We start from the raw sequence: 57,023 nt of genomic DNA on the forward strand, positions 1-57,023 counted from the left end.
ACGCCGAAGGGACGACGGTGTGACCGCGCTCCTCGAAGAAGCTCAGCCAGCGGCGGCGAATCTCGGCCGACTCCATCAGTGGTCCTCATTCCGGTCGCAGGGGTGGGCCGTCTCATCCCGGTGTCTGGCCCGGAGAGCCCGTTGCAGGTCGTCGCGCCCTTCCGCCAGCAATCGTCGCAGTGGCGCCGGAGTGCCGGGACGGGCCATCCGGTCCCGGGCCGCGGTGACGGTTCGCTCGCTGAGGGAACCCATGGGAAACGCCTCACGCACGAAGCGCTGGGCCCGGCCACCTGACAGTTCGTTCCACACCCGGCCGACGACTTCGAAGTACGCCTCCTCGAAGTCGGTCAGCAGGTGTCGGTGATCGGGCTCGGTGAGACCTTCGAGGGTGCCTCGGAAGGGGCCACCGGTCAGTTCACCGGTCAGCAGCCTGTGCCAGGCCTCGGCCTTGGCCTGCCGTGTGGGGATCGCCGCGCGGCACGCCGCCGCGTGCCGGTCTCCCGTGGCCGACGGGTCCCGCTGCTGCTGCGCGTCGATGTCCGGCGCTCCCAGTTCGCCGATGACGATCAGACGGCGCAGTAGCGTCCACCGCAGCTCCCCGTCCAGGGCGGACTCACCGTCGAGCATGCCGCGCAGCACGGCCACCTGCTCGGCGGAACGGGCAGTGGAGACGAACGCGTTCAGATGGACGAGGTACAGCTCGGATCCGGGCTCGGCGCCGCGCAGCAGGGTGTATGCCGTCCGCGCGAGGAGTCCGAGGCCGCTGTCGCGCCAGCCGGGTGCGGCGTAGTCGTACACCGCTGTCCGGGCTCGTTCACCCAGCGTCTGGGCGAGGCTCGCGTCGGTCACCGTCGGAAGGCTGTCGGCGACGAGCTTCACGTAATCGCGCGCGGGCAGTTCGCCGTCCCGTGTCATGTCCCACAGGATCGACCACACCTGTACCGCGGCCAGTGGATTGCGGATCTCCGAGACGCCGCGGACACTCCCGCCCCCACCCTGACGCCCCAGCACGGTGCGCAGCGACCGGTCGTCGAGTCTCACCTTCGCGTAGGCCAGATCGTCGTCGTTCAGCAGCATCAGGGCCGGGGGCTCGTCGCCCACGAGTTCGGCCACTTCCGTGCGTTCGCCGGCGATGTCCAGCTCGATACGCCTGCGGCGCACCAGCCCTTCGGGGGCATGCTCGTAGAGACCCACGGCCACCCGTTGCGCGCGGAGCACCGGATTGCGGTCCGGTGCCTGCTGGACAACCGTGCACCTGCTCAGCCGCCCGTCCCGACCGCAGTCGTACTCCAGCCTGAGCGTGTTGACTCCCGCGGTCTCCAGCCACTCCTTCGACCAGGTGGCGAGATCCCGCCCGGACGTCTCCTCCAGCATCGCGAGCAGATCCCCGAGCCGGGTGTTGTTCCAGGCGTGCCGCCGCACATACCGTCGTATCGCCTCTTCGAAGTGGTCACGGCCGACGTAGGACACCAACTGCTTGATGACGGAGGCGCCTTTGAGGTAGGTGATGCCGTCGAAGTTGACCTCCGTCGCGGCAACGTCCGGGATCTCAGCGGCGATCGGGTGCGTGGACGGCAGCTGGTCCTGCCGGTAGGCCTCCGTCTTGCGCAGGTTGGCGAACGTCGTCCACGCGCCCGTCCACTCGGTGACCTCGCTCTGCGCCAGCACTCCGGTATAGGTGGCGAAGGACTCGTTGAGCCACAGGTCGTCCCACCACCGCATGGTGACGAGGTCACCGAACCACATGTGGGCCATCTCGTGCAGCAGCGTCTCCGCACGCCGCTCCCGCAACAGGCCGGTCGGAGCCGAACCGAACACGTACTTCTCGTTCAGGGTGACGCAGGCCGCGTTCTCCATGGCGCCCAGGTTGAACTCCGGCGCGAAGACCTGGTCGTATTTCGCGAAGGGGTAGGGCATCCGGAACAGGTCGTGGAAGAAGCCGAAGCCACGACGGGTGATGTCGAACAGAACGTCGGCGTCAAGATCTGCGGCCAGCGAGGCCCGGCACAGCAGACGGAGCGGGATCTCCGTTCCCTCCGGCCCCACATACCGGTCCGTGACGACGTGATAGGGACCGGCCACGACGGCCAGCGCATAGGTGGGCAACGGCGCGGACGCGGGGAAGCGCCAGGTGGAGCCGGACGCCTCCGCCCCGCGGACGCGCTCCGGCACCGTGGCGGACGCCACCTCCCAGCCGTCGGGTGCCACCACGGTCAGTTCGAAGCGCGCCTTGAGATCGGGCTGATCGAAGCAGGCGAACACCCGGTGCGCATCGGCTGTCGCGAACTGGCTGTAGAGGTAGGCCTGGCCGTCCTCCGGGTCGACGAATCGATGCAGCCCTTCCCCGCTGTGCGTGTAGCGGCAGGCCGCCACGACGCGTACCTCGTTGTCCGCCCGCAGGTTGGACAGCGTGATTCGGCCTCCCTCGTAGCGAGGGTCCAGCCGCTCCCCGTTGAGGACGACGCCGAGCACCTCGGCGTCGGCCAGTTCGAGGAACGTGGCAGCGCCCGGCTCAGCACACGTGAAACGCACGGTGGTGGTCGACTCGAACGTGTCCGGGCCCCGGGTCAGGTCCAGACCGACCCGGTAGGAGTCCACGCGCAGCAGTTCGGCACGGCGGCGTGCTTCCTCGTGCGTCAGGTTGCCTGCCACGAGGTGATCAGTCCTCTCCGTAGTGGAAGACGCCGGCCGTCCTGGTGTTCTTGTAGGCGGTGACGCCGATCACGGGGCTCTCGAAGGCCGGTACGGCCCGCGCGTAGGCCCCCGCGTAACCGCGCGGCGTGTAGAACAGGCCCCAGGCCGCCTGCCAGGGCTCCTGAACGCCCGTCTCCGGATCGACGACGGGCTCGGAACGCGGGACGACACGCTGCTGGATGACACAGCCGTCGGCCACCCCGTCCTTCAGGGCCCGCCACCAGGTGTCGTCGTCGACGGACCAGCCGGCGATGACGCCGACGCCGCCGTAGTAGCCGTTGGGCTTGAGGATCAGCTGGTCGCGGTGTTCCCGGGCGTGCCCGACCAGTTCGTCATCCGCCAGGCTGGAGGCCCCCTTGAGGGAGCGGGTCCAGGGCAGCACACGGTCCACGACGTCCAGCTCGTCGGCGGTGAACAGAGAACGCCGGTGCGGATCGGACAGCAGCGCGAGCGCGCCCTTGTTCGCGAACAGGTTGCTCTCCAGCGGGGTGAAGAGCACTGTGCCTCCCTCCCGGTGCGCCCGCAGCACCGGCTCCACCAGGGAGAAACCCTGTTCGTCGCCGATGATCTCCTCGACCGTGAAGCAGCGCAGGACGACGTCGATTCCGGTCTCACCGAGGTAGAGCTTGCCGCCGCGCTCCGCGACATCGCCGATCTCCGCGACGTGGAAGTCGAGGCCGAAGCCACGCATCACGTCGCGGAAGGTGTTCCAGTGGCTTGCGTAGTTCGCCAGACCACCAGGTCCCTCCAGCAGCGCCACGACCGGGTCCGCCGCGATGCCCGAACCCGCGGCGCGCAGGGTCTCGGCGACCTCACGTCCCGTGTGGGTGTAGCCGAGGCCGTGCTCGGTCGCGAAGCCGGCGAAGGCGTCGTTCTCCATCAGCGCGCTCGGGATCTCACCGGCTCGGTCCGCACCGCCGACCTCACTGGCGATGCCCATCTCCAGGAGCTTGAAAGAGGTGCCGTCGTGGTACATGTCGGCACGTCCGTAGCAGGGCGGCTTGATACCGCCGAGCGAACGGATCAGCCGCGAGCGGCCTTCGTCGATGCCGAGGGCGCTGACGTAGGCGTCCAGATCGCCGTCGAACATCCGCTGCGGCAGCGATGTGATCAGTTCGAAGAGGCACTGGACGTCGTCGCTGAACTCCAGGATCTGGCGGTGCTCGACGAACAGCGGTCGCGGAAGATACGACCCGGTCCAGTTGCGCAACGAAGGGTGTCGGTCGATCTCCCCGACGAGGTGGCGCAGGTCTTCCCGCTGGTTGTACGCGGCGGACGGGTCGGTGGGGCGCTGGGTGTTCACGCGGTCTCCAGGGTCTTGTTCTCAACGGGGGATGCACTGACACGTCGGGCGACGGGGCCTGCCAGAGAGAGGGTGGCCCCGGCGGTGAACAGGCCGAGCACGGCGCAGGAGGACCACAGCGCCGTGGGCCCGACCGTGCTGAACAGCGCGGTGGCCGACGCAGGGGCGACGAGGCGCGCGAACTGCCAGACCCATGCGAGGGCGCCCTGGTAGCGGCCGCGGGCCTCCTCCGGGGCGAGGTCGGTCACGATCGCGCCGGCCACCACGCCGTTGACCACTTCACCGATCGACCAGACGATCACGGTCAGGACGTACTGCCAGGGCCGGTGGGCGAGTCCGGTCGTGGCGACTCCCACGCCGATGAGCGCCCACGACAACGCCAGCACCTTGATGCGGGGCAGACGGGCGAGCCGCCCGTAGATCAGCGGTTGGCAGGCGATGACGATCACGGCGTTGGCGACTCCCACGAGCCCGTAGACCGCGGGTGACAGGCCGTCGTCGCGGATCGCCAGCGGGATGGCGAACTCGGTCATCGTGTAGATCGTGATGCCGAGGGCGCTCAGCCCCATGTGAGCCAGCATGAGCCGGTCGCGCAGGACGACGCCGTAGCCCGCACCGCCCTTGTCCTTGGGCGCCGCGGGACGCGGCAGGTCCTTCGGGATGCCGCGCACCACGATGACCGCGTAGGCCAGGCAGGTCAGGCCGTCGAGCAGGAAGAGCAGCCAGAAGCCGCGCCCTGCCAGATACCCGGCGCCGGCGCTGGCCACCGCGGTGCCGATGTTGAATCCCCAGTGCAGCAGGCTGAACGCCTTGCCCCGGTGTTCTGTGTCGACGACATCGCCGACCAGGGCGGAAGCGGCGGGGCGGTAGATGCTCGACATGAGCCCCAGCAAGGCGGCGGCGACCGCCAGGGTGCCCGCACCGGGAGCCGCGTACAGCGCCCCGAGCCCGGCCGGTGTGGCGACCAGGCCGATGAGCACCGCCTGGCGCCGTCCGATGCGGTCCGCGAGCAGACCGCCCAGCACGGGACCGAACATGCCTCCGAGGCCGAGGGAAACGACGATGGTGCCCGTCTGCGCGGTGGAGATGCCGCGCGAGCCCAGGAAGAAGACCAGGAACGGGACGACCATCGTCCCGACCCTGTTGGCGATCATGCCCGCGAACAGGATCCAGAAGGACCGGGGCAGGCCGCCGAAGTTCCGTTCCGCGGCGGCGCGCAGTCGTGGCGGGGTGGTCATGGGGTCTCCTCTCGCAGCGGTCAGACCGCGACGTGGGCGCGGGTCAGGTTGGGCACGAAGTACTGCGCACTGAGGAACAGGCCGTGTGCGTCAGGGCCGAACAGCGTGAACTGCCGCTTGTAGTAGACGGGGATGACCGGCGCATGCTCGGCCATGAGCCGCTCGTCGAGAGCGGCGTAGCCCTCTGCTGCCGCCGCGCGGTCGGGCATGCGGCCGAGCCGCTGGATCTCCTCGGTCACGGCCGGGTCGTCGAAGTACGACAGGTTCATGTTGCCGCTGTCGGTCAGCCGGTCGCCGCGGAAGAGGACGTCGAAGACGCCGGAGGCATCGGGGAAGTCGGGGCCCCACACGCCGTAGATGAGGTCGCAGTCGTTGTCGGCGTCCCCCATCACGCTGTAGAAGCTCGCCTTGTCGACCGGGCGTAGCTCGATCTCGAATCCGGCGGCCTCCAGCGCCCGCTTGACGGCCGGCGCCACGGGCGCGTTGGGTGCGGTGTCGGGGTAGGCGAAGACCAGCGGCCGCAGTTCCTTGTCGGCCAGCAGTTCCTTGGCCTTCAACGGATCACCCTGTCCGCCCGCCGGGTAGGCGTCGAAGGAGCGGTGTCCGGGGACCATCGGGGCGAGGATGGTGGTGGCCGGCTGGGCCCCGGCCTCGCCGCCGGCCAGTGTGACGCAGGCCTCCCGGTCGAACGCGTGGTTGAGGGCTCTGCGGATGTCGACGTCGGTCACCCGCCGGGTGTTGATGTACACGTACTGGAGGTAGGCGGAGGGCCCCGCGACCACTCGGCCGAGCAGCTCCGGGTCGGCCTGGACGGCCGCGACCTTGTCCTCTGCGACGTCGAACGTGGCCACCGCGCTGCGGTCAGCGCCGAGGGGTGACAGCAGACGCTCGGTCTGCCGGTCGCGGGCGACGCCGAACTCCCAGTAGACCTCGTCCGGGTACTGGTGCCGGATCGGGTCGGTGCCCGGGTCCCAGTGGGGGTTGCGCTCCAGCAGGTAGTGGGCACCGGGCACGAACTCCCTTACCCGGTACGGTCCGGTGGACAGCCAGGATGTCTCATAGCCGGCGCCGGTGTCGCGGTCCCGGGGGACGGGGGTGGTCGTCGTGGTGGTGGCGAGGAAGGGGAAGCGGGGATCCGGCTCGGCGAGAGTGAAGACCAGGGTGCGTGCGTCAGGCGTACTCAGCCCAGGGGGCGTCTCACCGTCCTGCAGCCCCCGGTAGCTGCGGCCGGGGTCGAGCGCCTGCTGGATGAACTGGGGCCCGTACACGCCGTCGGGGCCGAAGGAACGCGCGATCGCGTGCGCGACGTCGTAGGAGGTGATGGCGGTGCCGTCCTCGAACTTCAGCCCCTCGCGCAGGGTGTAGGTCCAGGTGGTGCCGCCGTCGACCGTGCGGCCGGTGTCCGTGGCGAGGTCGCCCACCAGCGCGCGGGGGCTGCCGTCATGACTTTCGAGGTAGCCGGTCAGGGTCCGGTGGAACAGCCCGGTGGCCACACCGAGGGTGGTCCCGATGTACATCTGCCCGGGATCCATGTGCTCGGGGGGTGCATCGGCGAGCAGGGTGAGCCGGCCGCCCCGCCGGGCGCCCGGCACCTCGGGGGCCGGGACGGGGGTCTGGCCGTCGTGGTCGATGACAAGCTGGGAGGACACGAAAGACTCCTGTGTACGGGACGTTGAAGGTGGGGCGTCGTTCGATGCGGGGCGGGTGAAACCGCCGCCCGGCCGGGTTCTCGTGAGGACTCGCTAGTGCACGACGAGCCGTCCGGCGAGTGCCGGCAGCCTGCCGTCGACCGCCGCCAGCACATCGGCCAGGTCGAGCCCGATTCGGGCCAGCACCTGCTGGTGGTCGCCGCCCTCCGCGGGCCAGTGCGCACCGGCGTTGGCGCCGTGGACCTCGCCCCGGGGCATCAGCAGGGCCAGCGCTTCGGCCACTCCGCCTTCCTGCCGGTGCTCCTCGACGACCAGGAAGGCGCGGTGCCGGTCGCCCAGTTCCTGCGCCGCGAGCGCCAGGTGCTCGCGGTCCAGATAGGTGAGATGGGCGTGGGCGAGTTCGGGACGGTGCTCGGACACGGCAAGCGCCAGACGGGCCCCCTCCTCGCCGACCGAGACGAGGCACGGAGCGTCGGGATCGCTGTACCTGGCCCAGTTCACCAGGGGCAGGGCGTCCGTCGTCCGGGGCAGACTCCGATAGGCGGCGTTCCTGCCCGTCCTGATGTAGTGCGGCCGCCCGGACTCGGCGGCGGCGCGTACGACCGTACGCATGTCCTCCTCGCCGTACGGCGCGGCGATCGTCACCCCGGGAATGCTGCGCAGGACGGCCAGATCCTCAAGACAGTGATGAGTGGTGCCGAACCAGGCGCCGGACACCCCGGCGTAGGGGGCCACGACGACAACCCCTGCCGCCAGGTACCCCAGGGCGAGTTTCAGGCTCTCCGCCGCGCGCAGCGCCGCGAACGGCGCGAAGGTGGAGACGAACGGCTTCAGCCCCGCCGCGGCCAGACCCGCGGCCATGTCCACCATGGCGCCTTCGGCAATACCGAGGTTGAAGAACCGCTCGGGGAACGCTTCCTGGAAGGGGTGGCCCTTTCCTCCGAGGTCGGCTTCGAGACAGACGATGCGCGGATCCTCGGCGGCAAGCGCGGTCAGCTCCGCTCGGTAGGCATCGCGTCCGGACAGGGTCATCGGATCATCCGCTTCCACTTGGCGGCGCGCGTGGCGTCGATGGTGACGTAGTGCGAGTTGGCCCGGCCCTCGACCGGGGGCAGGCCCTTGCCCTTGACGGTGTCGGCGATCACCGCGAGTGGCTGCGGCGAGCCCGTCCGGTCCGCGGCGAAGAGCGCCGCAAGCCCGGCGACGTCATGGCCGTCCGTCTCGACGACGTCGAAGCCGAAGCTCTCGAAGCGCTCGGCCAGCCGGGGCATTGGGGAAATGTCGGCGACCATGCCGTCGTTCTGACCGCCGTTTCGGTCCACAACGAGTACGAAGTTGCCGAGTTGCCGGGCTGCGGCGACCTGGCAGGTCTCCCAGACCAGCCCCTCTTGCAGCTCGCCGTCGCCCGCGACGGCGATGCCGAGCCCGCCGCGGCCGGCGAGCTTGCGGGCCATGGCCCAGCCGGCCGCGTACGGCACGCCGTGGCCCAGACTGCCGGTGGGGAAGCGGACTCCCGGCACCTTGGGACCGGGGTGGCCGGTGTACGGCTGGCCCGCTTGTCCGTACAACGGCGCGGGATTCTCCGGCAGCACACCGCTGACGTGCAGCGCGGCATACAGACCAGCTGCCGCATGCCCTTTGCTGAGTACGACCTCCGTGCCGTCGCCGCGCGCGGCGCGGTCCAGGGCGGCGATGAGGATGTCGAGCACGGACAGGCTGCCGCCCAGGTGGCAGCCGCGGGGCCCGGCCGCCATGTCGACCACCAACTGCCGTGCACGGTAGGCCCGGTGGGACAACTCCGACTCCGTCGGGCGCTCGGCCGTGATCATCGCTGACTGCCTTCCGGGAGGGCGAACCACCGGGCGACGGCATCACTCAGCACCGTCCGTGCGGTCCGGTAGTCCTCCGCAGTGAGATGTTCGACGTCGGTGTGGTCGAGCGCCGAGTCGCCGGGCCCGTACGCCACCATGGGGACGTCACTCCAGGTGGTCGCCAGGGTGTTCATGTCGGACGTGCCCTTCTTGAGCACGTGGCGCGGACGGATGCCCGCCGCGCCGAAGGCACGGGCGAAGACCTTCGACAGTGCGCTCGTACGCCCCATGGCCACGCCGGGAGTGGCCCGCAGCACCTCGATGCGCACGTCGTCCGAGGCATGGTCGCCCACGAGTTTGCGCAGATGCTCCAGGGCCGCGCCCGGCGGGACCCGGAAGTTCAGCACACCCACGGCCTCGTGCCGCTCTCGCCCGGTGCGGCAGGCGATGTCGATGACGGCGCTGAGTGCCTCCGGTGCCTGGGCGCAGACCGTGGCGCGCAGGTCCGCGAGGACCCGCAGCAACGCGTCGGGCGCCGAGACCGCTTCCATGCCCGCCGAGTGACCGCTGGCCACGGCCACGGTGACGCGCAGCTTGAACAGGCCGTAGTACCCCAGGGTGAGGGTCCCGGAGCCGCTGGGCTCGCCGATCACGACGGCGTCGGCAGGGTAGTGGTCGCGGACGTGGTAGGCACCCTTCGAGGAGGAGATCTCCTCCTCGACCGCACCGACCACCCGCAGTTGCCCGTCGGCCGGGATGTCGGCGGCGGCCAGCACCTCCAGGAAGTTGACCAGGCTGCCCTTGGCGTCCACGCTGCCGCGTCCCCACAGTTCGTTGTCCCGCCACTCGACGGGCCATCCGTGCGGCACGGTGTCCAGGTGGCCGAGCAGCAGCAACCGCCGCGTGCCGGAGCCGCGGGTGGCGACGAGGTTCCCGGCCTCGTCCACACTCGCCTCGATGCCGCGCTCCGTGCACCACTGGCGCAGGTACTCCGCCAGTTCCCGTTCGTCGCCCGAGACCGAGGGGATGCCGACCGCGTGGCTGATCAGTCTCAGATCGGGTGCCGGTTCCGGTGTCCGCCAGAACCGGGTCCAGCCGGACGGATCGGCCAGGGTGTGCGGACCGGTGATGGCGACGTCGGCGGTGCCGTCGAGAGCGAGTTCGGCAGCCCGCACCTTCTGCCGCATGCGCCCCCCAGCGAAGCGCCCGGCTTCGCCCGGGTGGGCGTGGAGCAGGGTCGAGGCCGGGTCGGACGGGTCGGTGAGGAGGCCGGCCGTACCGGTGACCAGCCGCAGGTGATCGGCGTGCAGCGCGTTGGCGAGTGCTGCCGCCAGCACGTCGGCATCGACGTTGAGCGGTGCGCCACCGTCCCGGTCTCCCACGGGGGGCGACAGGCACACCACGTCGTAGGCATCGAGCAGTGCGTTGAGCCGTCCGGTGTCGACCCCGTCCGGTGTCCCGGCACGGTGGTCGCGGACCACGACGGCCCTGCCCTCGTCGGTGACGGCCTTCAACGGGCGGTTGGCCCGTCCGGTGACGAGTCCGCCGCGTGCGGCGACGCAGGCGAAGACGCCGAGTCCCAGCGCCTCCAGACCGGCGACGACGGTGGGCAGGGTGACGCGCTCGTAGGCGTCGATCAGGTGCGGCATTTCGGCCGGCGGACAGTAGCGCACCAGGTCGCCGCCCGGCAGCCGCAGCTGCGGCATGGGACGGCCGATCGAGCGATAGTGCCGCTCGATGCCGACGGCGCCGCCGGCCACCAGCAACACCCGGGCGCCACGGGCGACCAGCGCCGCCACCTCCTGGTGGATGTCGCCTCGGTCGAGGGTGGCGCTGCCCACTTTGACCACGTACAGCGGCTTCACGGCGACACCGCCGTGCGCGGCAGCCCCGCGGCTTCGTCGAAGCCGCTGATCAGGTTCATGGTCTGAATGGCCTGGCCGGCAGCACCCTTGATGAGGTTGTCCAGCGCGGCGACACTGACGCACTCACCGTCCCGGACCGAGATGGCGACCTCCGCGACGTTGGAGCCGACGACCGCTTTGAGCATCGGAAAGTCCTGCGGGGCCTTGGGCGCCGGGCGTACGCGCACGAACGGCCTGTTGACGTACGCCTTGGCGTAGGCGCGCTTGACGTCCAGCGGTCGCACACCGTCGCGCAGCCGGGCGTAGCCGGTGACCAGGATGCCGCGCGGTACATCCAGACTGTGCGTGGAGAACTGCAGGTCCATCGAGGCGCCTGTGAAGTCCGCCAGGGCCTGGTGGATCTCGGGGGTGTGCCGGTGGCCGTGCAGCTTGTGCACCCGGAAGTTGCCGGACCGCTCGGCCGGCGGTTCGCTGCCTCCTCGCCCGCCACCGGTCGAGCCCGTCTTGGCGTCCACGATCACCCGGTCGACCGCCAGGTTCTCGGCGAACAGCGGGTACAGGCCATAGAGCGTGGCCACCGCCATGCATCCGGGCAGGTTGATGAACCGGCTCTCCGGCACGCCGCCGGACAGCTCCGGCACGAAGTAGGCGAAGTCCTCGAGCGGGGGGTGCTGTGCGGTTTTCGGGTAGTGCCGCTCGATCTCCTGCGGGTCACGCAGCCTGAAGTCTCCCGCGAGGTTCAGCACCCGCTTGGCCCGCTCGGCGATGATCGGCAGCCGGGCCGGCAGGGCGCCGGTGGGCAGGCAGCCGAACGCGATGTCGACGTCCTCCAGTTCGTCCAGCGGCCGGAACTTCAGCTGCGCGACCGCGGGATGGTTGCGCAGCCAGGGATGGACGGCGCCCACCGCTACGCCGGCGTTGCGCTCGGCCGACAGGAAGGCCAGTTCGACACCGGGGTGGTCCAGCAGCAGCCGGATCACCTCGCCGCCCGTGTAACCGCTGGCACCGATGACGGCGACTGTGATCTTGTTGTCAGCCAAGGCGGGCCGCCTTCTCCTGCGGACGGCGGTAGTCGCCCTCCGAGACCAGCTTGCGGATGGCGTCGGGGCGGCGTGCCACCTTGCGGAACGCGTCGGCGTACCGCAGCGCCCGCTCGTACTCCACCGGAGAGCGCAGCTCACGGCAGAGGACCAAGGTGCTCTCCAGCATCGCCAGGGTCACCGGGAAGTCCTCGGGCCGGTGGTCGCGCACCGCGCCCGGGTTGAGCGTGAAGGGATAGCCGTTGCCGAAACCGGTCCGGTGCCGGAAGGGCAGATGGCACGGGATCGGGGTGTTCTGCCACTCGCGGGCGGGCACGCCCTCGGCGACCAGCAGTTCGTGCACTGCCTCCTTCACCGCCCACACCGGCAGGTCGTCGAGACCGATCTGTTCGGGGTGCAGCGAGACGCGGTACATGTTGTACGCGTGCACGTGGCCCTCGGGAACGTAGGGGGCCAGGAACAAGCCCGTACCGTCCAGAGCCTCGGCGAGCAGTGCCGCGTTGCGGGCCCGGATCTCGTCGTAGTACGGCAGGCGCTTGAGCTGGCTCGCGCCGAAGGCCGCCGCCACCCAGGACATCTCGTAATCGATACCGTGACGCCGCACGTAGTCGGCTGCGCGCTCGTAGGACTCCGCCTCCTTGAAGAAGGCGATGCCCCCCTCGCCGCCGAGCGGGAAGTTCTTGTCGGCCATCAGGCTCTGGCCCGCGGCGTCACCGAACGAGCCTGCCACCTGGCCGCCGATGGTCGCCGAGTGCGCGTGCGAGGCGTCTTCCACCAGGGCGATGCCGTGCCTGTCCGCCAGGGCACGCAGGGCCGGTACGTCCGCCGGCAGACCGTGCACGTGCACCGGCATGATCGCCTTGGTACGCCCGTTGACCGCGGCGGCAGCCGCCTGCGGATCCATGCAGTACGTGCGTGGGTCGATGTCCACGAAGACGGGTATCGCGTGCGCTGCGACGACGGCTTGCGCGGTGGCGATGAAGGTGAAGGCCGGGACGATGACCTCGTCACCCGGCTGCACTCCGGCGCCGACCAGCGCCAGGTGCAGGCTGGAGGTGCCGCTTGCGGTGGGCAGGGCGTGGGCGGCGCCGACGTAGCGCCGGTAGGACTCCGCGAAGTCGGCGACCACCTGCTGCGGCTCGACCCGCTGAGCCAGCAGCATGTTGAAGATGTCTTCCTTCGTGATGACCGGGAAGACGGACCTGCGAAGATCCTTCGGGATCATCTGGCCGCCGCCGAGTGCCGCGAGTTCGGCGTCGACATCGGCCGGGTCGGGCAACGGCAGGGGACGGTTCGGGAAATCGGTGATCACTGAGCGACTCCGGTGACTGTGGTGGTCCGGACCGCCTGGTTGACGGCCATGCGAACGCAGGCCGCGACAAGGGGGCTGAGGCGGTAGTTGAACTGGACACCGGGGACGAGATCCGCCGCGTCCTCCTGCTGCGTCCACATGGTGCGCAGGTCGTATGCGCCGAAGATCTTCAGCCGCTCGGCCCGGGCCCACACCTGCTCGTCGTCGGTGAGCACCGCGGCGGCGGGGCCGAAGCCGAGGTCCGTGAGATCCACGACCAGCGCGCCGGCCGTGGACGCGCGCGTCAGCTGGGCCACCCGGTCGGCGTTGCCGGGAGTGAGGGAGACGGCCTCGTAGACGGGAGCGGTGCCGGCTGGTGCCCCGTCCCGTACGGTGATGCCGAGCCAGGCGAGGAACGCTCGGTCCTTGGCACTCGGATCGGACAACTGGACCTCGTCGCCGTGACCGATCCCCTGACCCGCCAGTGCAGCGTGCACCGCGGCGCTGCGGCTGTTGACCAGCACGGCGTGGGCACGGCCCGACTGGCTCTTCAGCAGCCTTTCCAGGCCTGGAAGTTCCCGGTCGCTCCTTTCGATGCTCATGACCACACCAGTGGTCATGACCCGGGTCAGCACGGTGGCTGTGTCGAATAGTTCCATGGCTCCTCGCCGGTTTTCCGCGCCTGTCACGCGGCCAGAGGGACGGTGGGACTGCTGTACTTTTCGGCGACGTAGGCGGCCAGATGGTCGGCGATGTTCACGCCGTGCTGCGCCGAGGAACGGGCGAACTCCGGGTTGGCGTTCACCTCCAGCACCAGCAGGCGGCCCGTCGTCCGGTCCTCCACCAGGTCGATGCCGTAGAAGCCCTCGCCCAAGGCGTCCACGACCTGTGCACACAGATGAGCCATCCGGTCGCTGATCTCCACCCGGTTGACCGTGGCGCCGAGATGCGTGTTGGTGCGCCAGTCGTCCGACACGCGCTGGATGGCCACCACCGGTGTCCGGCCCACGACGACGACACGCAGGTCATGACCGGGCTTGTCAATGTGTTCCTGCACGAGGACGGGGAACAACTTGCCGGCGGCGTCGGCCGATTCACGGCCTCCGATCCATGCCTCCACGGACCCCTCGTCGGACAGTCTGGTGACACCCCGGCCCCAGGACCCGCTGACGGGTTTGAGGACGGCGGGAAACCCCAGCTCGGTCACCGCCTCCCGCACCTGTTCGTAGCCGTAGGCGTGCAACGAGACGGGATGGGGTATGGCGTGCCGGGCGAAGAGCAGGGCCTGCAGGCCCTTGTCATTGCATATCTCGATGGTGTCCGCGCGGTTCAGTGTGGGAACGCCGGCGAGCTGGAGGCGTCGGGCCACTCCGATGGCCTCACGGTGGGACAGATTGCGGATCAGGGCCAGGCCCGGCGGGGCCGTGTGCCCCGCCAGAACCTGTGCCATGTCACCCAGCAGCACCGTACGGACCGGCACCTGCGCGGCGCGCAGAGCCGTCAGGAGCAGCTTCTCGTCGGGCCGCAGCATGGTGACGGACAGCAGAACGTCCGCCTCGGGAGAAGTCACTCGCCCCAGTCCTCCTCGACCTCGGGGGCCAGCTCGACGCGGAGCAGCACGTCGGTCTTCTCGACCAGCTCGTGTTCCTGGCCGCACGCACCGCACTCGACGATCTCGCCCCGCTCCCAGCCCGGGTCGATGTCGAACTCGCTGTCACACACCAGGCACTGCGGCGTGGCAATGGCAGTGGTCATGTCGATTCCTCTCGGATTTCTCGGTTTCTCTCGGATGAGCTGTGGTGTCGCACACGTCGTCGGACCGGTCAGACGGGCTCGACGTCGAACGACACCAAGGCGACGGCCCGCTTCGTGACGAGATCGATGTCCTCGTCCAGCGGGGCGTCGACGATCACGGACGCCGACCGGTGGCCGGAGTCCAGCTGCGGCCCGAGCACATCGCCGGGCAGCCGGCCGACCAGGACTCCGCGTGCGCTGCCCGCGTCGGCCGCGGGAGCGGGCACGAAGAACGGCCACGCGTCGTCCCGGCTCGGCCAGTCGACCGGCACGCCGTCGGCGGAGACATCGCGCAGTCGGCCGTGCGGATGGTCGAGGAAGTGCTGCCGGGCTCGACGGCGCGGAACCGGGTAGGACGTCGGAATGCCCAGGGCCAGGTCGAGCATCACGTTCTCCACCGGCTCGCCGGTGGCCAGCTCCCACAGGAAGGTGATGGCGTCGCCCGGAAGGCGGACCGCGACCTCCATGAGCACGACGTCACCGTCCGGGGTGAGCCTGTACTCGGCATGAGTGATGGCGTCGCGTACTCCGACCCGTCGCAGGACTTGCCTGTTGGCAGCGGTCAGAGCGACTCGCTCGTCCTCGCTGATCGACGCCGGACTGGTGTGGCTCAGCTCGGTGAAATAGGGGCCTTCGTGCTCGTTGGTCTCCTTGCCGGTGACGCCGGACCACAGCACCCCGCCGTCTTGCACCAGAGCCTCGACGGAAAACTCCCGGCCCACCACCCGGCTTTCCACCAGGGAGATCTCGTCGACGCCGAACTGCCCGAGCGCATCAGCGAGTTCAGCCTGGTTGTGGACCTCGCGCACCCCGGAGCTGTAGAAGCGGCCGGCGGGCTTGACCACGGCCGGGAAGGCGTCGGCTGACAGCGCGAAGGAGGCACGCTCGTCGGTCGGTACGACCTGCCAGCGCGGTGCGTACTCGGGCACGGCCGTGCGCTGCAGCAGCTTGTTGCGGCAGATCACAGAGGCTGCGGATCCGGCACCGGGCAGGCCGAGGCAGTCCGCGAGCACACCGGCCGGTTCGACGAAGACCTCTCCCACGGAGATGACGCCGCGCACCGAGTAGCGGCGCAGGAGAGGCTGTACAGCCGGAAGCACCGAGACGATGCCGGCGTCCTTGACCTGAACGACCTCGACCAGTGCGCTCAGCGGATGGTCGGCGTCTTCTCGCGCCGCCTCCAGCCGAGCCATGTCCGTGCCCTCGGACACGACCGCAAGCGGAACCAGGCCACGCCGAGCAGCCTCTTCGACAAGACGGCCCTGGCGGGCCAGCACGACCAGGTCGCCCATGAAGAGGAAGGCCTGGGGCAGAGCCGAAGCCTCGGAGGGGACAATAGCGGCCACGAGTGGACACCTTTCTCGTAGTTGTGGAACGACGGCGGGCAATGACGGGGTAACCACCGAAGTCGGCAGGAGACCCAGGCTTCAGCAGAAGGGATCGAACAGATCGGTCTGCAACGCCTTGGCCACTGCAGGCGAGATCGCGGCAAGTTCCGTGACCTTTTCGGCGTTGTGTGCGCGGATTTCCGCGTCATGGCCCGCAAGGACGCTTTCCTCGCTGACATCCAGCAGCCAGAGCGGCCTCAGCCGAGCGCCGCGCAGCGCCTTGGCATCGGGTGATTCGATTCCCGGGTGAATCCATCGCAGTCCGTTCTCGACCGCGATGCGCACCGATGCGTAGTAGACGAGGTTGAAGTACTCGGCGGCGCCCCGCACAAGCCGCTCGTAGTCGAATCCGACTGCTCGCACGGAAAGCGTGTCACCGTGCACATAGAAAAGAGAGAAGCCGACCGGCCGCTCACCGGGCCGGGCTGCGAAAAGGACCTGCGCCTTTTCCCCCATGGCCACGCTCTGCAGCCGGAAAGACTCGGTGAGCACTGCGAGATCGAACGGATGCCCGTACCGCTTCTGGGTGTCGGCGAGCAAGCCGGCTGCCTGCGCGTAGCACTCCGACAACGGAGCCTGCGTGAGTGTGTAACCCGCCGCTTCGAAGGCCTTGACCTCCTGCTTGACGGAGTCCCGCCGTCCCTTCGACGGCAGACTGCGCAGCCACTCCGCCCACCCGCCCTCCGGCACTGACACCCAGGCGTCGGTGGTGAGGAGGACCGGCGTCGTACGAACCCCTGCCGCACGCAGGGCAAGTGCATCACCTGTGGTCAGGAAACTGGCCACAGCAGGTACGGGGCCGGCCCCGATGCCGGGAAGCAGCGGGTTCTCGGAGAGTGACGCAGCCGTTTCACGCACACCGTGCAGCAATCCGGCTGCTGCCTTTTCCGAACTGACCCCGACCCGGGTCAGCAGATGTGTCTGGTAACCACGGCGCTGGCCGACGAGCAGACCGGCCGGTGAAGGGGCCGGCAGTCCTTTCGCCGCGAGTTGTGTGTGCCACTGGTAGAAGGAGTTGGGCTCATCCACGATGGCGGTCACCGGCACAGCACCGTCCTCAGTGTGTACCGCACCCGTCATCGTGGTGCCCCCGATGTCGGTGGCGCAGAAGCGCAGCCAGTCGTACGAGGAGTACAAGCGGCCGCCGGCAAGATCTTCCCATTCCACAGCGGAAGCACCGCCAGTGGGGCTGTCGAATACAGCGGGTGTGGTCACGGCAGAATCCGATGCCTCGCCGGGTGCCATGCCCACTTCCTCAGCGGCACGGAATGTCTCCTGAAATGGAACATTCGTCACCTGAATGTCGTGCCAGTCTTCAAAGCCTGTGGTGGCGAAATTCTGTGGTATCACGGGTACGCCTCACGGTCGGGAAGTGTGGGTCGGCGCTCCGCCGCGTTCGGCCCGACCGACAACCCAAAGGTCGCGCACGCCGTTCCCCATCACGTCCCGTTCCGATACCGAGGGGTCACGGGCGGCGGACTGGGCCGTGGGCGCCGGAGCGCCACCGCCGAACCGCACCTCGTCGCCGCCCCGCCACGCATCCGATGCGCCGATGCCCGGTAAGTCGCCGGGGATCGGCTTCGCGGGTCCGCCAGACGGCGACCATGCGATTTCTCGGTACCGCGACCGACACCACCTGGCCGGCGCTCGGGCTGCCGGGCGCCGCTGCGGACGGCCGAGCGCCCTGGTCAGCCGGTGACGGCCCCGACCTGGATGTCGGCCTCGGCCCGGTCCTCGGCCCGCGCCGTCGAAGCCGCCGGATCGGTGGCGCCCTCCGGGCGCAGGCGCGAGATCGCGGCCGGATGGGCAACGGACGGCAGAATGTGACGCCACATCACCGCAACCCGCCCACGCAGATCCGCTCGCCGGTTGATGGCCTCCGACACCAACTGGACGCCGGTGAACGTGGCGACGACGAACTCCGCAGTCTCCCTGGGCACGACCTGGGGGAGCACCTCACCCTGCGTCTGCCCCTCGCTCAGCAGCCGGGCGGTGAGATCGAACCAGTCACCCCACGGGTGCGTGCCGTTGAAGAAGACACCTTCTATGGACAGCCGCGTCCCCGCCCTGGCAAGAGCGTCGTGGCGCAGCACATGGGCGAACTGGTGCGTGATGTCGATGATCGACTGCAAGGGCGAGAGCCGGTGCTCCACCCTGACCAGACCGGTCTGCTCATCCATGATCGCCTGGGCCAGCGACTCCTTCGACGGGAAGTGGAAGTACATCGCACCCTTGGTGACATTCGCCCGCCGCAGGATCTCCGAGGTGGCCGCGCGTTCGTAGCCGTACTCGGCGAACACACTCGCTGCGGCTTCCACGATCGAGCGCCGGGTCTGCACCGCGCGAGCCTGCTTGGCCATTGCTTTCCCTCCGGGGCGTGCCTGCTGCACCCACCCTACCCAACCACGCGGTCTGTTTCCGTGGCCTTTCCGCCGGTGGAAGCACAAGGAGCGGCGCCTTCCTCAGCGGCCCATGCCGAAGCGGCGGTGGTACGCACCACGTGACTCACGCCATAGCCTCCCCAGGAAAAAGAGGCCGAGCGGTCTGGTTTCCGGCGCCACTCCGTCCGCCGCTTGCGGGGCAAGCAGCCGACGGCGTTCCATCTGGGCATGGACAAGATCCTTGTCGTGGGCGGCACCGGGTTCATCGGCTCGGCCGCCCTGCGGGCCCTGACCGCAGACCGGCCACCCGAGCCCGGCGAGGTGAAGGCACTGGTCAGACGCATACCGGAGGCCTCCGGCGCGGTGCCCGGCGTCGAGTACCTCACGGGAGACCTCACCGACCCGGCCTCCCTGCGGGACATCTGCCACGGCATACACACCGTGCTCCACTGCGCCTCACACATCGGCGCCGACGAAGACACATGCCGGGCCGTCAACGTAGACGGCACCCACGCCCTGCTCGCCGAGGCGGAACGCGCCCACGTCCACCGCACCCTCCTGGTGAGCACCACCGCCGTCTACGGCACCGGACCACACCGCGACCTCACCGAACACCAACGCACTCCCGACCCCGCCTCCGCCACCAGCCGCACCCGGCTACAGGCCGAGCAAGCCGTACTCGCCGCCGGCGGCACCGTACTCAGACCACCACTCGTCTACGGCGCCGGCGACAGATGGTTCGTCCCCGCCGTCACCGAACTCCTGCAGCGCGTACCGGCGTTGCCGGAAAACGGCCGGGCCCGCCTGTCACTCGTGGCGATCGACGACCTGGCCCGACTGCTGGCCACCCTCGCCCGCACACCCGAGCACACCCCACCCGGCACCGTGCACCACGCCGCCCATCCCCACGTACCGACACTGCGCGAGTTCGTCGCCCTGCTCGGCGAAACGCTCGACCTCACAGTCCCCCAGGACGGCCTTCCCCTCGACGACTACCTGACCCGCCTGCACACGACACCGGGAAGAGTCAGCGCACACCAAGCCGCGCTGCTCGCAGAGGACCGCTGGTACCGCTCCCCGCTCTGGTCCCGCGCCGACTGCACCCCCGGACCCGGACACCGGACCAGGCTGAGCGAGGCAGCCCCGTGGTACCGAAAGGCGCTGACACCGCGGACGCCGCCCGCGAGGTGACCACGCCGCCAGACGTGTTTCACGTGAAACACAGCCGTGGGGCGGAAGACCCTCAAGTCTCCCGCCCCACGCCATAGTTCAGCCCACAGCACATCACCGGTCGTCGTCGCGCTGAGCGGCCTCCTCCTCGGCCTCCTTGGCCTGCACCTCAGGGTCGAGCAACGACTGACCGCTGCCGTCCACCGACGACAACCGGCTCGACTGCGGAACCTCCGTCGCAGCAGGCGGCTCGACCAGCCAGTCAGGGTTGGCCTGCTTGTCCCACCACTTCCAGGCAGCAAAAGCACCGCCCGCGAGAGTACCGAGCACCAGCAACACCTTCGCGGCACGCCCGGCCCTCGCCCGACGCTCATGCCGACGAACCAGCTTCTGAATCTCCTTCGGTGAGACCTGACCGCGCAGCGCAGCCAATGCGGCAGCACCGCGCGCGGCGGCCTCGTCCCTGACAGGCCCGGCCACGGCCACCGCCTGCTCCAGCTTCGGCCGGGAATAGTCGGCGGCCTGCCGGGCCGCCTGTCGGGTGCGGACGGCAGCCTCATGGGCGGCGTGGTCGACCTTCGGCGGCACATGCGTACGGGCCTGCTCCAGACGCGGCGCGACATGCGCGCCGTACTGGACGCGGGCCTGATCCGCGGCTTGGGACACCTTCGGCGCGAGCCGTACGCGTGCCTCGTGTGCGTAGTGTGCGGCCCTGTCCTTGGCCGTGTCGGCGTAGGGCGCCACCACTTCCGCGGCGTGCAGCACGCTGTCCTTCGCCGAACCGGTCGCGGCGCGCACGCTGTCGATGCGGGTCACGGGTTCCTCCTCCTCGGTGGCGTACGGTATTTCGACTTTCCACCCTTTTACGGATCATGCCTGTCAACAGACACCGGGGCATGTGAGGGCGGGCATCCGGGTCATGCACACCGACTCAGGACCATCTCCAGCAAGAGCCGATCAAGAGCCGATCAAGTCCAATAGAGGATGAATACGGGGCAACAGGTGCTTGTCGTCGACAATGCCACGGATCGCCGCCGAGCGCCCCCGGCCCGGACACACTCGACCGGTTTTCTGCAAGCAACACCCCCCGACAAGCCCCCACAGACGGGCGCCGGGCGACGCACGACGCAGACCGTGCGAGGATCAGGGAGTCACAGGAAGACAACGGAAGGCAGATCGTGGCCGAGCAGCTTTACGCCACCCTGAAGACCAACAACGGCGACATCGAGGTCCGGCTGCTGCCGAACCACGCGCCCAAGACGGTCCGGAACTTCGTCGAACTCGCCACCGGCGAGCGTGAGTGGACCAACCCCGCCACCGGCCAGAAGTCCACGGACAAGCTCTACGACGGCACGGTCTTCCACCGGGTGATCAGCGGATTCATGATCCAGGGCGGAGACCCGCTGGGCAACGGCACCGGTGGGCCCGGCTACCAGTTCGAGGACGAATTCCACCCCGACCTCTCCTTCAACAAGCCCTACCTGCTCGCCATGGCCAACGCCGGCCCGGGCACCAACGGCTCCCAGTTCTTCATCACCGTCGCCCCCACGACGTGGCTGAACCGCAAGCACACCATCTTCGGCGAGGTCACCGACCCCGCCAGCCAGAAGGTGATCGACGCCATCGCCACCACCCAGACCAACCCCCGCACCGACCGCCCGGTCAACGACGTCGTCATCGAGTCAGTCGTCGTCGAAACCCGCGAGGGCTGAGACCAACGAGGACCCCACCCGCAAGGTCGAGTCCCCGCACAGCAGGAACCAAACGCCCCGCCCATCCGTAAAGATGGGCGGGGCGGTGCATTTGTGCACAGCACCCGAACGACGACCTAGGGGACCTCATGGACCAGGCGCCAGGCAGCCCACAAGGCCCGGACGACCAGGGACCCCAGCACGCCCAGAGCCTGCCCGGCTGCTACCGCCACCCCGACCGCGAGACCGGCATCCGCTGCACCCGCTGCGAACGCCCCATCTGCCCCGAATGCATGGTCAACGCCTCCGTCGGCTTCCAATGCCCCGAATGCGCCCGCGGCGACTCCGGCACCGGACACCCCCCGGCCGCCACCCGCCCCCGCACCATCGCCGGCGGCACCGTCACGACCGACCCCCGCCTCCTCACCAAGATCCTCATCGGGATCAACGTGGCGGTGTTCATCGCCGTCCACGTCCAGAGCTCGCTCCTCGACCACCTCGTCCTCATCGGCGAATGGCCCCCGGCACCCTTCAAAGCCACCCAGGGCGTCGCCGACGGCGAGTGGTACCGCCTGGTCACCGCAATGTTCACGCACCAGCAGCTCTGGCACATCGCCTTCAACATGCTCAGCCTCTGGTGGCTCGGCGGCCCCCTCGAAGCCGCCCTCGGCCGCGCCCGCTACCTCTCCCTCTACTTCGTCTCCGGCCTCGCCGGCAGCGCCCTCACCTACCTGCTGGCCTCACCGACCGAAGCCTCCCTCGGCGCCTCCGGCGCAATCTTCGGCCTCTTCGGCGCCACCGCCGTCCTCATGCGCCGCCTCAACTACGACATGCGGCCGATCATCGCCCTGCTGGTGATCAACCTGATCTTCACCTTCGGCTGGAGCAACATCGCCTGGCAGGCCCACATCGGCGGCCTCGTCGCCGGCGTCATCACCGGCTACGCCATGGTCCACGCCCCACGCGAACACCGCGCCCTCGTCCAGTACGGCACCTGCGCCCTGGTCCTGGTCGTCGTAGTGGTCCTGACCCTGCTCAGGACGGCTCAGCTCACCTGACGTGCCCACTTGTCCACAGCGGGTTGCCAGTCTTGTGCATAGTGTGCGGGAACAGCTGTGCCCCCTGTCACCGACCAGTGTTTTCGCAGGTCAGGCAGGGGGCGAACAGGTTTGCGAAGCTGGGTGGGATGGTCGTATCGGCGTCAACGGCCCACTGGTTATCCACAGATGGTCGTTTCTTTTCCCCAGGAGCTGTGGATTTTTCTACAGGCTGTGGATAACTCAGCGGATAGCCCTGGGCAGGGCTATGTTCACCGTGAGGTGGCCGTTACTTCCACTGCGTGGAGACGCCGAATCCGGCGGCGATGAAGCCGAAGCCCACCACGATGTTCCAGTTGTCCAGCGCATCGATGGGCAGGGAGCCGTCGGTCACATAGAAGACGACGATCCAGGCCAGGCCGATGATGAACATGGCCAGCATGACGGGTGCGACCCAGGCGCGGCTGTTCAGCTTGATGCTGGTCGCCTGCTTCGCCGGCGGCGGCGTGTAGTCGGCCTTCTTGCGGATACGTGACTTCGGCACGAGGGTCTCTCCTGTCGATGCGCTGCGTGGCCGCGCAGGGAACTGTGGCTGGCTCCGGAGCAGCGTACAAGGGGACTCTTAGCGCTCCCCCGGGCGTCCGTTAGCGTAGTGCTTCCGCGGCGCCGAAGGAGATAAGGGTACGTTGAGCAATTCTGCCGACTCCCCCCAGGACGGATCCAGTCCTGCCCGCGGACGCCGTTTCCGGCCGGTGCGGGTGCTCACGGTGGCCGTCTTCGCCCTCGCGGGGCTCATTTTCTTCACAAGTTTCAATACGGCCAAGGGCACCAATATCCGCACGGACACGTCATTGCTGAAGCTTTCCGACCTGATCCAGGAGCGCAGCCGCAAGAACGGCGAACTGGACGATTCCAACGGATCTTTGCGCCGGGAGGTCGAGTCCTTCGCCGAGCGTGACGACGGCAGCACCAAGGCGCAGGACGAGAAGCTCGCGGGCTTGGAGGATCGTGCGGGCACGCAGAAGCTGGAGGGTGAGGCGATCACCGTCACGCTCAACGACGCCCCGCCGGACGCCACCGCGAAGCTCCCCGGCTATCCCGAGCCGCAGCCGGACTACCTGGTGATCCACCAGCAGGATCTGCAGGCCGTGGTGAACGCGCTGTGGCAGGGCGGCGCCAAGGGCATCAAGGTGATGGACCAGCGGCTGATCTCCACCAGTGCCGTGCGTTGTGTGGGCAACACCCTGATCCTTCAGGGCCGCGTCTACTCGCCGCCGTACAAGATCACGGCGATCGGGGATCCCGACAAGCTGAACAGGGCGCTGTCGGATTCCACGGCGATCCAGAACTACATGGTCTACGTGAATGTGTACGGCCTCGGCTGGAAAGTGACCCACGACGGGACGGTGACTCTGCCCGGCTACTCGGGCACAGTGGATCTGCACTACGCCCAGCCCGTGGAGTGAACTGAGCCGTTTCGGGAGCTGCCGGTGCGCGTCGTCGTCAGGACCGTCAGTGAGCTCTGTATCACCGTGGGCAGCCTGATCGTGTTATTCGTCGTCTATGTGCTGTTCTGGACCGGTGTGCGGGCGGACGGTGCGATGAATCACCAGATCGATGTGCTGCACCACCAGTGGGCGAAGCAGACGGCGCGTCCTGCGGCGAGTGCCGGTACTGCGGCGGCTCCCAGGAAGCCGGCGCCGTATGTCGGGGGCAAGCCCTTCGCGATCATGTACATACCGCGGCTTGGTTTCACGTGGAACAAGCCGGTGCTCGAGGACACTGCGGTGAGCACGCTGAAGGAGGGGCTCGGGCACTACGCGAACACCGCGCAGCTGGGGCAGGTGGGCAACTTCGCGGTGGCGGGGCATCGGCGGACGTACGGAGATCCGTTCGTGGACTTCCCCGAGCTGAGGCCGGGTGACGCGGTGGTGCTGACGGACGGGACCACCTGGTTCACGTATCGGATCGACAAAGGGCCCTACAAAACTGTTCCGACGGACGTTGAGGTGATCGATCCTGTGCCACGTAAGTCGGGGTACACGCGTGAGGGCCGTTATCTGACGCTCACCACGTGCGATCCGGAGTGGGGGCACAGCCATCGGCTGATCGTGTGGGGGCACCTGGATTCCACACAGCCTGTGGAGGCCGGGAAACCAGAGGCGCTGCGCCGTTAGTCTGGTGCGGGTACGGCGTGAGTCTGATGCCGTGGTGGAACGGAAGGGACGGCATGTACGGCTGGATCTGGAGGCATCTGCCGGGCAACGCGTGGGTGAAGGCGCTGATCTCACTCCTGCTGGTCCTGGCCGTGGTCTATGTCCTGTTCCAGTACGTCTTCCCGTGGGCCGAACCGCTGCTGCCCTTCAACGATGTGACGGTGGACAACCAGTGAGTGCGCGGATTCTCGTCGTCGACAACTACGACAGCTTCGTCTTCAACCTGGTGCAGTACCTGTACCAGCTGGGCGCCGAGTGCGAGGTGCTGCGCAACGACGAGGTGTCGACGGCGCATGCCCAGGACGGCTTCGACGGTGTGCTGCTGTCGCCGGGTCCGGGGACGCCGGAGGAGGCGGGCGTCTGCATCGAGATGGTGCGGCACTGTGCGGCGACCGGGGTCCCGGTGTTCGGTGTCTGCCTGGGCATGCAGTCGATGCAGGTGGCGTACGGCGGTGTGGTGGACCGTGCGCCCGAGTTGCTGCACGGCAAGACCTCGCTGGTCGAGCACGAGGGCAGGGGCGTCTTCGCCGGGCTGCCCTCGCCGTTCACTGCGACGCGCTACCACTCGCTGGCCGCGGAGCCGGAGACGGTGCCGGCCGAGCTGGAGGTGACCGCGCGGACGCACGACGGGATCATCATGGGGCTCAGGCACCGTGAACTCCCGGTCGAGGGTGTGCAGTTCCACCCGGAGTCGGTGCTGACGGAGCACGGCCACCGGATGCTGGCCAACTGGCTGGTGGAGTGCGGCGACCAGGGTGCCGTGGCGAGGTCGGCGGGGCTCGCCCCGGTGGTGGGCAGGGCCACGGCGTGACCGCGCTGCGCCCCGAGCGTGAGTCCGCCGCCTCGTACGGGCAGGAGCCGTACGAGGGGTACGCCTCGTTCGAGGGGTACGAGGCGTCCGGTGCGTTCGAGGCGTCCGGTTCGTTCGACCAGTGGAACGGTGAGTCGCCGGGGCAGCAGGGGCGGCACGGGGGGTATGCGGCGGCCGCGGGGGAGCCGTACACGGTGCCTGTGGAGGAGCCGTACGTAACGCCGTCGGTGGAGGGGGCGGAGCCGTATCTTCCGCCTGTGGACGAGGAGACGGTGGCTCTGCGGATACCGGAGCCGCCGTCGAGCGGTTCCATATCGCCCTCTGACGCCTCAACAACCACGCCTGCCACTGGAACCACTCCGGGCGGCCGAGCGGCCCGTAGAAAGGCTGCCAAGCGCCGTCATGGGCGTCATGGGGGCGCTCGTACGACTTCGGAGGTCGCGGAAGACGCCGAGGAGGTCTCCGCCGATGCTTCCAAGGCTCCGCTTTCGCGGGTGGAGGCACGTCGGCAGGCCCGCGCACGCAAGCCCAGTCCGGGCGTCGTCGCGAGCCGGGCGATCGGTGAGGTGTTCATCACCACCGGCGTGCTGATGCTGCTGTTCGTCACCTACCAGCTGTGGTGGACGAACGTGCGGGCGCATGAGGCGGCGGACAAGGAGACCAGCACCCTGCAGAACGACTGGGCGAGCGGCAAGCGCGCGCCGGGCGAGTTCGAGCCGGGCCAGGGTTTCGCGATCCTCCACATCCCCGAGCTGGACGTGGTCGTGCCGATCGCCCAGGGCGTCAGCAACAAGCAGGTGCTGGACAAGGGCATGGTCGGGCACTACAGCGAGGGCCGGCTGAAGACGGCGATGCCCGACGCGAAGACCGGCAACTTCGCGCTTGCGGGTCACCGCAATACGCACGGCGAGCCTTTCCGGTACATCAACAAGCTGAAGAAGGGCGACGAGGTCGTCGTCGAGACGCAGGACAAGTACTTCGTCTACAAGGTGACGTCGACGCTGCCGGTGACGTCGCCGAGCAATACGAGCGTGATCAGTCCCGTGCCGCCCCAGTCGGGTTTCACCAAGCCCGGCCGGTACATCACGCTGACGACCTGTACTCCGGAGTTCACCAGCAAGTACCGGTTGATCGTCTGGGGCAAGATGGTCGAGGAACGGCCGCGCAGCAAGGGCAAGCCGGATGCGCTCGTCGAATAGGGACACATGAACGTGGCAGCGACCACCGACGACACTCAAGAGGACACGGACGCGCCCGCGGCGCCACCGGCCCGCCGCCGCGGCACGGGCCGTATTGCGGCGGCGGTGAGCGTCTTCGGTGAACTCCTCATCACGGCGGGCCTGGTGCTGGGCCTGTTCGTCGTCTACTCGCTCTGGTGGACGAACGTCATAGCCGACCGGGCGGCGGACAAGCAGGGCGAGAAGGTCCGCGACACATGGGCCCACGAGGGCGGGGCCACGGGCCCCGGTGCGCTGGACACCAAGAACGGCATCGGCTTCCTGCATGTCCCCGCCATGAAGAACGGCGAGGTCCTGGTGGAGAAGGGCACGTCGACGGAGGTCCTCAACGACGGCGTGGCCGGCTACTACACGGACCCGATCAAGGCGACGCTGCCGACCAGTGGCAAGAAGGGCAACTTCACGCTGGCCGCCCACCGGGACGGCCATGGCGCGAAGTTCCACAACATCGACAAGCTGAAGGTCGGCGACGCGATCGTCTTCGAGACCCGGGACAAGTGGTACATCTACAAGGTCTACGACATCCTCGACGAGACCTCGAAGTACAACGTGAAGGTCATCTCTCAGATCCCGAAGGAGTCGGGGAAGAAGACGGCCGGGCACTACATCACCCTGACGACTTGCACGCCGGTGTACACCAGCCTGTATCGGTATGTGGTGTGGGGCGAGCTGGTGCGGGTGGACAAGGTGGACAGCAAGAGGACGCCGCCGGAGGAACTGCGCTGATCCGACTGACTTCCTTGGAGGAAGCCGGTCGCCTGATGGCCGAGGCCCGAAGCCGCAACTACCCTTTGCGGCTTCGGGCCTCTTTCGATCAGGTGGCGCCTACTCCAGGATCTTCAACGGCTCACCGGCGGCCCACTCCTCCAGCATTCCGCGGTGTACGGGGGTGATCCCGGTCTCGGCGGCGAGCTGTAGGGCGTCTGGGGTGAAGGGGCACGTTGCCACGAACAGCGCCACTTCCGCGCTGTAGAGAACCTTCGCCGACCCGATGAACTTCTGGATGTCCGGGCTGCTGATGGTCTGGTAGGGCGCGTGCCTCTTGCACTGGACGACGAGACGTCGCCCGTCGGCTGTGAGCCCGATGACGTCGACGCCGCGGTCTCCGTGACCGCCCTGCACGACGACGTCGGTGCATCCGTCGCGGATGAGCAGTTTGGCGATGTGGCGCTCGAACGTCTTGCCGTTCATGGCGTCCATGGCAGCCATGATCCCGACGGCGGGACGATCGTCTCGTACTCCTTCGAGCCGTTGCAGCCGGGCGTGGTGCTGGTGGAGCCGTCGCTCGATGCGCTGGACTCCGGCCCGCAGGGCGATCAGCTCCTTGCGGTGCTCGCCCGAGGTTTCGATCAAGGCGTTGAACATCGGTACGACCGTCTTGCCGAGGATGTGGGTGATGCGTTGGTCGATGCGGTCGTCGAGGGAGACGACGTCGCTGTGGACGGAGTTGTCCACAGGCTGGGTGCGCGCCAGGTACTCCATGTCCAGGAGGTACACACGCACGTGACGTGCGACTTCGCTGTCCCGGAGGAGCATGGCGATGTTGAGGACGGCTCGGCGGGAGAAGAGCGCGAGGGATGCGGTGCGCGACTGAATCCCACTGAGCGCCTTGAAGGCGCTCAGTTCTGAACCTGCCAAAACGTGGTAGCCGTTGGCCTCCAGTTCCGGCCTGTGGTCGATCACCAGAGAGCGGATGGCTTTGACGCGGACTTGGAAGTACGCCGCCACCATCGCGGTCGTCACATGCATCCCGTCCGGCAGCAGCGACAGCGCCTTGACTCTGTCGAGTACGTCCGTGCGCTCCAGGACGCTGTCGCGCAGGGACTTGGACTCCAGTAGCGCCGATTCGTTGATCACGTTCTGCCCTTCCGCTCGCGGTGTGGCCGTATGGCCAGGGCAGAGCTCCGAGACCCCACCCCATCCGATCAACGAGTAGGCACATATGAAGACACGATCGACACAGGAACAAACGTTGTACGCGGCCTACCGCCCCCTGCTCGGGCGGCAGACAGCAGATGGCCCCCTGCCGGTGAGTACGGCAGGGGGCCCATCGATGGGGGTGGGGTGGGTCAGCCGGTAGTACCTCCGAAGAGGTTGGTGCCGCCGTTGTTCCCGCCGTTGTTCCCGCCGCCGCCGAAGGTCTGCAGGTTGACCGGCGTGCCCTGGTTGACCGTGCTGCCCGGGGTCGGGTCCGAGCCGATGACGATGGCGTTGTCGTCCTGGGAGCCGTTGATGTTGCCGACCTGGAGACCCACCTGCTGAAGGGCGTTCTTGACGTCCTTCAGCTTCTGGCCCTGGATGTTCGGCACCTGGACCTGGTTGTTCTGCTTCTGGCCGATGTTGATCTGCACCGCGGTGTTCTTCTTGACCTGGGTGCCGATCGTCGGGTTGGTCGAGATGACCTTGTTGACCTGGGTGTCGTCGGTGGTGGGCGTGTTCACACAGTTGCCGGTGAGGCCGACGGCCTGCAGCGCGGACTTGGCGTCGTCGCAGCTCTGGCCGGCGACGTTGGGCACGGGGACCGTCGCCGCAGCCTTGGCCACGGTGAGGGTGATCGTGGTGCCCTTCTCCTTCTCCGTGCCGCCCGTCGGGTTCTGGGAGAGGACGAGACCTGGGGTCTGGTCGGACTCCTGGGTCTTCTGATCGACCACGAAGCCCTTGTCCTCGAGCTTGGACTTCGCCTGGTCGAACTGCAGGCGCGTGACGTCCGGTACGGCCACCTTCGGAGCGCCCGTAGACACCACGAGGTTGACCGGGTCCCCCTTCTTGAGGCTGGTGCCCTTGCCCGGGTCCTGCGAGCAGACATTGCCCTTGCTCTGGTTGTCGCAGGGCTGTTTCTTGACCGTGCCGACCTTGAGGCCGATGTTGTTCAGCTGGTTCTCGGCGTCGCTCTGGCTCAGGCTGACGAGGTTGGGCACGTCCACCTTGTCGTTGCCGACGCCACCGTTCCCGCTGAACGCGTACTTCCCGATCAGGATCGCGCCGACCAGGACGAGGATGCCCGCCACGACAAGCAGGATCGTCGACGTGTTGGACTTCTTCTGAGGCTGGCGGCGGCGGGAGCGGTCGTCGTAGCCGTAGCCGCCGTCGTCCGGGTTCATGGGCGGCAGCATCGACGTGGCGCCGGCGTCCGTGGCGCGCAGGGCCGTGGTCGGCTGGTCTTCGGGGTAGCCGCCGTAGCCGACGGATCCCATGGCCGCGGTGGCCGCGACGGGCTGGCCGTCGAGGCAGGCCTCGATGTCGGCGCGCATCTCGTCGGCGGACTGGTAGCGGTAGTTCGGGTCCTTGACCAGGGCCCTGAGGACGATGGCGTCCATTTCGGGCGTGATCTCGGGGTCGAAGACGGAGGGCGGCTGGGCTTCCTCGCGTACGTGCTGGTACGCGACGGCGACCGGGGAGTCGCCGACGAAGGGCGGGCGTACCGTCAGGAGCTCGTAGAGGAGGCAGCCGGTCGAGTACAGGTCGGAGCGGGCGTCGACCTGCTCGCCCTTCGCCTGCTCCGGTGACAGGTACTGCGCGGTGCCGATGACTGCGGCCGTCTGCGTCATGGTCATGCCGGAGTCGCCCATGGCGCGGGCGATGCCGAAGTCCATGACCTTGACCTGGCCGTTGCGCGTCAGCATGACGTTGGCCGGTTTGATGTCGCGGTGGACGATGCCGCTGCGGTGGGCGTACTCCAGGCCCTGGAGGATGCCGATGGTCATTTCCATCGCGCGCTCGGGCAGGAGCTTGCGGCCGGAGTGGAGGAGTTCGCGGAGCGTGGAGCCGTCCACGTACTCCATCACGATGTACGGGATCGAGACCCCGTCGATGTAGTCCTCGCCCGTGTCGTAGACCGCGACGATCGCGGGATGGTTGAGCGAGGCGGCCGACTGGGCCTCCCGGCGGAACCGGGCCTGGAAGGAAGGGTCGCGTGCGAGGTCCGCGCGCAGTGTCTTCACCGCCACCTGGCGCCCGAGGCGGGTGTCATGCGCGAGGTAGACCTCCGCCATGCCACCACGACCGAGCACCTGGCCCAGTTCGTACCGGCCGCCGAGGCGACGCGGCTCTTCCATAGCTCCTACCAGCCCTCTCCGTCGGTCCCGACTCACACGTGTGTGCGGTCGGAGGCTGCCGTCCGGGCCTACCGTACCCGGCTAGCTTTGTGTGACCTGGCTAAGTGCGTCACCCGATACAGGACCGGTATCGCAACGTGTACCGATGTGAAGGGGACGTGAGCGGGGTCACTTCTTGGAGTTGATGACCGCCTCCATCACGCTCTTCGCGATCGGGGCGGCGAGGCCGCCGCCGGAGATGTCGTCACGGTTGGCGTTCTCGTCCTCGATGACCACGGCCACGGCGACCGGCGAGCTGCCGTCGGGGAGTTTGGCGTAGGAGATGAACCAGGCGTACGGGTTCGCGCTGTTCTCGACGCCGTGCTGGGCGGTACCGGTCTTGCCGCCGACGGTGACGCCGCCGCCGATCTGGGCCTTCTGGCCGGTGCCGTCCTTGACGACCGTCTCCATCATCGACTGCAGGATCTGCGCGTTCTTCGCCGACAGGGGCTGGCTGAGCTCCTGCGGGTCGGTCTGCGCGATGGTGTCGAGGTTGGACGACTGCAGCTTGTCGACCATGTACGGCTTCATCAGCTTGCCGTTGTTGGCGACCGCGGAGGCGACCATGGCCATCTGCAGCGGGGTGGCCGCAGTGTTGAACTGGCCGATCGAGGACAGCGCGGTCTGCGAGGAGTTCATGTTGTCGGAGAAGACCGAGGCGCTGGAGCGGACCGGGGTGAACTGCTCGGCGTCGAAGCCGAACTTCTTCGCCTCGGCGAGCATCTTGGCGTTGCCGAGGTCGGCGCCGATCTTGCCGAACACGGTGTTGCAGGACACCTTCAGGGCGACCCGCATCGGGGCGTTCTTGCAGGGGATGTTGCCCTCGTTCTTCAGCTCGGTCGTCGTGCCCTTCATGATGTAGGGCAGCGGTGAGTTCGTGCTCTCGTCCGCGGACGTGTACAGCCCGTTCTCCAGCGCCGCCGCTGCCGTGACCACCTTGAAGGTCGAGCCCGGCGGGTAGGTCTCGCGCAGCGCCCGGTTGAGCATCGGGTCCGAGGGGTTGTTCTTCTTCTGGAGCGCGGTCCAGTTCTTGGAGTCCGTCGACGTGGAGTTCCCGGCGAACGACGAGGGGTCGTACGACGGGTAGGAGGCCAGCGCCAGGATCTTCCCGGTGGACGGGTCGAGGGCGACGGCGGCGCCCTTGCCGCCCTGGGACTTCAGCCCGTTGTAGGCGGCCTTCTGCGCGGCGGCGTTGAGGGTGGTGACGACGTTGCCGCCCGCCTTCGACTTGCCCGTGATCATGTCGAGGGTGTTGCGGAAGAAGAGCCGGTCGTCGGTGCCGGTGAGGATGCCGTCGTCGATGGACTCCAGCTGGCTGGCACCGAAGGCCTGCGAGGCGTACCCGGTGACGGGCGACCACATCGCACCGTCCTTGTAGGTGCGTTTGTACTCGAGGTCGTTGAGCCCGCTCTTGCTCGTCTTGGTGGAGCCGGTGATCGGGTTGCCGTCGACGACGACGTCGCCGCGCGGGGTCGAGTAGCGGGCGATGGTGACGCGGCGGTTCTTCGGGTCGGTCCTGAGGCTGTCGGCCTTGACGTACTGCAGCCAGTTGTCGCGGACGAGCAGGGCGAGGACCAGCAGGCCGCAGAAGATCGCGATCCGGCGCAGGGGCTTGTTCATGACGGGCGGACCACCTGGGTCATCTCGGCGTCGGGGTTGCCGGCGGGCGCGGGCGCCGGGCGGCGGGCGGTGTCGCTGATACGGATGAGGATGCCGATCAGTGCCCAGTTGGCGATCACGGAGGAACCGCCGTACGCCACGAACGGCATCGTCATACCGGTCAGCGGGATCAGGCCCATGACGCCGCCGGCGACGACGAACACCTGGAGCGCGAAGGCACCGGACAGGCCGATGGCGAGCAGCTTGCCGAACGGGTCGCGGGCGGCGAGCGCGGTGCGCACGCCACGCTCCACGATCAGGCCGTAGAGCAGCAGGAACGCCATGATGCCGGCCAGGCCCAGCTCCTCGCCGAAGGTGGCGAGGATGAAGTCGGAGTTGGCGGCGAACCGGATCAGGTCGGAGTGGCCCTGGCCGAGGCCGGTGCCGAGCGTACCGCCGGAGCCGAACGCCCACAGCGCCTGCATCGACTGCTCGGAGTGGCCGCCCACGCCCGCCTGGCTGAGCGTGTATTCCTTCATCGGGTCGAGCCAGGCCTGGACGCGCATCTTCACGTGCGGTTCGATGCTCGCCACGCCGACGGCACCAGCCGCGGACATCAGCAGACCGAAGACGATCCAGCTGGTCCGCTCGGTGGCGACGTACAGCATGATGACGAACATTCCGAAGAACAGCAGTGACGTTCCGAGGTCGGTCTCGAAGACCAGGATGAGGATCGACATCGCCCAGACGGCGAGGATCGGGCCGAGGTCGCGGCCGCGCGGCAGGTACAGGCCCATGACGCGGCGGCTGGCGAGCGCGAGGGCGTCCCTCTTCACCATCAGGTAGCCGGCGAAGAAGATCGCCAGCACGATCTTCGCGAACTCACCGGGCTGGATGGAGAATCCGGCGACCGAGATCCAGATCTTGGCGCCGTAGATGTTGGCGCCCAGGCCCGGGACCAGCGGGAGCAGCAGCAGGACCAGCGCACCGACCATGGAGATGTAGGTGTAGCGCTGCAGGACGCGGTGGTCCTTGAGGAAGATCAGCACCACGATGAACAGCCCGATGCCCATTGCCGTGTACAGCAGCTGGCGGGGCGCCGCACTGCCGGCCTGCTTGATGGACTGCAGCAGCTTGGACTGGTCGAGGCGCCAGATGACGACGAGCCCGAGTCCGTTGAGCAGCGTGGCCAGGGGAAGCAGCAGCGGGTCGGCGTACGGGGCGAACTTCCGTACGGCGAGGTGGCCGACGCCTGCCAGCAGGCCGAGCCCGAGGCCGTAGCTCAGCAGACCGGCCGGCACCTTGTCGTCGATGGCCAGGCCCACGTTGGCGTAGGCGAAGACCGGGATGAGGACGGCGAACAGCAGGAGCGCGAGCTCGGTGTTGCGCCGGCTCGGTGCGCCGATCGCGCCGATCGTGGACGTATGGTGCGTCGGTGTGTTGGTAGTACTGCTCATCGTGTGACAGGGCCTCTCACGGCTTGCCTACTGCTTACCGCACAGCGAGACGACCTTCTGCTCATCCTCCGAGAGAGTGGGGCCGGGGCTGGGGGTGGGTGCGGTCGCTGATGTGGACGGGGTCGGTGAGGTCGAGGGGCTCGGTGATGCCTTGGACGTGGCGGAGGTCTTGCTGGTTCCCGTGGTGCCGCCCGCCTGGCCCGTGCCGGTCTTCGAGTTCTTCTTGCTCTCGGCCGCCTGACGCTCGGATTCCTTCTTGCATGCGGAGGCCTGCACGGAAAGCTCGTTGACCTTCGACTGGGCGCCGGGCAGGCTGCCTTCGGCGATCGTGGACCTGACCTGCTTCTGCTGGTACGGAGGCAGGTACTTGAGTTCGATCTCGGGGTGGTCCTTCTCCACTTTGGAGAGGGAGACCCACGCCAGGTCCTGGCTGATGCCCCGGTACAGCGCGACGTGCTCGTCCTTGGTGCCGACGTAGTACTGGGTCTGGGTCCAGCGCCAGCCGCCGTACAGGCCGCCGCCGACGACGGCGAGGGCGAGGACGATGTAGAAGGATCTCTTCGCCCACTTGCGGCCCGCGCGGGGTTTGACGAAGTCGTCGTCGGTGTAGTCGCCGAAGCTGCCGGCGGGGATGTAGCCGGTGGTGTCGCCGGAGCCGGGCGGGCCGAACTCGCCGCCTCCGCCGTGTCCGTGGCCCTGGCGGCCGAGGCCGGAGGCGCGGCCCGCGGGGGTCTCCATGAAGCCGGGGTCGTGCAGGTGGTTCTGGTTCTCGGCGACCGCGCCGACCACGACCGGGGTGTCGGAGAGCTGCCCGGCGAGGGTGTCCCCGGTGTCCAGGTCCAGTACGTCGGCGACGATGACGGTGATGTTGTCGGGGCCGCCGCCGCGCAGCGCGAGCTGGATCAGCTCCTGCACGGTCTCCTGCGGGCCCTGGTAGCTGGCGAGGGTGTCCTCGAGCGTCTGGTGGGAGACGACGCCGGACAGGCCGTCGGAGCAGATCAGGTAGCGGTCGCCGGCGCGGACCTCACGGATGGACAGGTCCGGCTCGACGTGCTCGCCGCTGCCCAACGCCCGCATCAGCAGGGAGCGTTGGGGGTGGGTGGTGGCCTCTTCCTCGGTGATGCGGCCCTCGTCGACGAGGCGCTGCACCCAGGTGTGGTCCTGGGTGATCTGGGTGAGGACGCCGTCGCGCAGCAGATAGGCGCGGGAGTCGCCGACGTGGACGAGGCCGAGGCGTTGGCCGGTCCACAGCAGGGCGGTGAGCGTGGTGCCCATGCCCTCGAGCTGGGGGTCCTCCTCGACCATGGAGCGCAGCTGGTCGTTGGCGCGCTGTACGGCGGTGCCGAGGGAGGTGAGGATGTCGGAGCCCGGCACGTCGTCGTCGAGGGCGACGATGGTGGAGATGGCCTCGGAGGAGGCGACCTCGCCGGCGGCGGCGCCGCCCATGCCGTCGGCGATCGCGAGCAGGCGCGGACCGGCGTATCCGGAGTCCTCGTTGCCCTCGCGGATCATGCCTTTGTGCGATCCGGCGGCAAAGCGCAGTGACAGACTCATGCGCACCTCGCCCGTCGGCTCCGGGTACATCCGCACGGTGCCCACCCTCCGGTCGGGAGCGCGCCGGTGCCCGTGGTGGGGGCCGCCGCTGCGTGCTCGCTCCGCTCGCTCATTGTCGTACTACTTCCGCAGCTCGATGACTGTCTTGCCGATGCGGATCGGCGCGCCCAGCGGAATCGGCGTGGGGGTCGTCAGCCGGCTCCGGTCGAGGTATGTGCCGTTGGTGGAGCCCAGGTCCTCGACGATCCACTGGCCGTCGCGGTCCGGGTAGATCCTGGCATGGCGGCTGGAGGCGTAGTCGTCGTCCAGCACGATCGTGCTGTCGTGCGCCCGGCCCAGGGTGATGGTCTGGCCCTGGAGCGCGACGGTCGTGCCGGTGAGGGTGCCCTCGGACACGACGAGTTTGGTGGGTGCGTTGCGGCGCTGGCGGCCGCCGCCGGCGGCCTGCTGCCGCTGTTGCGGGGGCGCGGCCTGCTGGCGGGCGGCCTGCTGGGGCCGTGCGGCCTCGCGCCTGGACCCGCGCTGGGTGACGCGCGTACCGAACAGGTCGCTGCGGATGACCTGCACGGCCACGATCACGAACAGCCACAGTACGGCCAGGAAACCCAGCCGCATGACCGTGAGGGTCAGCTCTGACATTGCCCCCGCTTCACCCTTCGGCTTGCCGGTAAATGATGGTGGTGCTGCCCACGACGATCCGCGAGCCGTCGCGGAGCGTAGCGCGGGTGGTGTGCTGCCCGTCCACCACGATGCCGTTGGTGGACCCGAGATCCTGGATCGTCGAGGGCGTTCCGGTCCGGATCTCGCAGTGCCGGCGGGAGACGCCGGGGTCGTCGATCCGCACGTCGGCTTCGGTGCTGCGGCCCAGCACCAGCGTCGGGCGGGAGATCTGATGGCGGGTGCCGTTGATCTCGATCCAGTGGCGGGTGCGTGAGCCGGGCTGTGGTGCGCCGACCGGGCCGCCCGCGCCCGGACGCTGGCCGAAGGGCGCGGCGCCGGGCGGCGGTACGGCAGGCATGGGCGGGGCGCCCGCGGGTGCGGCGGCCGGCGGGTAGCCGTACCCTCCGCCGGGGCGGCCCGCGGAACCGGCCGGCGGAGCGGCGGATCCGGGAGCCTGCTGGCTGCTGGAGGAGGCGAGCGTACGGCTGCGCACCCGGTACAGGCCGGTGTCGAGGTCGTCCGCCTTCTCCAGGTGGACCTTGATGGGGCCCATGAACGTGTAGCGCTGCTGCTTGGCGTAGTCGCGCACCATGCCGGCCAGCTCGTCACCGAGCTGGCCGGAGTAGGGGCTGAGCCGCTCGAAGTCCGGTGTGCTCAGCTCCACGATGAAGTCGTTGGGGACGACCGTGCGGTCGCGGTTCCAGATGGTCGCGTTGTTGTCGCACTCACGCTGGAGCGCTCCGGCGATCTCCACGGGCTGGACCTCGGACTTGAACACCTTGGCAAAGGTGCCGTTGACCAGACCTTCGAGACGCTGCTCGAACTTCTTCAGGACTCCCATGAGGCACCTCCTCCGATGTCGCTTCCGTCCAGTGTCCCGGTTGGCGGGCGCTGCCTTGCCTGGTACTGCTTACTGATCGTATCCACGCGCGGGTGAATCAGCTGGTTCCCCCTGTCGGCCCGGTCGACGGGTGTCGACGCTGGACGAAGTTCCCTCCGGAGGTTCCCTCCGAAGCTGCCCTTCGAACTCCTCCCACGCACTCCTTCTGCCCAGGATCGTAGAGGCGGCCGCAGACCAGTGTCCCGCACCTGGCTGTGGACCCTGCCCTGCTCCGGGGGAGACGGGCAGGACCGGTACGAGGTTGATACGTGAATCGGTACGTGTTGATACGGAGCGGAGGGCTTCGCGGGCGGGTCGTCGGCGTGCCGGTGGTTCGCAGGTCGCGTGGCGGGACGGGCGCGGGGCGGCCGGTCGACGGCCGGACGGCACGTCCGTGCTGGTGGGCGGCTGCGCAGGGATAAGGGATGTGAACCCGCCCCGGCCAGCGTGCTAATGTTCTGGGTGTCGGAAGGCGCCAGCCCAAAGGGCCGAAGCCGGAGGACACACCCAATGCGCGGGTGGCGGAATAGGCAGACGCGCTGGATTCAGGTTCCAGTGCCCGCAAGGGCGTGGGGGTTCAACTCCCCCCTCGCGCACCAGCCGAAAGCCCCAGGTCTTTGACCTGGGGCTTTCGCGTTGTCCCGGCCGGTGTGAGGCGCGTTACCCGGTGAGGACAATCACATGGGCCGCCGGTACGGTCCCGGGCGGCGTTTTCCACAGGTGCGGAGTTGTCCACAGGGTCTGACGCGCCTTGCCCACCGGCTGTACGGTCGGCACGAGTTGATGTTCATCGGCGTGCGGGGGAGGCGGTTGGCGTGACCGGAATCGGAGAGGCAGCGGCGGGGTCGGGCGTACGGCGGCTTCCGCGGGTGCGGGGCTTCGCCGAGTGGCCCGCCGAGGGATCACCCAAGGACGAGGGCAAGGCGCTGCGCAAGCGGGTGCCGCGCAGTGCGCACTCCGCGCTCGACCTCGACGGCTCCCGCCCGCCCGCGGCCGACGTGGTCGAGGAGTCCCACCGCGGCCGGATCGCCGAGCTCACCCCGATACGTGCGGGCCGGATGGCGGCCACGCCCTTCGCCTTCCTGCGCGGCTCCGCCGGCCTCATGGCGTACGACCTCGCCCGCACCCCCATGACCCGGATCCGCGCGCAGATCTGCGGCGACGCGCATGCCGCCAACTTCGGCCTGTACGGGGACGCACGCGGCGACCTGGTCATCGACCTCAACGACTTCGACGAGACCGTCCACGGCCCCTGGGAGTGGGACCTCAAGCGGCTCGCCGCCTCTCTCGTGCTCGCGGGCCGGGAGGCCGGCGCCGACGAGGACCAGTGCCGCAAGGCGGCCTACGACGCGACCGGCGCCTACCGCCGCACCATGCGGCTGCTCGCCAAGCTGCCGGTGCTGGACGCGTGGAACGCCATCGCGGACGAGGAACTCGTCTCCCACACCGACGCCCACGACCTGCTCGGCACCCTGGAGCGGGTCTCCGAGAAGGCGCGGGCCAACACGAGCGGGCGTTTCGCGGCGAAGTCGACGGAGCAGGCCGAAGACGGCGGGCGCCGCTTCGTCGAGGCGCTGCCGGTGCTGCGTCGGGTGCCCGACGCGGAGGCCGCGGCGGTGGCCGCCGCACTCGAGCAGTATGTGACGACGCTCTCCGAGGACCGGCTCCCGCTGCTGGCCCGCCATGCGGTGCACGACGTCGCCTTCCGGGTCGTCGGCACGGGCAGCGTCGGCACCCGCTCGTACGTCGTGCTGCTCCTGGACCACCGGGGGGAGCCGCTCGTCCTCCAGGTGAAGGAGGCCCGCCCCTCGGCGCTGGTGCCGCACCTGGTGACCGCGGGCTTCGATGCGCCGCAGGTGGAGCACGAGGGCCGCCGGGTGGTTCTCGGGCAGAAAAGCATGCAGGTGGTCAGCGACATCCTGCTGGGCTGGACCTCGGCGGACGGACGGCCCTTCCAGGTACGTCAGTTCCGCAACCGCAAGGGCAGCGTCGACCCGGCGGCGCTCGCCGCCGACCAGATAGACGACTACGGCCGTATGACCGGCGCGCTCCTGGCCCGCGCCCACTCCCACAGCGCCGACCCGCGCCTGGTCGCCGGGTACTGCGGCAAGAGCGAGGAACTGGACGAGGCGATCGCCGACTTCGCCGTCGCCTACGCCGACCGCACGGAGGCCGACCACGCCGATCTGGTGACTGCGGTGCGGGCGGGGAGGGTTGCGGCGGAGATGGGGGTGTGAGGGGAGTGCTCGCAGGGGGGCGGCGGGTGAGGAGCGCCGGGTGAAGTACCTCGACCGGGGCGTTCACCACTGATCCGGGGCACTACGACTTCCACGGCAAGCGGTGTGTGAGGGGTCTCAGGCCGCAGGGCGTGCCCCGGACCGACGAGGACGAGATCCGCTTCGGGCACAGCGGCTTCAAGCACGACGTGAGCCTCCTTGTCCTCTACACGGGTGTCTCGCGTTTCCAGGTGGACATCCTGGATGTGTGCGACGCGAGCGCGTTGTGCGAGGTGATTCTCGACGAGGTGCTGCCGCATGGCGACGGCTGTACTCATGAGATCGCGTGCCGGCAGGGGACGATGGCCGTGGTGTGCCGGGACCCTGGTGGTGGAGTGGGGCGATGCGGACTGCCGGAGGTTCGGGGTGAGGGCCGGTGACATCGAGGCCGGTGGGCATCGGGGACGGGACGTCCATGGACCCCGGGCGCAGGGGGCGAGGAGTCCGTGGCGGCCGTCGGGTTTTCGCTGGGTGGTGACGCCTGGTGGGGCGGGCGACTGCGGGCTTGCGCCGCGCGGAGGTCGGATTGCAGGTCGTGACGCCGGGGCTTCGGTGCCGATGTCGGTGGGTCCGAGAGGCGGGCCGGGGTGGCCTACGCTGGTCGGGTGACGAGCCCGGAAGCTGAGCAGGGTGGTGTCGCCGGCGAGGCCGAGGCGATGCCCCAGGACGGTGCGCCGCGTCCCGAGGAGCGGCTGGAGCGGGCCGTGCGGGCCGCCGAGCAGGCGCTGATCGAGTACGAGATCGCTGTCGAGACCTTCCGTGTGGAGGTCGAGAACTTCTCCCGGCTGCACCACCAGAAGCTCGGCCCGATGTACGCCCGCCTGGACGAGCTGGACGCGGAGATCGCCGAGGCCCGGGCGGCCCGCACCGGCGACCCCGAGGACCGTCGCAAGGCGGACGAGGCGCGGGCCCGGGTGCTGCCGATGCCCGGCGTCGAGGAGCTGTTCCACGGCTGGATGGACGGGGAGGGGCTCTTCCCGGAGGCCGTGGCGATGCTCACGGACCAGCCCGTGCGGCCCCCACAGCGGGTGCGCCCCAGCGACGAGGCCCGCAAGCTCTACCGCGAACTGGCCCGCAAGGCCCACCCCGACCTGGCCCAGGACGACACCGAGCGGGCCCGGCGCGAGGAGTTCATCACCCGCGTCAACGCCGCCTACGCCCGCGGCGACGAGACCCTGCTGCGGGAGCTGGCCGAGGAGTGGGCCAAGGGACCGGCGCCTCAGGAGCGCGGTCCGAGCCGCGCCGAGGAGCTCTACGCCCGCCTCGAATGGCTCGCCCAGCGCAAGGAACTGCTCTCGCTGGTCGCCAAGGAACTGGAGGAGAGCGCGATCGGCGCGATGCTGCGGCTGGCACCGGACGATCCGGACCGGCTGTTGGAGGAGATCGCCGAGAAGCTCCTGGCCGATGTCTCCCGGCGCGAGGCGGAGCTGGCCGAGCTGCTGGGGTAGCCCCGCGGCTCGGGCGGCCGGTTCCGTGCCCGGCCGCGTCGGGTAGCGTCTTGGGCATGCATTTCGGAGCTGGTGTGCCCACGGTCGAGGTCTCGGACCTCAAGGACGGCGACTTCCTGCTGGACGTCCGCGAGGACGACGAGTGGCAGGCGGGTCACGCCGAAGGGGCACTGCACATCCCCATCAGTGATTTCGTCGCCCGTTACGGCGAGCTGACCGAGGCCGCGCCGCAGGACGGTCGCGTCAACGTGATCTGCCGCTCCGGCGGCCGCTCGGCGCAGGTCGCGATGTACCTCGTGCAGCAGGGCATCGACGCCGTGAACGTCGACGGCGGCATGCAGGTGTGGGCGGCCACGGGCCGCCCGGTCGTGACGGACGAGGGGCAGCCCGGGTTCGTCCTGTAGCTCGCGGCGGGCCGGTCAGCCCAGCGGGTGCGCCGCCAGCAGGTCACCGAGGGCCTCCTCGTGCGCTGCCGACGGGCCGAGCTGCAGTTCCAGGTGCTTGGCCCAGGCGTGGTAGCGGTGCAGCGGGTACTCGACGTCCGCCCCGAACCCGCCGTGCAGATGCTGTGCCGTCTGCACGACCCGCCGCACGCCCTCAGACGCCCAGATCTTGGCGACGGCGACGTCACCGGAGGCGGGCAGTACGCCGGGCGCCCCCGAGGCGATCCGCCACGCGGCCTGCCACAGCGTGGCCTCCATCGCCCGCAGGTCGATGTACCGGTCGGCGGCCTGCACGGCGACGGCCTGGAACGTGGCGACGGGGTATCCGAACTGCTCGCGTTTGCCGGTGTATTCACTGGTCATCGCGAGGGCCCGTTCGCCGAGGCCGAGGGCCAGTGCGCAGGTCCCGGTGGTCAGCAGTTCGCGCAGCCAATCCCATGCACCGTGGGCGTCGATGACGTCACGGGCCGGGACCCGTGCGGACTCCAGATGCAGTTCGCCGAGTCGTTCGCCGGTGGTGGAGACCTGCTCGTCCAGCCCGACGCCTCGGTGGATGCGGGGGACCACGGCGAGGAGGGTGCGGTCGGCGGTCGTATGGGCGGGCACGACGACGAAATCGGCGGTGTGCGCCCACGGCACGGCGGTCTGCACCCCGTCCAGGATCCACTGGTCGCCCTCCTGCCGTGCGGTCACGGCGAGTTCGGCCGGGTCGTGGCCGGTGCGGCCGTTCACGGCGACGGTCAGCACCGCCTCGCCGCGCCCCGCGCGGGTGAGCAGCGCCGACTTCAACTCCTCGCCACCGTAGGCCTGTACGGCCGCGGCGGCCGCGCTGGTCTCCAGCAGCGGAACGCGCGCCAGCACCTTGGCCGACTCCCGCAGCACCAGGCACAGGGCGATGGCGTCCAGGCCCGCCCCGCCGAACTCCGTGCCGAGCAGCAGGCTCAGCAGGTCCGCCTCGGCGAGTCTGGTCCACAGTGCGCGGTCGAAGTCGTCGGCCACGGCGCCGGGGACGAGGGAGGGGCTGGGCACGGTGTCCGGTGCGACCCCGGCGAACACCCCCCGTGCCGCCTCGGCCGCCGCCTGCTGCTCCTCGGTGAAGGTGAAGTCCACGGTCCTGTCCCTCCGGAGGGTCCGCTGATCTGACGGACCGTCAAGATAGAACAGGTTCTAGAAGAAGGGAACGGTGCGCCGACTCCGGAACCGTGGCCGTGGGTTCAGCGGTCGAAGTCCAGCTCCACCTTCTCCGTCACCGGATGCGACTGGCACGCCAGCACGTATCCCGCCTCCGTCTCCTCCGGTTCCAGCGCGAAGTTGCGGTCCATGCGCACCTCGCCGGTCACCAGGAAGGCCCGGCAGGTGCCGCACACTCCGCCCTTGCAGGCATAGGGCGCGTCGGGCCGGTTGCGCAGGACCGTCTCCAGCAGGGACTCGCCGTCCTGCACGGGCCAGGTCCCGCCGCGGCCGTCGAGCCGGGCGGTGACCGTGCTGTGCGCGGGGACGGTCGCGGCCGGCGCGGGGGCGGCGGCGTCCACGTGGAAGATCTCCTCGTGGATGCGCGTGCGCGTCACACCGAGCCCCCGCAGGGCCCGCTCGGCGCCTTGGACCAGCCCGAACGGCCCGCACAGGAACCATCCCGCCACCTGTCCCACCGGCAGCAGTGCCGGAAGCAGCTCCGTCAGCCGCTCCTGGTCGAGGCGCCCGGACGGCAGCCCCGCCTGCTGTTCCTCCCGGGACAGCACCGTCACCAGCTGCAGCCGCCCCGGATACCGGTCTTTGAGATCGGCGACCTCGTCCAGGAACATCGTCGAAGCGGCCGTGCGGTCGCTGCGTATCAGACAGAACCGGGCCTCCGGCTCGCGCGCCAGCAGCGTCGAGACGATCGACAGCACCGGGGTGATGCCGCTGCCGCCGACGATCGCCGCGTACAGGCCTGGCGCGGGGTCGAGGGTGAAGCGGCCGGCCGGGGTCATCACCTCCAGCTCGTCGCCGACGTTGATCTCCTTGAGCGCGTACGTCGAGAAGGCTCCGCCCTCGACCAGCCGCACGCCGACCCGCAGGGTGTCGGGGCCCGCAGCGTCGGGGGCCGGTGCCGGGGAGCAGATCGAGTACGTCCGCCGTATCTCCTCACCGTCGGCCTGGCGCCGCAGGGCGAGGTGCTGGCCCGGGGCGTGCCGGTACTCCTCGAGCAGTTCCTCGGGCACCTTGAGGGTGAGGGCCACGGAGTCGTCGGTGAGCCGGTCGACCGCTGCCACCCGGAGCGTGTGGAAGCGGGCCATCACAGCTCCTTGAAGTGGTCGAAGGGTTCCCGGCAGGACAGACAGCGCCGCAGCGCCTTGCAGGCGGTGGAGGAGAAGCGGCTGAGCAGCTCGGTGTCGGTGCTGCCGCAGTGCGGGCAGCGCACCGGCTCCAGCGTGCGGGTCGGGCCCAGGGACACGGGGACCGGCCCGGAGGCCTCTCGCATACGCGGGGGAGCTATCCCGAACTCCCGCAGTTTGCGCCGCCCTTCGGCGGTGATGTCGTCCGTCGACCAGGCGGGCCGCAGCACCGTGCGGACGGTGACGTCCCGTATGCCGTGCGCGTGCAGTACTCGCTCGATGTCCAGGGACATCGCCTCGATGGCGGGGCAGCCGGTGTAGGTCGGCGTCAGTTCGACCTCGACCGAGTCCGCGCCGCGCACATGCACCGCGCGCAGGACGCCGAGCTCCTGGAGGGTGAGCACGGGCAGTTCGGGGTCGGGCACCGAACCGGCGATCTCGAGAAGTTCGGACTCCAGAGCGGTGGTCGTCGTCACCATGACGCTCCCGGGTGGCTGCGGTGCAGGTGCTGCATCTCGGCGAGCATCCGCCCGAAGGACTCGGTGTGCACGCCCTGACGGCCCGCGCCGGCCGTCCACGCCCCGGCGCGCGGCCCCTCGGGGACCGTCAGGGTCGCGCGGTGCAGCACAGCCCCGACGGACTCCAGCCAGGCCGTCTCCATCCCCGCCAGGTCTACGTCCAGGCCCTCCACCGACTGGAACATCTCCCCGGTGAACCGCCACAGGGCCGTGCATGCGCGCTGCATGCGCTCGTGGCCGGTCTCCGTGCCGTCGCCGAGTCGCAGGGTCCACTGCTCGGCGTGGTCGCGGTGGTAGGCGACCTCCTTGACGGCCTTTGCGGCAAGGCCTGCGAACGGGCCGTCCGCGGCGGCCAGTTCGGCGTACAACAGGTGCTGGTAGGTGGAGAAGTAGAGCTGGCGGGCGATGGTGTGGGCGAAGTCGCCGTTCGGCTGTTCCACCAGCTGGAGGTTGCGGAAGGCGCGCTCCTCGCGCAGATACGCCAGCTCGTCCTCGTCGCCCACCGTCGACAGCAGCACGCGGGCCTGGCCCAGCAGGTCCAGCGCGATGTTGGCGAGGGCGACCTCCTCCTCCAGAACGGGGGCATGCCCCGCCCATTCGCCGAGGCGGTGCGAGAGCACCAGGGCGTCGTCGCCGAGGGCGAGGGCGGCGGTCACAGGGACGGTCGTGGTCACAGGTGCTTCACCCCCTCCGGGATCTCGTAGAACGTCGGGTGCCGGTACGGCTTGTCGGCGGCCGGCTCGAAGAACGGGTCCTTCTCGTCCGGGGAGGACGCGGTGATCGCGGACGACGGGACGACCCAGATCGAGACGCCCTCACCGCGGCGGGTGTACAGGTCGCGGGCGTTGCGCAGGGCGAACTCCGCGTCCGGCGCGTGCAGGCTGCCGGCGTGGGTGTGCGAGAGGCCGCGGCGTGAGCGCACGAAGACCTCCCACAGGGGCCAGTCGGTGTTCGTCATGCTCGCGTCGCTCCCATCTCGCCGGGCTTGTTGCTCCCACGGGTCCCGCTCGTGTGTTTGGCCGCGTAGGCCGCGGCCGACTCCCGCACCCACGCACCTTCCTCGTGTGCGCGCCTGCGCTGGGTGAGCCGCTGCTCATTGCACGGGCCGTTGCCCTTGAGGACCTCTTTGAACTCCGTCCAGTCGATCGCGCCGAAGTCGTAGTGCCCCCGCTCCTCGTTCCACTTCAGGTCCGGGTCGGGGAGGGTGAGGCCCAGCGACTCGGCCTGGGGGACGCAGATGTCGACGAAGCGCTGGCGCAGCTCGTCGTTCGAATGCCGCTTGATCTTCCATGTCATCGACTGCGCGGAGTGCGCCGACTCGTCGTCGGGCGGACCGAACATCATCAGGGACGGCCACCACCAGCGGTTCACCGCGTCCTGCGCCATCTCCCGCTGCTCCGGAGTGCCGCGGCCGAGGGCCAGCAGCAGCTCGTACCCCTGGCGCTGGTGGAAGGACTCCTCCTTGCAGATGCGGACCATCGCGCGTGCGTACGGGCCGTAGGAGCAGCGGCACAGCGGGACCTGGTTGGTGATCGCGGCGCCGTCCACCAGCCAGCCGATCGCGCCGACGTCCGCCCAGGTCAGCGTCGGGTAGTTGAAGATCGAGGAGTACTTCTGGCGGCCGGAGTGGAGCTTGTCGAGCAGTTCGTCGCGGCCGGTGCCGAGGGTCTCGGCCGCGCTGTACAGGTAGAGCCCGTGTCCGGCCTCGTCCTGGACCTTGGCCATCAGGATCGCTTTGCGGCGCAGGGAGGGCGCGCGGGTGATCCAGTTGGCCTCCGGCTGCATGCCGATGATCTCGGAGTGGGCGTGCTGCGCCATCTGCCGGACCAGCGTCGCCCGATAGGCGTCGGGCATCCAGTCGCGCGGCTCGATGCGCTCGTCGGCGGCCACGGCGGCGTCGAAGGCGCGCTCGTACGCACCGGTGCCGCCGGTGTCTTCCGCAGTGCCGTACGCCTGGTGCGCGGCTGCTGTCGCCATGCGGTCCCCCTCGACCTGGGCTCTGTCCGGAGCTGGCTCCCGACCGATCGTTCGGTTCGTGCGATTCCATGGTGGGACGGGCGCCGTAAGGTGTCAACCGCTGTGGATAACTTGTCGCCCCTGTCCTGTGGACAAGTGGGGCGACCTCGCGTATGCCGCGACGAGCTCGGTCCGACAGGGGCTGTGCCGGGCGGGGGGGCCTGAGTACCGTGCCCCTGCGAGTGCGGTGGCGCATGGCGAGTGCGGTGGCGGATTGGGAGACGGGGCGGAATGGACGCGTACGGCACAGACTCGGACGCCCGGCAGGGGCTGGACGGGCCGGGCAGGTCGGGCGGTGCGCCCGAGCCGGATGCTCCGCCCGGGCCGGTGGGGCCGCCCGAACCGGACGGATCGTCCGCGCTGGACGGCCCGCCTGCGCAGGACAGCCCGCCCGAGCCGGCGGGCCCGTACCCGCTGGACGACCCGCAGGACGCCTCGACGGACGCCGCCGTGCTCGAATCCGGCGGCCTGGCCTTCTCGGTGACTCCGGCGCCCGGCCCGTACGCCGAACCCCGTACCGGGGTGGCCGCTCTCTCCCCGCGCTACCAGATCGGCGCCGCGCTGGCGCTCGCTGTCGTCGCCGTCCTCGTCTGTGTGCATGTCGGGATGGTCTTTCTGCACGTCGCGCCGTCGAATACGCTGACCAAGGCGCACGGCAAGGCGATCGACGACTGGATCTACCCGGAGTTCGAGCAGAACTGGAAGCTGTTCGCACCGAACCCGCTGCAGCAGAACATCGCCGTCCAGGTGCGCGCCGAGGTGCAGGAGAAGAACGGCGACGTGCGGACCACCGGCTGGTACGACCTGTCCGCGGAGGACGGGCAGGCCATCCACGGCAATCTGCTGCCCAGCCACACCGAGCAGAACGAGCTGCGCCGGGCCTGGGACTTCTTCGTCTCCACGCACGACGGCAACAACCGTCCGGCGGGGCTGCGCGGCGCTCTGTCCGAGACCTATCTGCGGCGCATAGTGGTGCTCCGCCTGCGCCGCGACGACGCGGCCGGGAAGGGCGGGGCCATCGATCAGGTGCAGGTCCGTTCCCGTACCACCAACGTGCCCCCGCCGAAATGGAGCACCGAGAAGATCTCCGACAAACCCATGGACCGCGTGCTGCCCTGGTGGCCGGTCACGGCCGCCGACACCGACGGAGGCGCCCGGTGAACCGCTTCGCCCTCTCGGTCTCCTCCGCCATCGCCCGCATCACCGAATCGGCGCTCGGCCCCTACCAGTCCGCAGTGATCCGCATCGGCTTCAGCACGACCTGGCTGCTGTTCCTGCTGCGCGAGTTTCCCCACCGTGAGGAGCTGTACGGCCCCGGCAGTCCGTGGAGCTGGGACCTCGCCCAGCAGCTGATCGCGTCCAACAGTGCCTTCACGGCTCTCATGTGGTCGGACGGCCGGGGCTGGTTCGAGTTCGTCTACGCGCTCGGCGCCCTCTCGAGCGTCCTGCTGCTGCTCGGCTGGCGCACCCGCACCATGTCCGTGCTGTTCATGATCGGGGTGCTCTCGCTGCAGAACCGCAGCGTGTTCATGGGGGACGGGGGCGACAACGTCCTGCACCTGATGTCCGTCTACCTCGTGTTCACGCGCTGTGGCCAGGTCTGGTCGCTGGACGCACGGCGGGCAGAGCGTGCGCGTCGGGCACGCGCGCGTGGAGAGCAGGTGTCCGACCGGGTCGGCCCGGCGCTGTGGGTTGTGCTCGGGTTCTCGCTGATCGCGGTGACGGCCGGCGGGCGGTTCGGCGGCGCCGATCTGACCGTTCCGGTGATCCTGTGGGGCGTCTGGGTCGGGCAGGCCGTGTGGTGGCTGGTCGGGCGCCGGGCGAAGAGCGGGGAGCCGAGGATCCTGCTGGACGTCGTCGCGAACATCGTGCACAACGCCGCCCTCTTCGTGATCACGACGGAGGCCTGTCTGATCTACGCGACGGCCGGCTGGTACAAGATCCAAGGCACGCGCTGGCAGGACGGCACAGCGGTCTACTACCCCCTCCACCTCGACTACTTCTCGCCCTGGCCAGGGCTTGCCGACCTGCTGTCGTCGAGCGGCACGATGGTGATGCTCGTGACGTACGGGACGGTGATCGTGCAGGTCGCCTTCCCGTTCACGCTGTTCAACCGGCGAGTCAAGAACGTCCTGCTGGCGGTCATGATGACCGAGCACGCCGTGATCGCCGTCGTCCTCGGGCTGCCGTTCTTCTCGCTGGCGATGATCGCGACGGATGCCGTCTTCCTGCCGACATCGCTGCTGCACCGCCTCGGCGGCTGGGCGGCACGCGCGCGTGGCCGCGTCCTCGCCCGCACCGGCCGTGCGACGCCGTCCCGGCCGCGCGCCCCGGAGAGCCCCGAGCCCACACATGTGGGCTCCACGGCGTGAGCCTGCGCCCATGCGCACGTGCCGCGGGGCGTGAGCTGCGGTCCCGCGCGCACGTAGGCTGCACGCCATGACCGAACCCGCCCCCGACCCCGTGACCGCCTGGCGCCGGATCGCCGGCACCTGTGTGCTGCTCGACGGTTTCCACGCCCTCAAGCACGCCGTGCGTTTCGGAGCCGAGGTCCCCGTGGCGGTCACCGCCGACCGGCGGGCGGCGCTCGCCCTCGCCGAGGAACTCGCCCCCGATGTGCGGGATGCGCTGGCCGGCCTCCTCACCGAGGTGCCTGAGCCGACGTACCGGAGCCTGGTGCCGCGTCCGCATCCCACCGCCGTCGCCGCCTTGGCCGTACGACCGTCCCGTACGGCCAATCTGGAGAAGCTCGCGCACATCCCGCGCACGGCCCCCGTCGTGGTCCTCGACAACCCGCGCAACCTCGGCAACGCGGGCGCCGTGATCCGTCTGGCCGCCGGTTTCGGTGCGACCGGTGTGGTCACCACCGGCACTCTCGACCCATGGCACCCCACGGTGGTGCGCGGCGGCGCGGGGCTGCACTTCGCGACCGCCGTGGAACGACTGGCGGTCGACGAACTGCCGGCGGGACCGCTGTTCGCCCTGGACCCGGAGGGCGACGACATCCGGGGCGTCAAGCTCCCGGACGACGCCGTCCTCACGTTCGGCTCCGAGCGCAGCGGCCTGTCCGGCGAACTTCGCGCGCGTACCGACCACTTGCTGTCGCTGCCGATGCGCCCCCAGGTCTCCAGCTACAACCTCGCGACCAGTGTGGCCATGACGCTGTACCACTGGAGCGCCACCGGGGGCGCGCTCAGTTCCTAGGCCTCGCGGCGCACCTCGACCACCCGGAACCGGTTCGCGACGAACGCCCCGTCGCACAGCGCCGAGTTGGCCGCCGGGTTGCCGCCCGAGCCGTGGAAGTCCGAGAACGCGGCCGTCTGGTTGACGTACACGCCGCCCGTGAGGTTCAGGGACAGCTGGGCGGCCTCCTCCAGGCAGACCTCCTGGACCGTCTGCTCGACCTCCTCGTCGGTCGTGTATGCGCCGACCGTCATCGCGCCCTTCTCCCGGATGGTGCGGCGCAACAGCTCCGCGCCCTCCGCGGCCGAGTCGACCGCGACGGCGAAGGAGACCGGGCCGAAGCACTCGCTCATGTACGCGGCCTCGTCGTCCCCCTCCCAATATTTCCGCGCGCCGTCCAGCTTCACGATCACCGGCGTGCGCACCACCGCGCCCGGGAACTCCGGGTTGCTGATCTCCCTGGAGGCCAGGGCGACTTCGCCGAGACCGGCGGCCGCCCCCAGGCGGGCCTTCACGTCCGGGTTGACGATCGCGCCGAGCAGGGCGTTCGCGCGCGCGTCGTCGCCCAGGAGGCCGTCGACCGAGCGGGCGAGGTCGGCGACCACCTCGTCGAAGGTCCTGGGGCCCTCGTCGGTGCGGATGCCGTCACGGGGGATCAGCAGGTTCTGCGGAGTCGTGCACATCTGGCCGCTGTACAGGGACAGCGAGAAGGCCAGGTTGGAGAGCATTCCCTTGTAGTTCGCAGTGGAGTCGATCAGCACCGTGTTGACGCCGGCCTTCTCCGTGTAGACCTGCGCCTGGCGGGCGTTGGCCTCCAGCCAGTCGCCGAACGCCGTCGAGCCCGTGTAGTCGATGATCCGGATCTCCGGGCGCGTGGCCAGCGTCTTCGCGATGCCCTCGCCGGCCTGCTCGGCGGCCAGCGCCACCAGGTTCGGGTCGAAGCCCGCCTCGGCGAGGACCTGGCGCGCGACCTGCACGGTGAGCGCGAGCGGCAGCACCGCGCGCGGGTGGGGCTTCACCAGGACCGCGTTGCCGGTGGCGAGGGACGCGAACAGGCCCGGATAGCCGTTCCACGTCGGGAAGGTGTTGCAGCCGATCACCAGCGCGACCCCGCGCGGAACCGCGGTGAACTGCTTGTTGAGCGCCAGCGGGTCGCGCTTGCCCTGGGGCTTGCTCCACTCCGCGGTGTCGGGGGTGCGGACCTGCTCCACGTACGCGTACGCCACCGCCTCCAGACCGCGGTCCTGGGCGTGCGGCCCGCCCGCCTGGAACGCCATCATGAAGGCCTGGCCGGAGGTGTGCATGACCGCGTGCGCGAACTCGTGCGTCCGGTCGCTGATCCGCTTCAGGATCTCCAGACACACCACCGCGCGCGCCTCCGCGCCGGCGTCGCGCCACGCGCGCTGTCCGGCCTTCATGGCGGGCAGCAGCTCGTCGACGTCCGCGTGCGGATAGGTCACGCCCAGTTCGATGCCGTACGGCGAGACCTCGGCACCCACCCAGTCGTCCGTGCCGGGCTGGCCGAGGTCGAGGCGGGTGCCCAGCAGGGCGTCGAAGGCGGCCTTGCCCGCGGCCGCGTCGAGGCTGCCGTTCTCGCCGTAGGCCTTGGGGTGTTCGGGGTGCGGGGACCAGTACGCGCGCGTGCGGATCGCTTCCAGCGCCTGGTCGAGGGTGGGCCGGTGCTTGGCGATCAGGTCGCGGGTGGTCAGTTCGGCGGCCATGCGGGACCAACTCCTCGTCTTGAGAACTCTTCGTCGAGCTCATGACCTGGCAGAAACATGGGCAGGAACAGCCGGTCAGAGTTAGAGTAACCGAACGATCGGTCGGGACAAGGGGGCCTGCCGCATCTGTGGAAAACCCCGTGCGGGAGGATCGCGCACATGACAGCACTCGACCTCAGCAGCCCCGTGGCCGTCGTCGGCACCGGCACCATGGGCCAGGGCATCGCCCAGGTCGCGCTGGTCGCAGGCCACCGCGTACGGCTGTACGACGCCGCTGCCGGGCGTGCCTCGCAAGCGGCCGCGGCGATCGGCGCCCGCCTCGACCGGCTCGTCGAGAAGGACCGGCTCACGGCCGCCGACCGGGACGCGGCACGCGAGCGGCTGCTGCCCGCCGAGAGCCTGACCGAGCTCGCCGACTGCTCCCTGGTCGTCGAGGCCGTCCTGGAGCAACTGGACGCCAAGCAGGCCCTGCTGCGTGAGCTGGAGGACATCGTCGCCGAGGACTGTCTGCTCGCGACCAACACCTCCTCCCTGTCCGTCACCGCCATCGGCGGGGCCCTGCGCCACCCCGGGCGCTTCGTCGGCCTGCACTTCTTCAACCCCGCGCCGCTGCTGCCCCTCGTCGAGGTCGTCTCCGGGTTCGCCACCGACGTCTCGTCGGCCACGCGCGCGTACGAGATGGCGCGCGCCTGGGGCAAGACACCGGTCGCCTGCGCCGACACGCCCGGCTTCATCGTCAACCGCATCGCCCGGCCCTTCTACGCCGAGGCCTTCGCCGTGTACGAGGCCCAGGGCGCCGACCCCGCCACCATCGACGCGGTCCTGCGCGAGTCGGGCGGCTTCAGGATGGGCGCCTTCGAGCTGACCGACCTCATCGGACAGGACGTCAACGAGTCCGTCACCCGCTCCGTGTGGCGCTCCTTCTTCCAGGACGTGCGCTTCACGCCCTCGCTCGCCCAGCAGCGCCTGGTCGAGTCGGGCCGGCTCGGCCGCAAGAGCGGTCAGGGCTGGTACGAGTACGGGGACGACGCCGAGCGCCCCGAGCCGCACACCGCGGAGCCCGCACAGCAGCCCGCGTACGTCGTCGTCGAGGGCGACCTGGGCCCCGCCTCCGAGCTGCTCCCGCTGATCCGCGAGGCGGGCATCGCCGTGCGCGAGGAGGAAGAGGACCACGGCACCCGCCTGGTGCTGCCGAGCGGCGGCCAGCTGGCGCTCGCCGACGGCCAGACCTCCGTCGAGTTCCGCGACGTCGTCTACTTCGACCTCGCCCTGGACTACCGCAGGGCCACCCGCATCGCCCTGTCCGCGTCCCAGGACACCTCGGCGCAGACCCTCGCCGAGGCCACCGGCCTCTTCCAGGCGCTCGGCAAGGACGTCAGCGTCATCGGTGACGTCCCGGGCATGATCGTCGCCCGCACGGTCGCCCGGATCGTCGACCTGGCGCACGACGCCGTCGCCAAGGGTGTGGCCACCGAGGAGGACATCGACACCGCGATGCGTCTGGGCGTCAACTACCCCCTCGGGCCCTTCGAGTGGAGCCGCAGGCTTGGCCGCAACTGGGCGTACGCCCTCCTCGACGACCTGCATCTGCGCGATCCTTCCGGGCGCTATGCGCCCTCCCTCGCGCTGTACCGGCACGCGTACGCCTCCGACAAGCGGGAGGGCAGCCAGTCATGACCACCGCCAAGCGCGACACGTACACCCCGGAGACGCTGCTGTCCGTCGCCGTCCAGGTCTTCAACGAGCGCGGCTACGACGGCACGTCCATGGAGCACCTCTCCAAGGCGGCCGGCATCTCCAAGTCGTCGATCTACCACCATGTGGCCGGAAAGGAGGAGCTGCTGCGCCGGGCCGTCAGCCGGGCGCTCGACGGGCTCTTCGGGATCCTCGACGAGGAGCACGCGCGCGTGGGGCGCGCCGCCGACCGCCTCGAGTACGTCGTGCGGCGCATGGTCGAGGTGCTGATCGGCGAACTGCCGTATGTGACGCTGCTGCTGAGGGTGCGCGGCAACACGGGCACCGAGCGGTGGGCCCTGGAGCGTCGCCGCGACTTCGACCACCAGGTGGCCGAGCTGCTGAAGGCGGCGGCCGCCGACGGGGACGTACGCGGTGACGTGGAGGTGCGGCTCGCCACCAGGCTCGTCTTCGGGATGATCAACTCGATCGTCGAGTGGTACCGGCCCGACGGGCGCGGCATGAGCGAGCGCGAAGTGGCCGACGCAGTCGTGCAGCTGGTCTTCGGAGGGCTCCGCAACGAGGTCTGAGACGCCTCGCAGGGCTCAGCCCTGCGGCTCCAGGTCCTCCTCCTCGAACACCAGCAGTGTGCGGGTGCTGAGCACTTCGGGCATGGCCTGGAGGCGGGTGAGCACCAGTTCGCGCAGTGCCTTGTTGTCCGGTGTGTGCACCAGCAGCAGCACGTCGAAGTCGCCGCCCACCAGGGCGATGTGTGAGGCCCCGGGCAGCTGTCTGAGCTGCTCGCGCACCGTGCGCCAGGAGTTCTGGACGATCTTCAGGGTGATGTACGCCGAGGTGCCCTGACCTGCGCGCTCATGGTTGACACGGGCCCCGAAGCCACGGATGACACCGTCGTCGATGAGACGGTTGATACGGGCGTAGGCGTTGGCCCGTGAGACGTGCACCCGTTCCGCGACCGACCTTATGGATGCGCGGCCGTCCGCCTGGAGCATCTGGAGAATGTCCAGATCGATGGCGTCGAGCGGACGCGGGAGCGGTAGGGGACTTCCACCTTCCGGCCCTTCGGCCATTTGTTCAGGTGCCATGTCCCCCCGCCTCCCTACCATGGACGTACTGCGTTCATTTCAGGTTGTGGAGAACCGTTTGTCCACAGCCTGGAGGTGCCTGTAGCCAAAATGTGCCGACGACCGAACAATCGGTAGGTGAGGCGCATCACACCCGTGGCGCGCCTGAAGCCGCTCCCACGAGGAGGTGCCGTCATGACGGTCATGGAGCAGCGGGGCGGGTATCGGCCATCGCCGCCCCCCGCCTGGCAGCCCCGCACGGACCCCGCGCCGCTGCTGCCCGACGCGGAGCCCTACCGCGTCCTCGGCACCGAGGCCGCCGCGAAGGCCGACCCGGCCCTGCTGCGCCGCCTGTACGCCGAGCTGGTGCGCGGCCGCAGGTACAACGTGCAGGCGACCGCCCTCACCAAGCAGGGCCGCCTCGCCGTCTACCCTTCCAGCACCGGCCAGGAGGCCTGCCAGGTCGCCGCCGCGCTCGCGCTGCAGGACCGAGACTGGCTCTTCCCCAGCTACCGCGACACGCTCGCCGCCGTCGCCCGCGGCCTGGACCCCGTCCAGGCGCTCACCCTGCTGCGTGGCGACTGGCACACCGGCTACGACCCGCACGAGCACCGCGTGGCCCCCCTGTGCACCCCCCTCGCCACCCAGCTGCCGCACGCCGTGGGTCTCGCGCACGCCGCCCGGCTCAAGGGTGACGACGTGGTCGCGCTCGCCATGGTCGGCGACGGCGGCTCCAGCGAGGGCGACTTCCACGAGGCGCTGAACTTCGCCGCCGTCTGGCAGGCCCCGGTGGTCTTCCTGGTCCAGAACAACGGCTTCGCCATCTCCGTTCCGCTGGCCAAGCAGACCGCGGCCCCGTCGCTGGCCCACAAGGCCGTCGGCTACGGCATGCCCGGCCGCCTGGTCGACGGCAACGACGCGGCCGCCGTGCACGAGGTCCTCACCGATGCCGTGCGCCGCGCCCGCGAGGGCGGCGGCCCCACGCTGATCGAGGCGATCACCTACCGCATCGACGCCCACACCAACGCCGACGACGCGACCCGCTACCGCGGCGACACCGAGGTCGAGGCCTGGCGCGCCCACGACCCCATCGCCCTCCTGGAGCACGAGCTGACCGAGCGCGGCCTGCTCGACGAGGACGCCATACGGTCCGCGCGCGACGACGCCGAGACCATGGCCGCCGACCTGCGCGAGCGCATGAACCAGGACCCGGTCCTCGACCCGATGGACCTGTTCGCCCACGTGTACGCCGAGCCCACCGGGCAACTGCGCGAACAGCGGGCCCAGTTGCAGGCGGAGCGGCACGCGGAACAGGAAGGCGGGCACTGATGACCACCGTCGCCCTCAAGCCGGCCACCATGGCGCAGGCGCTCACGCGCGCACTGCGCGACGCCATGGCCGCCGACCCCACCGTGCACGTCATGGGTGAGGACGTCGGCACCCTCGGTGGTGTCTTCCGCGTCACCGACGGTCTCGCCAAGGAGTTCGGCGAGGACCGCTGCACGGACACCCCGCTGGCCGAGGCCGGCATCCTCGGCACCGCGGTCGGCATGGCGATGTACGGCCTGCGCCCGGTCGTGGAGATGCAGTTCGACGCGTTCGCCTACCCGGCGTTCGAGCAGCTGATCTCGCACGTCTCACGCATGCGCAACCGCACCCGCGGCGCCATGACCCTCCCGCTCACCATCCGCGTCCCCTACGGCGGCGGAATCGGCGGCGTCGAACACCACAGCGACTCCTCCGAGGCGTACTACATGGCGACTCCGGGGCTCCACGTCGTCACGCCCGCCACCGTCGCCGACGCCTACGGCCTGCTGCGCGCCGCCATCGCCTCCGACGACCCGGTCGTCTTCCTCGAACCCAAGCGCCTGTACTGGTCCAAGGACTCCTGGAACCCGGAGCACCCGACGGACGTTGAACCGATAGGCCGCGCGGTGGTGCGGCGCTCCGGCCGCAGCGCCACGCTCGTCACCTACGGGCCGTCCGTGCCCGTCTGCCTCGAAGCCGCCGAGGCCGCGCAGGCCGAGGGCTGGGACCTCGAAGTCGTCGACCTGCGCTCACTGGTGCCGTTCGACGACGAGACGGTCTGCGCCTCGGTACGACGGACCGGGCGCGCGGTCGTCGTACACGAGTCGGGCGGGTTCGGCGGCCCGGGCGGTGAGATCGCAGCCCGTGTCACGGAGCGCTGCTTCCACCACCTGGAGGCGCCGGTGCTGCGCGTGGCCGGCTTCGACATCCCCTACCCGCCGCCGATGCTGGAGCGCCACCACCTGCCCGGCGTGGACCGGATCCTGGACGCCGTGGGGCGTCTGCAGTGGGAGGCCGAGAACTGATGGCACAGGTGTTGGAATTCAGGCTCCCGGACCTCGGGGAGGGGCTCACCGAGGCGGAGATCGTCCGCTGGCTGGTGGAGGTCGGCGACGTGGTCGCGGTCGACCAGCCGGTCGTCGAGGTCGAGACGGCCAAGGCGCTGGTCGACGTGCCCTGCCCCTACGGCGGCGTGGTCACCGCCCGCTTCGGCGAGGAGGGCACCGAACTGCCCGTCGGCGCTCCCCTGTTGACGGTCGCGGTCGGACCGGCGGCTTCAGGGGGCGAGACCGAGGGCTCGGGCAACGTGCTGGTGGGATACGGCACTTCGCAGGCACCCGCGCGACGGCGGAGGGTACGGCCGGGACAGCCGGCGCCCGCCGTGCCCGGGGAGGCGAACGCAAGCTCCGGCGCACGCCGGACGGCGGACGGCCCCGTTCCCGTGATCTCGCCGCTGGTGCGCAGGCTCGCCCGGCAGAACGGCCTGGACCTGAAGGAGATGACGGGTTCCGGTCCCGACGGGCTGATCCTGCGCGCCGACGTCGAGTACGCGCTGCGGGCCGCCGAGGCACGGGGACGGACGGCGGAAACCGCTGTGGCGCCCCAGACGCCCACCGCCGCACCCGGGACCGGCCTCCGCATCCCCCTCAAGGGCATCCGGGGCGCCGTCGCCGACAAGCTCGCCCTCAGCCGCCGCGAGATACCGGACGCGACCTGCTGGGTGGACGCCGACGCGACCGAACTCATGCGCGCGCGTGCCGCCATGAACGCGGCGGGCGGGCCGAAGATCTCCCTCCTCGCCCTGCTGGCCCGCATCTGCACGGCCGCCCTCGCCCGGTTCCCCGAGCTCAACTCCACGGTCGACACGGAGGCCAGGGAGGTCGTCCAGCTCGACCAGGTGCACCTCGGCTTCGCCGCGCAGACCGAGCGCGGCCTCGTCGTCCCGGTCGTACGGGACGCACACGCGCGGGACGCCGAAGCGCTCACCGCGGAGTTGGCCCGGCTGACCGAGGCGGCCCGCACGGGCAGCCTCACACCCGGGGAACTCACCGGTGGAACCTTCACGCTGAACAACTACGGCGTGTTCGGTGTCGACGGGTCCACTCCGATCATCAACCACCCCGAGGCGGCCATGCTCGGCGTCGGCCGCATCGTCCCCAAGCCGTGGGTGCACGA

General features: G+C 69.6%; 52 protein-coding genes, 1 tRNA gene and 1 pseudogene (1 of these 54 running past the window's edge). 22 read left to right on the forward strand and 32 right to left on the reverse strand.

Annotated elements, in window-relative coordinates; all coding sequences use genetic code 11:
- Positions 1-75: 75 nt before the first annotated feature.
- The 15 genes and pseudogenes from pepN to AB0N07_RS10305 form a co-directional block, all read right to left on the reverse strand.
- Positions 76-2,652: an aminopeptidase N gene (gene pepN / locus AB0N07_RS10235; protein ID WP_365833790.1), complete on the reverse strand. Its 2,577-nt coding sequence runs from the start codon at positions 2,650-2,652 to the stop codon at positions 76-78.
- Between the two features lie 7 nt (positions 2,653-2,659).
- Positions 2,660-3,997 carry a hypothetical protein gene (locus AB0N07_RS10240; protein WP_365833791.1) on the reverse strand — a complete coding sequence of 446 codons (1,338 nt, stop codon included), beginning with the start codon at positions 3,995-3,997 and terminating at the stop codon, positions 2,660-2,662.
- A complete protein-coding gene (locus AB0N07_RS10245; RefSeq protein ID WP_365833792.1) occupies positions 3,994-5,235 on the reverse strand; it encodes an MFS transporter in 1,242 nt (413 codons plus the stop codon). The genes AB0N07_RS10240 and AB0N07_RS10245 overlap by 4 nt, the downstream gene beginning before the upstream one ends.
- A 20-nt stretch (positions 5,236-5,255) precedes the next feature.
- On the reverse strand, positions 5,256-6,884 hold the full coding sequence (locus AB0N07_RS10250; protein ID WP_365833793.1) for an ABC transporter substrate-binding protein: 1,629 nt from the start codon (positions 6,882-6,884) through the stop codon (positions 5,256-5,258).
- 93 nt (positions 6,885-6,977) lie between these two features.
- Positions 6,978-7,916: a transketolase gene (locus AB0N07_RS10255; protein WP_365833794.1), complete on the reverse strand. Its 939-nt coding sequence runs from the start codon at positions 7,914-7,916 to the stop codon at positions 6,978-6,980.
- Entirely contained in the window at positions 7,913-8,713 is an 801-nt protein-coding gene (locus AB0N07_RS10260) for a thiamine pyrophosphate-dependent enzyme (RefSeq protein ID WP_365833795.1), read from the reverse strand. Before AB0N07_RS10260 ends, AB0N07_RS10255 begins: the two co-directional genes overlap by 4 nt.
- On the reverse strand, positions 8,710-10,560 hold the full coding sequence (locus AB0N07_RS10265) for a M20/M25/M40 family metallo-hydrolase (protein ID WP_365833796.1): 1,851 nt from the start codon (positions 10,558-10,560) through the stop codon (positions 8,710-8,712). The genes AB0N07_RS10260 and AB0N07_RS10265 overlap by 4 nt, the downstream gene beginning before the upstream one ends.
- The gene (gene argC, locus AB0N07_RS10270; RefSeq protein ID WP_365833797.1) at positions 10,557-11,600 is read right to left on the reverse strand and encodes an N-acetyl-gamma-glutamyl-phosphate reductase; all 1,044 of its coding nucleotides are present in this window, start codon (positions 11,598-11,600) and stop codon (positions 10,557-10,559) included. Before argC ends, AB0N07_RS10265 begins: the two co-directional genes overlap by 4 nt.
- On the reverse strand, positions 11,593-12,912 hold the full coding sequence (locus AB0N07_RS10275) for a DegT/DnrJ/EryC1/StrS family aminotransferase (RefSeq protein WP_365833798.1): 1,320 nt from the start codon (positions 12,910-12,912) through the stop codon (positions 11,593-11,595). Before AB0N07_RS10275 ends, argC begins: the two co-directional genes overlap by 8 nt.
- On the reverse strand, positions 12,909-13,550 hold the full coding sequence (locus AB0N07_RS10280; RefSeq protein WP_365833799.1) for a degT/DnrJ/EryC1/StrS aminotransferase: 642 nt from the start codon (positions 13,548-13,550) through the stop codon (positions 12,909-12,911). The genes AB0N07_RS10275 and AB0N07_RS10280 overlap by 4 nt, the downstream gene beginning before the upstream one ends.
- 26 nt (positions 13,551-13,576) lie before the next feature.
- Positions 13,577-14,461, reverse strand: a complete 885-nt coding sequence (locus tag AB0N07_RS10285; RefSeq protein WP_365833800.1) for a RimK family alpha-L-glutamate ligase — start codon at positions 14,459-14,461, stop codon at positions 13,577-13,579.
- Complete coding sequence (locus AB0N07_RS10290) at positions 14,458-14,646, reverse strand: lysine biosynthesis protein LysW (protein WP_365833801.1); 189 nt, start codon at positions 14,644-14,646, stop codon at positions 14,458-14,460. Before AB0N07_RS10290 ends, AB0N07_RS10285 begins: the two co-directional genes overlap by 4 nt.
- A gap of 68 nt (positions 14,647-14,714) precedes the next feature.
- On the reverse strand, positions 14,715-16,031 hold the full coding sequence (locus AB0N07_RS10295; RefSeq protein WP_365833802.1) for an ATP-grasp domain-containing protein: 1,317 nt from the start codon (positions 16,029-16,031) through the stop codon (positions 14,715-14,717).
- A gap of 81 nt (positions 16,032-16,112) precedes the next feature.
- On the reverse strand, positions 16,113-17,423 hold the full coding sequence (locus tag AB0N07_RS10300; protein WP_365833803.1) for a peptidogalycan biosysnthesis protein: 1,311 nt from the start codon (positions 17,421-17,423) through the stop codon (positions 16,113-16,115).
- Between the two features lie 401 nt (positions 17,424-17,824).
- Positions 17,825-18,433, reverse strand: a pseudogene (locus AB0N07_RS10305) (ScbR family autoregulator-binding transcription factor); the annotation flags it as partial.
- A 249-nt stretch (positions 18,434-18,682) separates the two neighbouring features.
- Between AB0N07_RS10305 and AB0N07_RS10310 the strand changes: the two are divergent.
- Positions 18,683-19,645 carry an NAD-dependent epimerase/dehydratase family protein gene (locus tag AB0N07_RS10310; RefSeq protein WP_365833804.1) on the forward strand — a complete coding sequence of 321 codons (963 nt, stop codon included), beginning with the start codon at positions 18,683-18,685 and terminating at the stop codon, positions 19,643-19,645.
- A gap of 93 nt (positions 19,646-19,738) precedes the next feature.
- On the opposite strand, the gene AB0N07_RS10315 is transcribed toward AB0N07_RS10310, so the two are convergent.
- Positions 19,739-20,440: a DUF5324 family protein gene (locus AB0N07_RS10315; protein WP_365833805.1), complete on the reverse strand. Its 702-nt coding sequence runs from the start codon at positions 20,438-20,440 to the stop codon at positions 19,739-19,741.
- A gap of 362 nt (positions 20,441-20,802) precedes the next feature.
- On the opposite strand from AB0N07_RS10315, the gene AB0N07_RS10320 reads away from it, so the two are divergent.
- Positions 20,803-21,336: a peptidylprolyl isomerase gene (locus AB0N07_RS10320; protein WP_344403169.1), complete on the forward strand. Its 534-nt coding sequence runs from the start codon at positions 20,803-20,805 to the stop codon at positions 21,334-21,336.
- A gap of 128 nt (positions 21,337-21,464) precedes the next feature.
- The gene (locus AB0N07_RS10325; RefSeq protein ID WP_365833806.1) at positions 21,465-22,373 is read left to right on the forward strand and encodes a rhomboid family intramembrane serine protease; all 909 of its coding nucleotides are present in this window, start codon (positions 21,465-21,467) and stop codon (positions 22,371-22,373) included.
- Positions 22,374-22,641: 268 nt separating this feature from the next.
- Here the strand turns inward: AB0N07_RS10325 and crgA are convergent, their stop codons facing one another.
- On the reverse strand, positions 22,642-22,896 hold the full coding sequence (crgA, locus tag AB0N07_RS10330; RefSeq protein WP_365833807.1) for a cell division protein CrgA: 255 nt from the start codon (positions 22,894-22,896) through the stop codon (positions 22,642-22,644).
- A 142-nt stretch (positions 22,897-23,038) separates the two neighbouring features.
- Here crgA and AB0N07_RS10335 point away from each other — a divergent pair, with 142 nt between their 5' ends.
- Genes AB0N07_RS10335 through AB0N07_RS10360 form a run of 6 tightly spaced genes read left to right on the forward strand, consistent with a single transcriptional unit; the run spans position 23,039 to position 27,343 of the window.
- Complete coding sequence (locus AB0N07_RS10335; protein WP_365833808.1) at positions 23,039-23,818, forward strand: DUF881 domain-containing protein; 780 nt, start codon at positions 23,039-23,041, stop codon at positions 23,816-23,818.
- A 24-nt stretch (positions 23,819-23,842) separates the two neighbouring features.
- Positions 23,843-24,529: a class E sortase gene (locus AB0N07_RS10340; RefSeq protein ID WP_365833809.1), complete on the forward strand. Its 687-nt coding sequence runs from the start codon at positions 23,843-23,845 to the stop codon at positions 24,527-24,529.
- Positions 24,530-24,555: 26 nt separating this feature from the next.
- Complete coding sequence (locus tag AB0N07_RS10345; protein ID WP_115907047.1) at positions 24,556-24,744, forward strand: hypothetical protein; 189 nt, start codon at positions 24,556-24,558, stop codon at positions 24,742-24,744.
- Positions 24,741-25,379 (forward strand): aminodeoxychorismate/anthranilate synthase component II, encoded by a 639-nt coding sequence (locus tag AB0N07_RS10350; RefSeq protein ID WP_030939022.1) that lies wholly within the window; start codon positions 24,741-24,743, stop codon positions 25,377-25,379. The genes AB0N07_RS10345 and AB0N07_RS10350 overlap by 4 nt, the downstream gene beginning before the upstream one ends.
- A complete protein-coding gene (locus tag AB0N07_RS10355; RefSeq protein WP_365833810.1) occupies positions 25,376-26,578 on the forward strand; it encodes a class E sortase in 1,203 nt (400 codons plus the stop codon). The genes AB0N07_RS10350 and AB0N07_RS10355 overlap by 4 nt, the downstream gene beginning before the upstream one ends.
- Before the next feature lie 6 nt (positions 26,579-26,584).
- Positions 26,585-27,343, forward strand: a complete 759-nt coding sequence (locus AB0N07_RS10360; protein ID WP_365833811.1) for a class E sortase — start codon at positions 26,585-26,587, stop codon at positions 27,341-27,343.
- A gap of 99 nt (positions 27,344-27,442) precedes the next feature.
- Here AB0N07_RS10360 and AB0N07_RS10365 read toward each other — a convergent pair whose 3' ends face one another.
- The 7 genes from AB0N07_RS10365 to AB0N07_RS10395 form a co-directional block, all read right to left on the reverse strand.
- On the reverse strand, positions 27,443-28,474 hold the full coding sequence (locus AB0N07_RS10365; protein WP_365833812.1) for a restriction endonuclease: 1,032 nt from the start codon (positions 28,472-28,474) through the stop codon (positions 27,443-27,445).
- A 212-nt stretch (positions 28,475-28,686) separates the two neighbouring features.
- Positions 28,687-30,672: a Stk1 family PASTA domain-containing Ser/Thr kinase gene (pknB, locus tag AB0N07_RS10370; RefSeq protein ID WP_365833813.1), complete on the reverse strand. Its 1,986-nt coding sequence runs from the start codon at positions 30,670-30,672 to the stop codon at positions 28,687-28,689.
- Between the two features lie 168 nt (positions 30,673-30,840).
- On the reverse strand, positions 30,841-32,331 hold the full coding sequence (locus AB0N07_RS10375) for a penicillin-binding transpeptidase domain-containing protein (RefSeq protein WP_365833814.1): 1,491 nt from the start codon (positions 32,329-32,331) through the stop codon (positions 30,841-30,843).
- Positions 32,328-33,767 (reverse strand): FtsW/RodA/SpoVE family cell cycle protein, encoded by a 1,440-nt coding sequence (locus tag AB0N07_RS10380; protein ID WP_365833815.1) that lies wholly within the window; start codon positions 33,765-33,767, stop codon positions 32,328-32,330. The genes AB0N07_RS10375 and AB0N07_RS10380 overlap by 4 nt, the downstream gene beginning before the upstream one ends.
- A gap of 27 nt (positions 33,768-33,794) precedes the next feature.
- Positions 33,795-35,351: a Stp1/IreP family PP2C-type Ser/Thr phosphatase gene (locus tag AB0N07_RS10385; protein ID WP_365833917.1), complete on the reverse strand. Its 1,557-nt coding sequence runs from the start codon at positions 35,349-35,351 to the stop codon at positions 33,795-33,797.
- A gap of 90 nt (positions 35,352-35,441) precedes the next feature.
- A complete protein-coding gene (locus AB0N07_RS10390; protein WP_365833816.1) occupies positions 35,442-35,960 on the reverse strand; it encodes an FHA domain-containing protein in 519 nt (172 codons plus the stop codon).
- A gap of 10 nt (positions 35,961-35,970) precedes the next feature.
- Complete coding sequence (locus tag AB0N07_RS10395) at positions 35,971-36,822, reverse strand: DUF3662 and FHA domain-containing protein (protein ID WP_365833817.1); 852 nt, start codon at positions 36,820-36,822, stop codon at positions 35,971-35,973.
- A gap of 551 nt (positions 36,823-37,373) precedes the next feature.
- On the opposite strand from AB0N07_RS10395, the gene AB0N07_RS10400 reads away from it, so the two are divergent.
- From AB0N07_RS10400 to AB0N07_RS10420, 5 genes are all read left to right on the forward strand, one after another.
- Positions 37,374-37,460: transfer RNA gene (locus AB0N07_RS10400), tRNA-Leu, on the forward strand.
- A 225-nt stretch (positions 37,461-37,685) separates the two neighbouring features.
- The gene (locus AB0N07_RS10405) at positions 37,686-39,098 is read left to right on the forward strand and encodes a DUF2252 domain-containing protein (RefSeq protein ID WP_365833918.1); all 1,413 of its coding nucleotides are present in this window, start codon (positions 37,686-37,688) and stop codon (positions 39,096-39,098) included.
- 131 nt (positions 39,099-39,229) lie between these two features.
- Positions 39,230-39,517, forward strand: a complete 288-nt coding sequence (locus AB0N07_RS10410) for a hypothetical protein (protein ID WP_365833818.1) — start codon at positions 39,230-39,232, stop codon at positions 39,515-39,517.
- Between the two features lie 276 nt (positions 39,518-39,793).
- Positions 39,794-40,585: a J domain-containing protein gene (locus tag AB0N07_RS10415; protein WP_365833919.1), complete on the forward strand. Its 792-nt coding sequence runs from the start codon at positions 39,794-39,796 to the stop codon at positions 40,583-40,585.
- 74 nt (positions 40,586-40,659) lie between these two features.
- Positions 40,660-40,989, forward strand: coding sequence for a rhodanese-like domain-containing protein (locus AB0N07_RS10420; RefSeq protein ID WP_365833920.1), 330 nt, complete (start codon positions 40,660-40,662; stop codon positions 40,987-40,989).
- A 15-nt stretch (positions 40,990-41,004) separates the two neighbouring features.
- Here the strand turns inward: AB0N07_RS10420 and AB0N07_RS10425 are convergent, their stop codons facing one another.
- The 6 genes from AB0N07_RS10425 to paaA all read right to left on the reverse strand — a co-directional run bounded on the left by AB0N07_RS10425 (position 41,005) and on the right by paaA (position 45,838).
- Entirely contained in the window at positions 41,005-42,138 is a 1,134-nt protein-coding gene (locus AB0N07_RS10425; RefSeq protein WP_365833819.1) for an acyl-CoA dehydrogenase family protein, read from the reverse strand.
- A gap of 104 nt (positions 42,139-42,242) precedes the next feature.
- A complete protein-coding gene (locus tag AB0N07_RS10430) occupies positions 42,243-43,304 on the reverse strand; it encodes a 2Fe-2S iron-sulfur cluster-binding protein (protein ID WP_365833820.1) in 1,062 nt (353 codons plus the stop codon).
- Positions 43,304-43,819, reverse strand: a complete 516-nt coding sequence (paaD, locus tag AB0N07_RS10435; RefSeq protein WP_365833921.1) for a 1,2-phenylacetyl-CoA epoxidase subunit PaaD — start codon at positions 43,817-43,819, stop codon at positions 43,304-43,306. The genes AB0N07_RS10430 and paaD overlap by 1 nt, the downstream gene beginning before the upstream one ends.
- A complete protein-coding gene (gene paaC / locus AB0N07_RS10440) occupies positions 43,816-44,535 on the reverse strand; it encodes a 1,2-phenylacetyl-CoA epoxidase subunit PaaC (protein WP_365833821.1) in 720 nt (239 codons plus the stop codon). Before paaC ends, paaD begins: the two co-directional genes overlap by 4 nt.
- Entirely contained in the window at positions 44,532-44,819 is a 288-nt protein-coding gene (gene paaB, locus AB0N07_RS10445; RefSeq protein ID WP_057606276.1) for a 1,2-phenylacetyl-CoA epoxidase subunit PaaB, read from the reverse strand. Before paaB ends, paaC begins: the two co-directional genes overlap by 4 nt.
- Entirely contained in the window at positions 44,816-45,838 is a 1,023-nt protein-coding gene (gene paaA, locus AB0N07_RS10450; RefSeq protein WP_365833822.1) for a 1,2-phenylacetyl-CoA epoxidase subunit PaaA, read from the reverse strand. The genes paaB and paaA overlap by 4 nt, the downstream gene beginning before the upstream one ends.
- A gap of 270 nt (positions 45,839-46,108) precedes the next feature.
- Between paaA and AB0N07_RS10455 the strand changes: the two genes are divergently transcribed.
- The 3 genes from AB0N07_RS10455 to AB0N07_RS10465 all read left to right on the forward strand — a co-directional run bounded on the left by AB0N07_RS10455 (position 46,109) and on the right by AB0N07_RS10465 (position 49,081).
- Positions 46,109-47,038 carry a DUF5819 family protein gene (locus AB0N07_RS10455; protein ID WP_365833823.1) on the forward strand — a complete coding sequence of 310 codons (930 nt, stop codon included), beginning with the start codon at positions 46,109-46,111 and terminating at the stop codon, positions 47,036-47,038.
- Positions 47,035-48,249: an HTTM domain-containing protein gene (locus tag AB0N07_RS10460; RefSeq protein ID WP_365833824.1), complete on the forward strand. Its 1,215-nt coding sequence runs from the start codon at positions 47,035-47,037 to the stop codon at positions 48,247-48,249. The genes AB0N07_RS10455 and AB0N07_RS10460 overlap by 4 nt, the downstream gene beginning before the upstream one ends.
- Positions 48,250-48,316: 67 nt before the next feature.
- The gene (locus AB0N07_RS10465; RefSeq protein ID WP_365833825.1) at positions 48,317-49,081 is read left to right on the forward strand and encodes a TrmH family RNA methyltransferase; all 765 of its coding nucleotides are present in this window, start codon (positions 48,317-48,319) and stop codon (positions 49,079-49,081) included.
- Here AB0N07_RS10465 and paaN read toward each other — a convergent pair.
- Positions 49,078-50,781 carry a phenylacetic acid degradation protein PaaN gene (gene paaN / locus AB0N07_RS10470; protein ID WP_365833826.1) on the reverse strand — a complete coding sequence of 568 codons (1,704 nt, stop codon included), beginning with the start codon at positions 50,779-50,781 and terminating at the stop codon, positions 49,078-49,080. The two genes, AB0N07_RS10465 and paaN, sit on opposite strands and share 4 nt — an antisense overlap.
- 159 nt (positions 50,782-50,940) lie before the next feature.
- Here paaN and AB0N07_RS10475 point away from each other — a divergent pair, with 159 nt between their 5' ends.
- Positions 50,941-52,458: a 3-hydroxyacyl-CoA dehydrogenase gene (locus tag AB0N07_RS10475; RefSeq protein ID WP_365833827.1), complete on the forward strand. Its 1,518-nt coding sequence runs from the start codon at positions 50,941-50,943 to the stop codon at positions 52,456-52,458.
- Positions 52,455-53,045 carry a TetR/AcrR family transcriptional regulator gene (locus AB0N07_RS10480; RefSeq protein ID WP_365833828.1) on the forward strand — a complete coding sequence of 197 codons (591 nt, stop codon included), beginning with the start codon at positions 52,455-52,457 and terminating at the stop codon, positions 53,043-53,045. The genes AB0N07_RS10475 and AB0N07_RS10480 overlap by 4 nt, the downstream gene beginning before the upstream one ends.
- Before the next feature lie 15 nt (positions 53,046-53,060).
- Here the strand turns inward: AB0N07_RS10480 and AB0N07_RS10485 are convergent, their stop codons facing one another.
- Positions 53,061-53,546 carry an Lrp/AsnC family transcriptional regulator gene (locus tag AB0N07_RS10485; protein WP_365833922.1) on the reverse strand — a complete coding sequence of 162 codons (486 nt, stop codon included), beginning with the start codon at positions 53,544-53,546 and terminating at the stop codon, positions 53,061-53,063.
- Positions 53,547-53,735: 189 nt separating this feature from the next.
- Between AB0N07_RS10485 and pdhA the strand changes: the two genes are divergently transcribed.
- The 3 genes in view from pdhA to AB0N07_RS10500 are tightly spaced (each overlapping or abutting the next) and all read left to right on the forward strand, a layout consistent with a single transcriptional unit that may run on beyond the window.
- Entirely contained in the window at positions 53,736-54,869 is a 1,134-nt protein-coding gene (gene pdhA, locus AB0N07_RS10490; RefSeq protein ID WP_365833829.1) for a pyruvate dehydrogenase (acetyl-transferring) E1 component subunit alpha, read from the forward strand.
- Positions 54,869-55,873: an alpha-ketoacid dehydrogenase subunit beta gene (locus AB0N07_RS10495; RefSeq protein ID WP_365833830.1), complete on the forward strand. Its 1,005-nt coding sequence runs from the start codon at positions 54,869-54,871 to the stop codon at positions 55,871-55,873. Before pdhA ends, AB0N07_RS10495 begins: the two co-directional genes overlap by 1 nt.
- Positions 55,873-57,023 carry the 5' portion of a dihydrolipoamide acetyltransferase family protein gene (locus AB0N07_RS10500; RefSeq protein WP_365833831.1) on the forward strand. 142 nt of this gene lie beyond the right edge of the window, so only the first 1,151 of its 1,293 coding nucleotides appear in the window; its start codon is at positions 55,873-55,875; its stop codon lies off the right edge, out of view. Before AB0N07_RS10495 ends, AB0N07_RS10500 begins: the two co-directional genes overlap by 1 nt.

Source organism: Streptomyces sp. NPDC051172 (assembly GCF_040682555.1).
GTDB lineage: Bacteria > Actinomycetota > Actinomycetes > Streptomycetales > Streptomycetaceae > Streptomyces.

What these genes read in the sequence shown, in the direction of transcription:
- AB0N07_RS10475 (WP_365833827.1), top strand. Translation starts at nt 50,941, where the DNA reads ATGACAGCACTCGACCTCAGCAGCCCCGTGGCCGTCGTCGGCACCGGC.
- AB0N07_RS10485 (WP_365833922.1), bottom strand. Translation starts at nt 53,546, where the DNA reads ATGGCCGAAGGGCCGGAAGGTGGAAGTCCCCTACCGCTCCCGCGTCCG.
- AB0N07_RS10385 (WP_365833917.1), bottom strand. Translation starts at nt 35,351, where the DNA reads ATGTACCCGGAGCCGACGGGCGAGGTGCGCATGAGTCTGTCACTGCGC.
- paaA (WP_365833822.1), bottom strand. Translation starts at nt 45,838, where the DNA reads ATGGCGACAGCAGCCGCGCACCAGGCGTACGGCACTGCGGAAGACACC.
- AB0N07_RS10290 (WP_365833801.1), bottom strand. Translation starts at nt 14,646, where the DNA reads ATGACCACTGCCATTGCCACGCCGCAGTGCCTGGTGTGTGACAGCGAG.
- AB0N07_RS10480 (WP_365833828.1), top strand. Translation starts at nt 52,455, where the DNA reads ATGACCACCGCCAAGCGCGACACGTACACCCCGGAGACGCTGCTGTCC.
- pdhA (WP_365833829.1), top strand. Translation starts at nt 53,736, where the DNA reads ATGACGGTCATGGAGCAGCGGGGCGGGTATCGGCCATCGCCGCCCCCC.
- AB0N07_RS10395 (WP_365833817.1), bottom strand. Translation starts at nt 36,822, where the DNA reads ATGGGAGTCCTGAAGAAGTTCGAGCAGCGTCTCGAAGGTCTGGTCAAC.
- paaB (WP_057606276.1), bottom strand. Translation starts at nt 44,819, where the DNA reads ATGACGAACACCGACTGGCCCCTGTGGGAGGTCTTCGTGCGCTCACGC.
- AB0N07_RS10260 (WP_365833795.1), bottom strand. Translation starts at nt 8,713, where the DNA reads ATGATCACGGCCGAGCGCCCGACGGAGTCGGAGTTGTCCCACCGGGCC.
- AB0N07_RS10245 (WP_365833792.1), bottom strand. Translation starts at nt 5,235, where the DNA reads ATGACCACCCCGCCACGACTGCGCGCCGCCGCGGAACGGAACTTCGGC.
- AB0N07_RS10345 (WP_115907047.1), top strand. Translation starts at nt 24,556, where the DNA reads ATGCCGTGGTGGAACGGAAGGGACGGCATGTACGGCTGGATCTGGAGG.
- AB0N07_RS10495 (WP_365833830.1), top strand. Translation starts at nt 54,869, where the DNA reads ATGACCACCGTCGCCCTCAAGCCGGCCACCATGGCGCAGGCGCTCACG.
- AB0N07_RS10325 (WP_365833806.1), top strand. Translation starts at nt 21,465, where the DNA reads ATGGACCAGGCGCCAGGCAGCCCACAAGGCCCGGACGACCAGGGACCC.
- AB0N07_RS10360 (WP_365833811.1), top strand. Translation starts at nt 26,585, where the DNA reads ATGAACGTGGCAGCGACCACCGACGACACTCAAGAGGACACGGACGCG.
- AB0N07_RS10255 (WP_365833794.1), bottom strand. Translation starts at nt 7,916, where the DNA reads ATGACCCTGTCCGGACGCGATGCCTACCGAGCGGAGCTGACCGCGCTT.
- AB0N07_RS10390 (WP_365833816.1), bottom strand. Translation starts at nt 35,960, where the DNA reads ATGTCAGAGCTGACCCTCACGGTCATGCGGCTGGGTTTCCTGGCCGTA.
- AB0N07_RS10415 (WP_365833919.1), top strand. Translation starts at nt 39,794, where the DNA reads ATGCCCCAGGACGGTGCGCCGCGTCCCGAGGAGCGGCTGGAGCGGGCC.
- AB0N07_RS10380 (WP_365833815.1), bottom strand. Translation starts at nt 33,767, where the DNA reads ATGAGCAGTACTACCAACACACCGACGCACCATACGTCCACGATCGGC.
- AB0N07_RS10430 (WP_365833820.1), bottom strand. Translation starts at nt 43,304, where the DNA reads ATGGCCCGCTTCCACACGCTCCGGGTGGCAGCGGTCGACCGGCTCACC.
- AB0N07_RS10375 (WP_365833814.1), bottom strand. Translation starts at nt 32,331, where the DNA reads ATGAACAAGCCCCTGCGCCGGATCGCGATCTTCTGCGGCCTGCTGGTC.
- AB0N07_RS10310 (WP_365833804.1), top strand. Translation starts at nt 18,683, where the DNA reads ATGGACAAGATCCTTGTCGTGGGCGGCACCGGGTTCATCGGCTCGGCC.
- AB0N07_RS10280 (WP_365833799.1), bottom strand. Translation starts at nt 13,550, where the DNA reads ATGGAACTATTCGACACAGCCACCGTGCTGACCCGGGTCATGACCACT.
- pknB (WP_365833813.1), bottom strand. Translation starts at nt 30,672, where the DNA reads ATGGAAGAGCCGCGTCGCCTCGGCGGCCGGTACGAACTGGGCCAGGTG.
- AB0N07_RS10455 (WP_365833823.1), top strand. Translation starts at nt 46,109, where the DNA reads ATGGACGCGTACGGCACAGACTCGGACGCCCGGCAGGGGCTGGACGGG.
- paaN (WP_365833826.1), bottom strand. Translation starts at nt 50,781, where the DNA reads ATGGCCGCCGAACTGACCACCCGCGACCTGATCGCCAAGCACCGGCCC.
- AB0N07_RS10465 (WP_365833825.1), top strand. Translation starts at nt 48,317, where the DNA reads ATGACCGAACCCGCCCCCGACCCCGTGACCGCCTGGCGCCGGATCGCC.